The sequence below is a fragment of the Halobacillus aidingensis genome (assembly GCF_900104185.1).
Taxonomy (GTDB): Bacteria; Bacillota; Bacilli; order Bacillales; family Halobacillaceae; genus Halobacillus; species Halobacillus aidingensis.
This window is the reverse complement of record NZ_FNIZ01000001.1, coordinates 244,716-302,386: the sequence shown is the minus strand read 5'-3', so window position 1 is coordinate 302,386 and position 57,671 is coordinate 244,716. Positions and strand designations below refer to the sequence as shown.

Annotated in this window: 55 protein-coding genes and 2 tRNA genes (2 of these 57 cut by a window edge); 44 read left to right on the top strand and 13 right to left on the bottom strand. The window is 45.0% G+C overall.

All coding sequences use genetic code 11. The features are described from left to right. From noc to BLS23_RS01360, 4 genes are all read left to right on the top strand, one after another. Positions 1-622, top strand: the 3' portion of a protein-coding gene (gene noc, locus BLS23_RS01375; RefSeq protein WP_089650717.1) for a nucleoid occlusion protein. The gene continues 245 nt to the left of window position 1, outside the view; 622 of the gene's 867 nt are visible here — the last part of the coding sequence; the start codon falls outside the window, past its left edge; the stop codon is at positions 620-622. Positions 623-738: 116 nt separating this feature from the next. After that, on the top strand, positions 739-1,512 hold the full coding sequence (locus BLS23_RS01370) for a ParA family protein (protein ID WP_089650716.1): 774 nt from the start codon (positions 739-741) through the stop codon (positions 1,510-1,512). After that, positions 1,493-2,341, top strand: a complete 849-nt coding sequence (locus tag BLS23_RS01365; RefSeq protein ID WP_089650715.1) for a ParB/RepB/Spo0J family partition protein — start codon at positions 1,493-1,495, stop codon at positions 2,339-2,341. Before BLS23_RS01370 ends, BLS23_RS01365 begins: the two co-directional genes overlap by 20 nt. Before the next feature lie 106 nt (positions 2,342-2,447). Beyond that, positions 2,448-3,152 (top strand): DUF554 domain-containing protein, encoded by a 705-nt coding sequence (locus BLS23_RS01360; protein ID WP_089650714.1) that lies wholly within the window; start codon positions 2,448-2,450, stop codon positions 3,150-3,152. Positions 3,153-3,155: 3 nt separating this feature from the next. Here the strand turns inward: BLS23_RS01360 and yyaC are convergent, their stop codons facing one another. Beyond that, on the bottom strand, positions 3,156-3,782 hold the full coding sequence (yyaC, locus tag BLS23_RS01355) for a spore protease YyaC (RefSeq protein ID WP_089650713.1): 627 nt from the start codon (positions 3,780-3,782) through the stop codon (positions 3,156-3,158). 89 nt (positions 3,783-3,871) lie between these two features. Here yyaC and BLS23_RS01350 point away from each other — a divergent pair, with 89 nt between their 5' ends. The 7 genes from BLS23_RS01350 (at position 3,872) to rpsR (ending at position 8,854) form a co-directional block, all read left to right on the top strand. Continuing rightward, positions 3,872-4,891: a YkvI family membrane protein gene (locus BLS23_RS01350; RefSeq protein WP_089650712.1), complete on the top strand. Its 1,020-nt coding sequence runs from the start codon at positions 3,872-3,874 to the stop codon at positions 4,889-4,891. Between the two features lie 52 nt (positions 4,892-4,943). Continuing rightward, on the top strand, positions 4,944-5,870 hold the full coding sequence (locus BLS23_RS01345; protein WP_089650711.1) for a mechanosensitive ion channel family protein: 927 nt from the start codon (positions 4,944-4,946) through the stop codon (positions 5,868-5,870). Beyond that, positions 5,870-6,064 (top strand): DUF951 domain-containing protein, encoded by a 195-nt coding sequence (locus BLS23_RS01340; RefSeq protein ID WP_089650710.1) that lies wholly within the window; start codon positions 5,870-5,872, stop codon positions 6,062-6,064. Before BLS23_RS01345 ends, BLS23_RS01340 begins: the two co-directional genes overlap by 1 nt. 504 nt (positions 6,065-6,568) lie before the next feature. Next, complete coding sequence (ychF, locus tag BLS23_RS01335; protein ID WP_089650709.1) at positions 6,569-7,666, top strand: redox-regulated ATPase YchF; 1,098 nt, start codon at positions 6,569-6,571, stop codon at positions 7,664-7,666. A gap of 138 nt (positions 7,667-7,804) precedes the next feature. Continuing rightward, the gene (gene rpsF, locus BLS23_RS01330) at positions 7,805-8,098 is read left to right on the top strand and encodes a 30S ribosomal protein S6 (protein WP_089650708.1); all 294 of its coding nucleotides are present in this window, start codon (positions 7,805-7,807) and stop codon (positions 8,096-8,098) included. A 12-nt stretch (positions 8,099-8,110) separates the two neighbouring features. Then, positions 8,111-8,605, top strand: coding sequence for a single-stranded DNA-binding protein (gene ssb / locus BLS23_RS01325; protein ID WP_089650707.1), 495 nt, complete (start codon positions 8,111-8,113; stop codon positions 8,603-8,605). A gap of 21 nt (positions 8,606-8,626) precedes the next feature. Beyond that, positions 8,627-8,854: a 30S ribosomal protein S18 gene (rpsR, locus tag BLS23_RS01320; RefSeq protein WP_089650706.1), complete on the top strand. Its 228-nt coding sequence runs from the start codon at positions 8,627-8,629 to the stop codon at positions 8,852-8,854. An 872-nt stretch (positions 8,855-9,726) separates the two neighbouring features. Here the strand turns inward: rpsR and BLS23_RS01315 are convergent. After that, the gene (locus BLS23_RS01315; protein ID WP_089650705.1) at positions 9,727-10,164 is read right to left on the bottom strand and encodes an Rrf2 family transcriptional regulator; all 438 of its coding nucleotides are present in this window, start codon (positions 10,162-10,164) and stop codon (positions 9,727-9,729) included. Between the two features lie 183 nt (positions 10,165-10,347). Between BLS23_RS01315 and hmpA the strand changes: the two genes are divergently transcribed. After that, positions 10,348-11,568, top strand: coding sequence for an NO-inducible flavohemoprotein (hmpA, locus tag BLS23_RS01310; protein ID WP_244157020.1), 1,221 nt, complete (start codon positions 10,348-10,350; stop codon positions 11,566-11,568). A 178-nt stretch (positions 11,569-11,746) separates the two neighbouring features. Here the strand turns inward: hmpA and BLS23_RS01305 are convergent, their stop codons facing one another. Next, a complete protein-coding gene (locus tag BLS23_RS01305; protein WP_089650704.1) occupies positions 11,747-12,376 on the bottom strand; it encodes a YczE/YyaS/YitT family protein in 630 nt (209 codons plus the stop codon). Between the two features lie 120 nt (positions 12,377-12,496). Further along, a complete protein-coding gene (locus BLS23_RS01300; RefSeq protein WP_374189693.1) occupies positions 12,497-14,170 on the bottom strand; it encodes a peptide ABC transporter substrate-binding protein in 1,674 nt (557 codons plus the stop codon). Between the two features lie 271 nt (positions 14,171-14,441). On the opposite strand from BLS23_RS01300, the gene BLS23_RS01295 reads away from it, so the two are divergent. From BLS23_RS01295 to BLS23_RS01285, 3 genes are all read left to right on the top strand, one after another. Further along, positions 14,442-15,602, top strand: a complete 1,161-nt coding sequence (locus tag BLS23_RS01295; RefSeq protein WP_089650702.1) for a pyridoxal-phosphate-dependent aminotransferase family protein — start codon at positions 14,442-14,444, stop codon at positions 15,600-15,602. Positions 15,603-15,604: 2 nt separating this feature from the next. Further along, a complete protein-coding gene (serA, locus tag BLS23_RS01290) occupies positions 15,605-17,188 on the top strand; it encodes a phosphoglycerate dehydrogenase (RefSeq protein WP_089650701.1) in 1,584 nt (527 codons plus the stop codon). 209 nt (positions 17,189-17,397) lie between these two features. Beyond that, a complete protein-coding gene (locus tag BLS23_RS01285; protein ID WP_089650700.1) occupies positions 17,398-18,915 on the top strand; it encodes an AbgT family transporter in 1,518 nt (505 codons plus the stop codon). A 56-nt stretch (positions 18,916-18,971) separates the two neighbouring features. Here the strand turns inward: BLS23_RS01285 and BLS23_RS01280 are convergent, their stop codons facing one another. Both BLS23_RS01280 and BLS23_RS01275 read right to left on the bottom strand, forming a co-directional pair. Further along, positions 18,972-19,490 (bottom strand): NUDIX domain-containing protein, encoded by a 519-nt coding sequence (locus tag BLS23_RS01280; protein WP_208599150.1) that lies wholly within the window; start codon positions 19,488-19,490, stop codon positions 18,972-18,974. Continuing rightward, positions 19,483-20,298 (bottom strand): histidinol-phosphatase HisJ family protein, encoded by an 816-nt coding sequence (locus tag BLS23_RS01275; RefSeq protein ID WP_089650698.1) that lies wholly within the window; start codon positions 20,296-20,298, stop codon positions 19,483-19,485. Before BLS23_RS01275 ends, BLS23_RS01280 begins: the two co-directional genes overlap by 8 nt. Positions 20,299-20,461: 163 nt before the next feature. Between BLS23_RS01275 and BLS23_RS01270 the strand changes: the two genes are divergently transcribed. From BLS23_RS01270 to dnaB, 4 genes are all read left to right on the top strand, one after another. Further along, the gene (locus tag BLS23_RS01270; protein WP_089650697.1) at positions 20,462-21,406 is read left to right on the top strand and encodes a YybS family protein; all 945 of its coding nucleotides are present in this window, start codon (positions 20,462-20,464) and stop codon (positions 21,404-21,406) included. 33 nt (positions 21,407-21,439) lie between these two features. Continuing rightward, complete coding sequence (locus BLS23_RS01265; protein ID WP_089650696.1) at positions 21,440-23,413, top strand: DHH family phosphoesterase; 1,974 nt, start codon at positions 21,440-21,442, stop codon at positions 23,411-23,413. Further along, positions 23,410-23,856, top strand: a complete 447-nt coding sequence (rplI, locus tag BLS23_RS01260) for a 50S ribosomal protein L9 (RefSeq protein ID WP_089650695.1) — start codon at positions 23,410-23,412, stop codon at positions 23,854-23,856. The genes BLS23_RS01265 and rplI overlap by 4 nt, the downstream gene beginning before the upstream one ends. 182 nt (positions 23,857-24,038) lie before the next feature. After that, positions 24,039-25,400 (top strand): replicative DNA helicase, encoded by a 1,362-nt coding sequence (gene dnaB, locus BLS23_RS01255; RefSeq protein ID WP_089650694.1) that lies wholly within the window; start codon positions 24,039-24,041, stop codon positions 25,398-25,400. A 121-nt stretch (positions 25,401-25,521) separates the two neighbouring features. Here dnaB and BLS23_RS01250 read toward each other — a convergent pair whose 3' ends face one another. Both BLS23_RS01250 and BLS23_RS01245 read right to left on the bottom strand, forming a co-directional pair. Further along, a complete protein-coding gene (locus BLS23_RS01250; protein WP_089650693.1) occupies positions 25,522-26,379 on the bottom strand; it encodes a Cof-type HAD-IIB family hydrolase in 858 nt (285 codons plus the stop codon). Beyond that, positions 26,370-27,152, bottom strand: a complete 783-nt coding sequence (locus tag BLS23_RS01245; protein ID WP_089650692.1) for a DeoR/GlpR family DNA-binding transcription regulator — start codon at positions 27,150-27,152, stop codon at positions 26,370-26,372. Before BLS23_RS01245 ends, BLS23_RS01250 begins: the two co-directional genes overlap by 10 nt. 401 nt (positions 27,153-27,553) lie before the next feature. Here BLS23_RS01245 and BLS23_RS01240 point away from each other — a divergent pair, with 401 nt between their 5' ends. Together BLS23_RS01240 and BLS23_RS01235 are read left to right on the top strand one after the other, a co-directional pair. Beyond that, complete coding sequence (locus BLS23_RS01240) at positions 27,554-28,843, top strand: adenylosuccinate synthase (protein WP_089650691.1); 1,290 nt, start codon at positions 27,554-27,556, stop codon at positions 28,841-28,843. Positions 28,844-28,961: 118 nt separating this feature from the next. Next, positions 28,962-29,504, top strand: a complete 543-nt coding sequence (locus tag BLS23_RS01235; protein ID WP_089650690.1) for an LOG family protein — start codon at positions 28,962-28,964, stop codon at positions 29,502-29,504. 26 nt (positions 29,505-29,530) lie between these two features. Here the strand turns inward: BLS23_RS01235 and BLS23_RS01230 are convergent, their stop codons facing one another. Then, on the bottom strand, positions 29,531-30,013 hold the full coding sequence (locus tag BLS23_RS01230; RefSeq protein WP_089650689.1) for a hypothetical protein: 483 nt from the start codon (positions 30,011-30,013) through the stop codon (positions 29,531-29,533). Positions 30,014-30,138: 125 nt separating this feature from the next. Between BLS23_RS01230 and BLS23_RS01225 the strand changes: the two genes are divergently transcribed. From BLS23_RS01225 to BLS23_RS01180, 9 genes are all read left to right on the top strand, one after another. After that, positions 30,139-30,215, top strand: a tRNA-Asp gene (locus tag BLS23_RS01225). Between the two features lie 273 nt (positions 30,216-30,488). Continuing rightward, positions 30,489-30,561: transfer RNA gene (locus BLS23_RS01220), tRNA-Phe, on the top strand. A gap of 796 nt (positions 30,562-31,357) precedes the next feature. Then, a complete protein-coding gene (locus BLS23_RS01210; protein WP_089650687.1) occupies positions 31,358-32,641 on the top strand; it encodes a peptidoglycan DD-metalloendopeptidase family protein in 1,284 nt (427 codons plus the stop codon). Between the two features lie 273 nt (positions 32,642-32,914). Beyond that, the gene (gene yycF / locus BLS23_RS01205) at positions 32,915-33,619 is read left to right on the top strand and encodes a response regulator YycF (RefSeq protein ID WP_089650686.1); all 705 of its coding nucleotides are present in this window, start codon (positions 32,915-32,917) and stop codon (positions 33,617-33,619) included. A 6-nt stretch (positions 33,620-33,625) separates the two neighbouring features. Further along, complete coding sequence (gene walK, locus BLS23_RS01200) at positions 33,626-35,464, top strand: cell wall metabolism sensor histidine kinase WalK (protein WP_089650685.1); 1,839 nt, start codon at positions 33,626-33,628, stop codon at positions 35,462-35,464. Beyond that, complete coding sequence (locus BLS23_RS01195) at positions 35,461-36,834, top strand: YycH family regulatory protein (protein WP_089650684.1); 1,374 nt, start codon at positions 35,461-35,463, stop codon at positions 36,832-36,834. Before walK ends, BLS23_RS01195 begins: the two co-directional genes overlap by 4 nt. A 14-nt stretch (positions 36,835-36,848) precedes the next feature. Next, positions 36,849-37,763, top strand: coding sequence for a two-component system regulatory protein YycI (gene yycI, locus BLS23_RS01190; RefSeq protein ID WP_089650683.1), 915 nt, complete (start codon positions 36,849-36,851; stop codon positions 37,761-37,763). A 14-nt stretch (positions 37,764-37,777) separates the two neighbouring features. Beyond that, the gene (locus tag BLS23_RS01185; protein WP_089650682.1) at positions 37,778-38,572 is read left to right on the top strand and encodes an MBL fold metallo-hydrolase; all 795 of its coding nucleotides are present in this window, start codon (positions 37,778-37,780) and stop codon (positions 38,570-38,572) included. An 80-nt stretch (positions 38,573-38,652) separates the two neighbouring features. Beyond that, positions 38,653-39,879, top strand: coding sequence for a S1C family serine protease (locus tag BLS23_RS01180; protein ID WP_089650681.1), 1,227 nt, complete (start codon positions 38,653-38,655; stop codon positions 39,877-39,879). 408 nt (positions 39,880-40,287) lie between these two features. On the opposite strand, the gene BLS23_RS01175 is transcribed toward BLS23_RS01180, so the two are convergent. Both BLS23_RS01175 and BLS23_RS01170 read right to left on the bottom strand, forming a co-directional pair. After that, entirely contained in the window at positions 40,288-40,989 is a 702-nt protein-coding gene (locus BLS23_RS01175; RefSeq protein WP_089650795.1) for a DUF2306 domain-containing protein, read from the bottom strand. Between the two features lie 108 nt (positions 40,990-41,097). Then, a complete protein-coding gene (locus BLS23_RS01170) occupies positions 41,098-42,438 on the bottom strand; it encodes an alanine/glycine:cation symporter family protein (protein ID WP_089650680.1) in 1,341 nt (446 codons plus the stop codon). A 269-nt stretch (positions 42,439-42,707) separates the two neighbouring features. On the opposite strand from BLS23_RS01170, the gene ltaE reads away from it, so the two are divergent. Both ltaE and BLS23_RS01160 read left to right on the top strand, forming a co-directional pair. Beyond that, complete coding sequence (ltaE, locus tag BLS23_RS01165; protein WP_089650679.1) at positions 42,708-43,730, top strand: low-specificity L-threonine aldolase; 1,023 nt, start codon at positions 42,708-42,710, stop codon at positions 43,728-43,730. A gap of 41 nt (positions 43,731-43,771) precedes the next feature. Further along, entirely contained in the window at positions 43,772-43,957 is a 186-nt protein-coding gene (locus tag BLS23_RS01160) for a hypothetical protein (protein ID WP_089650678.1), read from the top strand. 36 nt (positions 43,958-43,993) lie between these two features. On the opposite strand, the gene BLS23_RS01155 is transcribed toward BLS23_RS01160, so the two are convergent. Then, positions 43,994-45,355 carry an FAD-dependent oxidoreductase gene (locus tag BLS23_RS01155; protein WP_089650677.1) on the bottom strand — a complete coding sequence of 454 codons (1,362 nt, stop codon included), beginning with the start codon at positions 45,353-45,355 and terminating at the stop codon, positions 43,994-43,996. Between the two features lie 287 nt (positions 45,356-45,642). Here BLS23_RS01155 and BLS23_RS01150 point away from each other — a divergent pair, with 287 nt between their 5' ends. The 9 genes from BLS23_RS01150 to BLS23_RS01110 all read left to right on the top strand — a co-directional run bounded on the left by BLS23_RS01150 (position 45,643) and on the right by BLS23_RS01110 (position 55,148). Then, complete coding sequence (locus BLS23_RS01150; RefSeq protein ID WP_244157023.1) at positions 45,643-46,752, top strand: endonuclease; 1,110 nt, start codon at positions 45,643-45,645, stop codon at positions 46,750-46,752. A 173-nt stretch (positions 46,753-46,925) separates the two neighbouring features. Beyond that, positions 46,926-47,393 (top strand): NUDIX hydrolase, encoded by a 468-nt coding sequence (locus BLS23_RS01145; protein ID WP_089650675.1) that lies wholly within the window; start codon positions 46,926-46,928, stop codon positions 47,391-47,393. A gap of 65 nt (positions 47,394-47,458) precedes the next feature. Next, positions 47,459-48,733, top strand: coding sequence for a M48 family metallopeptidase (locus tag BLS23_RS01140; protein ID WP_244157018.1), 1,275 nt, complete (start codon positions 47,459-47,461; stop codon positions 48,731-48,733). A gap of 163 nt (positions 48,734-48,896) precedes the next feature. Further along, positions 48,897-50,261, top strand: coding sequence for a sigma-54 interaction domain-containing protein (locus BLS23_RS01135; RefSeq protein WP_208599149.1), 1,365 nt, complete (start codon positions 48,897-48,899; stop codon positions 50,259-50,261). Between the two features lie 204 nt (positions 50,262-50,465). Continuing rightward, positions 50,466-51,161, top strand: a complete 696-nt coding sequence (locus BLS23_RS01130) for a CoA transferase subunit A (protein ID WP_089650673.1) — start codon at positions 50,466-50,468, stop codon at positions 51,159-51,161. An 18-nt stretch (positions 51,162-51,179) separates the two neighbouring features. Beyond that, positions 51,180-51,860, top strand: a complete 681-nt coding sequence (locus tag BLS23_RS01125; protein WP_089650672.1) for a 3-oxoacid CoA-transferase subunit B — start codon at positions 51,180-51,182, stop codon at positions 51,858-51,860. A gap of 12 nt (positions 51,861-51,872) precedes the next feature. Beyond that, on the top strand, positions 51,873-52,649 hold the full coding sequence (locus BLS23_RS01120) for a 3-hydroxybutyrate dehydrogenase (RefSeq protein ID WP_089650671.1): 777 nt from the start codon (positions 51,873-51,875) through the stop codon (positions 52,647-52,649). Between the two features lie 18 nt (positions 52,650-52,667). Next, on the top strand, positions 52,668-53,846 hold the full coding sequence (locus tag BLS23_RS01115) for a thiolase family protein (protein ID WP_089650670.1): 1,179 nt from the start codon (positions 52,668-52,670) through the stop codon (positions 53,844-53,846). Between the two features lie 18 nt (positions 53,847-53,864). Then, positions 53,865-55,148 carry a GntP family permease gene (locus tag BLS23_RS01110; RefSeq protein WP_089650669.1) on the top strand — a complete coding sequence of 428 codons (1,284 nt, stop codon included), beginning with the start codon at positions 53,865-53,867 and terminating at the stop codon, positions 55,146-55,148. A gap of 110 nt (positions 55,149-55,258) precedes the next feature. Here the strand turns inward: BLS23_RS01110 and BLS23_RS01105 are convergent, their stop codons facing one another. Continuing rightward, a complete protein-coding gene (locus BLS23_RS01105) occupies positions 55,259-55,561 on the bottom strand; it encodes a hypothetical protein (RefSeq protein ID WP_089650668.1) in 303 nt (100 codons plus the stop codon). Between the two features lie 161 nt (positions 55,562-55,722). Here BLS23_RS01105 and rlmH point away from each other — a divergent pair, with 161 nt between their 5' ends. The 3 genes from rlmH to BLS23_RS01090 all read left to right on the top strand — a co-directional run. After that, positions 55,723-56,202 carry a 23S rRNA (pseudouridine(1915)-N(3))-methyltransferase RlmH gene (rlmH, locus tag BLS23_RS01100; protein ID WP_089650667.1) on the top strand — a complete coding sequence of 160 codons (480 nt, stop codon included), beginning with the start codon at positions 55,723-55,725 and terminating at the stop codon, positions 56,200-56,202. A gap of 83 nt (positions 56,203-56,285) precedes the next feature. Further along, entirely contained in the window at positions 56,286-57,008 is a 723-nt protein-coding gene (locus tag BLS23_RS01095) for a sulfite exporter TauE/SafE family protein (protein WP_089650666.1), read from the top strand. Positions 57,009-57,166: 158 nt separating this feature from the next. After that, on the top strand, positions 57,167-57,671 hold the start of the coding sequence (locus BLS23_RS01090; RefSeq protein ID WP_089650665.1) for a LacI family DNA-binding transcriptional regulator. It continues 509 nt past the right edge of the window; 505 of the gene's 1,014 nt are visible here — the first part of the coding sequence; it begins with the start codon at positions 57,167-57,169; its stop codon lies off the right edge, out of view.

Below are 57,671 nucleotides of genomic sequence, written 5' to 3'. Positions count from 1 at the left end.
TGAGTTGATCGCCGGTGAACGTAGGTGGCGTGCCGTCCAGTCTCTGGGCTGGGAAACGGTCCCTGCGATTATCCGCGAGATGAATGATTCACAAACGGCCTCTGTCGCTCTTATTGAAAACTTACAGCGGGAAGAATTGACCGTTATTGAAGAAGCTGTCGCGTATGCGAAGCTTTTGGAACTGCATCAGATTACGCAGGAAGCCCTGGCGCAACGGCTGGGAAAAAGTCAATCGACCATTGCGAATAAATTGCGTCTTTTGAAATTACCAGAGTCTGTCCAGCAGGCCGTGATGGATAAGAAAATTACGGAACGGCATGCACGCGCTCTGATTGCTTTGAAAGAAGAGGAACAACAGGAAAAGATATTGGCAGAAATCATTGAAAAGCAGTTGAATGTGAAGCAGACCGAAGAGCGGATTGCTAAATTGAATGACCCTGCACCAAAGAAAAAGAAGCCGAAGATGAAAGGCGTCAATAAGGATATGCGTATTGCGATGAATACGATTCGCCAATCTTTGACAATGGTGACCGATACAGGAATCGACTTAGAAACGGACGAAGAAGATCACGACGATTATTACCAGATTACAATTAAGATTCCTAAAGGGAAGAAAAAATAATAGCCTGAACGACCCATCTTGACTTATGTGGAGATGGGGCTTTTTTTAAGTCATTTTACCTAATGCTTTCAATAAAATGGTAGAATGATAAAAAAGATAGTGAGGCAGGTGACATCATGGGAAAAGTGATTTCAATCGCCAATCAGAAAGGCGGGGTCGGCAAAACAACAACGGCCGTCAATTTAAGTGCATGTCTTGCGCATTTGAATTATAAAGCCCTTTTGGTGGATATTGATCCCCAAGGGAATGCGACCAGTGGAATTGGTGTGGAAAAAGGAGATATGGATCGGTGCGTCTATGACGTTCTCGTTGATGATGTGAAAGCGGCTGATGTCAAGACGAGTACGATTGTAAGTAACCTTGACACCATTCCTGCAACGATTCAATTGGCTGGAGCGGAAATAGAATTGGTCCCGATTATTTCCCGGGAAGTAAAGTTAAAAAAAGCATTGGATGAAATCAAAAGTGATTATGATTATATTATTATCGACTGCCCCCCTTCTCTCGGACTTTTAACCTTGAATGCTTTAACCGCCTCTGATTCCGTTTTAATTCCTGTACAATGTGAATATTACGCCCTGGAAGGCTTGAGCCAACTTTTAAATACAGTACGTCTCGTCCAGAAGCATATGAACAATGATTTGATGATTGAAGGTGTACTAATGACGATGCTTGATGCGCGCACAAATCTCGGCATCCAAGTTATAGAGGAAGTGAAGAAATACTTTCGTGATCGTGTTTACCGATCGATTATCCCTCGGAATGTGCGTTTAAGCGAAGCGCCCAGTCACGGCAGACCAGCGATTCTTTATGATGCCAAATCACGAGGCGCGGAAGTATATTTAGATTTAGCAAAGGAAGTGATTGTGAATGGCGAAAGGGTTAGGTAGCAAAGGCCAACAGGCTTTAGGCGCTTTTTTCAACAACCAGACATCGACAGAAGAGATTCAACACGTAGCGATTAAAGACTGTCGTCCAAACCCTTATCAACCCCGCAAACAGTTTGAACAAGAAGCATTGGAAGAGTTGAAACAGTCCATTGCAGAACACGGTATCTTGCAACCTTTGATTGTCAGGAAGAGCATCAAAGGATATGAAATTGTTGTCGGGGAGCGTCGTTTTCGTGCAGCTCAAAAAGCCGGTCTTACTCATGTGCCTGCTATTTCCAGGGAAATGACAGATGAACAAATGATGGAGATTGCTTTGCTTGAGAATTTACAGAGAGAAGACCTCTCCCCTATCGAAGAAGCAAAGTCTTACGAACAACTGATTGAAGATCTTGGTGTCACCCAGGATGAGCTATCCAAACGCTTAGGGAAAAGCCGTTCTCATATCGCCAACCTTATCCGCCTCTTAGCTTTGCCTAAAGCGGTGACAGATAAAATCAATGAAGGCGCCCTTTCCATGGGGCATGGACGTGCTTTGTTAGGTGTGAAGGAACAAGATTTACAACTGGAATTGGTGAAGAAAATTGAAGCAGAAGCCCTCAATGTTCGTCAGGTGGAAAGGTTGATTCATGACATGACGAACCGGCCTTCGAAAAAGAAAGACAAGAAACCTCGGGATATTTTTTTGCAGGAACGTGAGGAGAATTTGAAAGAACGCCTGGGGACAGGAGTGAAAATTCATAAAGGAAAACGGAAAGGGAAAATTGAAATCGAGTTCACGAACAATGAAGATTTAGAACGGATTATCGATTTGTTTGCAGATAAAGAGTGAAAGCTGGAGATGTGAGAGATCTCTGGTTCTTTCTTTTTTATGAAACAATTCATTTTTGTTCCCCTTGGAGAATTCAAGAAAAAGAAAAGGTAATGGAGAGAGTGCGATGGTTTTATTTGGAGCATTAGTTAACGGTTTGTGTATATTCGTCGGTACATTGTTAGGTCTTTTTTTTACTAAAATTCCGGAGCGGTTCAAAGAAACGGTCATGAGCGGTGTGGGGCTTGTCGTTCTTTTAATCGGTCTCCAAATGGCGCTGGAAACGGAAAACATCGTCATTGTTCTGCTCAGTTTGCTTTCTGGTGCGGTCATCGGTGAAGCGATCCATCTGGAAGACAAGCTTGAATACATCGGTCGCTGGATTGAAAGGAAATTTACAAAGCCCAACCAAACTTCAAGCGTTGCTCAAGGTTTTATTACCGCTTCGCTCATTTTCGTCATCGGTGCTCTCGCCGTCATCGGTGCGCTTGACAGCGGACTGCGTAATGATCATGAAGTGCTGATTACAAAAGCGATTATTGATGGTTTCGTTTCTTTGGTATTGACCTCCACGCTTGGCATCGGCGTGATTTTTTCCATTATTCCTGTCGTTCTTTATGAAGGATCCATTGCCCTTTTAGCGACACAAATCAATAACTGGATCCCCCAACATATGCTTGACCTATTTATAATTGAAATGACGGCCACAGGCGGATTGATGATCGTAGCGATCGGCCTGAATTTGTTGAAATTGACCAAAATACGTGTCGCGAATTTACTCCCAGCCTTATTAACGGTCGGCATCATTTTAACGATATCCGAGTGGTTTTAAGCGTCACTGAATGCTCTTTTTAAAGTTTGTAGAAGAGGTTGTAAAGGTGTGGAAAGGCTTCGTTTCCATATGAACCTGCTTTCTTTTCGCTTCTGTCAATTGGATGGCTGCCGCTACTTTTGCTGCCATCTGCATCACGACATGCAGTCTTGTATTCTGTAAGACCACATGCTCCATAAACCCACTGACATTGACCATTCCGCTAATGTGTAGTTGACCTACAGGCGGAAGGTCTTTTTTTAATGCCGAGCCCGGGTTTAACGAACCTTTTCCAAGCACGACAGATCCGACTGATGATGATTTTCCAAGGCATGCATCAATCGCAAGAATATAAGGACTCGGATGGTTTCTCCTGATTTCAGCTAATCGCTCCTTCAGATTCAACGCATGCAAAGGGTCCTCAAGTGTTCCATATATATGGAACGTTTTTAATGCATGGTCATGGAGCATCGAACCGACCAAAGGCCCGAAGGAATCTCCTGTGGATCTGTCGGTGCCAATACAGGCGATTACGATATCTTTGGAAGGTGGAAGCCATTCTTGCAAGTAAGTGCTCAACAAATCGCTCATGGCTGGATCGTCGGTGTTTACGCGTTTCTCTTCTTTTGAAAACTTGTCCTTGAAATTCATAGCTTCTCCTCCAGACACATAGTAGTAACAGTATATAAGGTTGTCCGCGGTTCTATACGTGACAAATACATAGATGTGGAGGAACGGTCATGTTAAAAGCAGGGTTCAAGTGGATGTTCTTAATCATAGGGACAATGATTGGTGCCGGATATGCTTCTGGAAGAGAACTTTGGCAGTTTTTTGGACATGATAGCAGCTTGGCGATTCTCTTGTTCTCTCTCATGTTTATCTTTTCTTGTAAAGCCATACTGGATATCAGTTTCAAAAAACAGACCGGGCACTATTTACCTGTTCTACGGGCAGTTGTCGGTAAACACCTGACCGGCGTCTATGACTGGATGATTATCATTTATCTTTTTACAACGACCGTCATCATGCTGGCAGGAAGCGGCGCAACGTGGCAGGCATTCAATTTTTCCTATCGAATTGGTGTCCTGGCGATTGTCATTCCTCTGATTCTTTTGTTCGTTTGGGATGTGAAAGGGATCGTCATCGTGAACAGCTTTGTTCTTCCGCTGCTCATATCGGGGCTTCTGTTCGTTTTGATTTTGTTTATCAGGGATCAGCAGCTGTCTCTTTTTGGACATGTTCATGAGATGAGCAACTGGATGTCCGCTTTTCCATTTACGGCGTTGAATATCCTTCCACTGATCGCTGTCCTCGGGGCCATCGGTAACCAGGTTCGAAACAAAGGGGAAATCTGGATTGCAAGTATTGGTAGCGGGGTTATTCTTGGGGCGGTTTCTTACCTTTATAACAACAGCCTGATCCAAATCTCGGAAGATATCATTTTATATGAAATCCCCCTTTTCGCGATTTTAAAACATTATCCGTATGAAATGATGATCTTCATGTCGGTCATGCTGTGGATCGCGATCTTTACAACAGCAGCCTCGGGGACGCTTGGACTTGTGACGAGATTCAGGGAATATGTGAGACAACCCCTCTGGATTCTTGCAATGGCTGTCATCGCTGTGATGCTTCCTTTTACATCATTCGGATTCTCAACACTCATTGAATACTTGTATCCGTTATACGGCATCCTGAACCTGTATGTTTTAGTTTCTCTTCTTTTATACCCGATTCTTTCCCGATTCAAAATTCGCTAGAAACCTGTTAAAATAGATGTCATATTCATAGACGGAAACAGGAGGGAAAGCGGTGACCGATGCTAAACAGGCGGTAGATGATGCAAAAACAAGATGGGACGAGATCGTCGACTATGTGACAGGTCCGGATCTATGGATTACCGTTGGATTTGGTGCGCTGAGGATTGTTCTCATTTTGTTGGTCTCCTTTTTGATCATTCGAATTGGAAGGAGAATCATCACCCAGTTTTTTGCTAACAAAAGGCGCGGACCTTTTCGGATTACCGAAAGAAGAGAAGCCACGCTGAATAAATTGGTTTTGAACACAATGTCTTATGTTGTGTACTTTATGGCCTTCATCATGATTCTTGAAACGTTCAATTTTGAAGTCGGCGCTTTACTTGCCGGGGCTGGTGTGGCAGGTCTTGCCATCGGTTTCGGGGCGCAGAACCTTGTCCGTGATATCATTTCTGGTTTCTTCATCATCTTTGAAGATCAATTCTCTGTCGGGGATTATATTCAGACTTCTGGCGTTGAGGGTTTTGTTGAGGAAGTCGGTCTCCGAACGACGAAAGTGAAGGCATGGACAGGCGAGGTTCATATCCTTCCTAACGGGAATGTCACTCAGGTGACGAACTTTTCCATCCATAACAGTATTGCAGTTGTTGATGTAAGTATTGCTTATGAGGAAGACATCGAAGCCGCTGAAAAAGTGATTCAGGAATTATTGAAAGAAATGCCGGAACGCTATGAATCGATGCTGAATGTCCCTGAACTGCTTGGCGTGCAGACACTCGGAGCGTCGGATGTCGTCATGCGTATCATTTGTGAAGTGAATCCGATGGAGCACTGGGCAATGGCCCGGGTGATCCGCAAAGAAGTGAAGAACAGACTGGATGCGGAAGGAATCGAGATTCCATTCCCTCGTATGGTGATGTATTCACGTGACGAAGAGCCGAACGAACCCGTCGATTACGGAGAAAAAGGAGGAGTTTCCTGATGGCTGATAAATCCTATGAGTTGAATGATATTGTTCAGATGAAAAAACCTCACCCCTGCGGAGAAAATCGTTGGAAGATCATCCGTATGGGTGCGGACATCCGAATTAAATGTGAGGGTTGCGGCCACAGCGTGCTCGTTCCTCGCAAAAAATTCGAAACAAAGATGAAAAAGGTTCTTGAAACAAGCGAATGATCCTCTCCCCTTCTGTATTCAGAGGGGGGCTTTTTATGCGAATTCATGTGAAATTATGAACATAAAGTCTGGTACATGTTTCTGATTTGTCGGTGCCAGGCACCTGATTTTCGTCTTTAGTGCCTGGCACCAAAATGATAGTAGGCATGGACATGTGGCACAACTAACGTGTAATTGTGAAATTTTGAACAGGAAACCTGGTACTCACGGAATACTTGTTGGTACCAGGTACAGAACTAGAGAATTGCGTACCCGGTACCCTTTCATTAGTTTTTCATACGTGGTACTCGTTTGTACAAAAATATTTGCAAACCCAAATAAAAAGATCCTTCTCCCTCTCTTTTTCAATAATTATTGAATTTGTTACTGTAGAAAAAGGAGTTTTTTAGGAGAAACAACCGAAGCTTTCCCGTTTTTGCATAGGTTGTTATTTTCAAGTACAGAATCTATAATTAAGTGGACTAACATGCATGTATGTAAATCCTTAAGGAGTGAAAGTCTCATATGGCACTAACAGCAGGAATCGTAGGTTTACCGAACGTGGGGAAATCTACGTTATTTAACGCAATTACACAAGCAGGCGCTTTGTCTGCCAACTATCCGTTCGCCACAATTGATCCGAACGTCGGGATCGTGGAAGTTCCGGATAGTCGTCTAGAGAAGTTGACTGAGCTTGTGAACCCTAAGAAAACTGTACCGACAGCTTTTGAATTCACGGATATCGCAGGAATCGTCAAAGGTGCGAGTAAAGGGGAAGGACTAGGAAACCAGTTCTTGTCTCATATTCGTCAAGTGGATGCGATTTGTCACGTGGTACGAGCATTTGAAGATGAAAATATCACCCACGTATCCGGTCAGGTCGATCCGATTACGGATATTGAAACCATCAACCTTGAACTGATTTTGGCGGACCTTGAAACCGTGTCGAAGCGCATGGATCGTGTCGCAAAAATGGCACGTCAAAAGGACAAGGAAGCAGTGGCTGAGTATGCAGTACTTGAAAAACTGAAAGATGCATTGGAGGAAGAAACCCCTGCCCGTGCCGTCGAATTCAGCAGCGATCAAGAAAAGATTGTAAAAGGCCTTCATCTATTGACTTCAAAGCCTATCCTCTATGTGGCGAATGTAAGTGAAGATGAAATCGGTGAAGCAGATAACGATCGAGTGAAACAAATTCGCGAATTTGCAGCAAAAGAAAACGCGGAAGTTATCGTGGTTTGTGCAAAAATCGAATCTGAAATCGCTGAGCTTGATAACGAAGAAAAAGAAGAGTTTCTTGAAGATCTCGGGATTGAAGAATCCGGTCTTGACCAACTAATCAAAGCAACTTACAACTTGCTTGGGCTGGCGACTTACTTTACGGCTGGCGAGCAGGAAGTCCGTGCGTGGACATTCAAAGAAGGCATGACCGCTCCACAGGCAGCCGGTATCATTCACACAGACTTCGAACGTGGTTTCATTCGTGCGGAGACGGTCTCATATGATGATCTCGTTGATGCAGGATCCATGGCTGTAGCCCGCGATCGTGGTCGTGTCCGTTTAGAAGGTAAAGAATATTTAGTGAAAGATGGCGACGTTATCCATTTCCGTTTCAACGTATAAGCGAGGATCCTTCCGTTAAAAGGTTGTAAATCTTGGACAACTATGATACAATACTAAATTGTGAGTAATTCAATGAAGATTACTCCTTGCTCCTTTGATAGAAAAGGAGCCGTCAAGTCCATAAGGAGGTGAAAACGGATGAGTAGAAAATACGAAATCATGTATATCATCCGCCCAGACATCGAGGAGGAAGCGAAAACATCTGTCAAAGATCGTTTCAGCAAAATCCTAACAGATAACGGTGCGGAGATTGAAGAAGTTAAAGAAGTTGGCAAGCGTCGTCTTGCTTACGAAATTAACGACTACCGTGATGGGATCTATGTAACAGTTGATTTCACAGGTACACGTGATGCAATCAACGAATTCGACCGTCAAGCGAAGTTCACGGATGATATTATCCGCCACATCGCTGTACGCGAAGATGACAAATAAGGAGTGGTTCTGATGTTAAATCGTGTCGTATTAGCCGGCAGATTGACGAAGGATCCTGATTTACGCTATACGCCAAACGGAGTAGCTGTCGCCAACTTTACAATCGCCGTAAACCGTCCTTTTTCCAACAACTCAGGAGATCGCGATGCCGATTTCATCAACTGTGTCGTTTGGAGAAGAGCGGCTGAGAACTTGGCTAACTTTATGAGTAAAGGTAGTCTTGTCGGTGTTGACGGACGCCTACAGTCCCGCAGCTTCGATAACCAAGAAGGTAAGCGTGTATTTGTAACAGAAGTTGTTGCAGATAGCGTGCAGTTCCTAGAGTCCAAAGGTGCTTCCCAAGGCGGGGGTAACCGTGGAGGTTCAGGATTCCAACCAAATCAGAATCAACAACCATCAGGAAACAACTTCGGTTCTAATAACAGCAATAACAACCAACGAAATGATGACCCATTTGCAGATAATGGGGAACCAATCGATATATCAGATGATGATTTACCATTCTAAATAGGAAGGAGTGAATGCTACATGGCACGTCGTGGACGCGGAAAACGTAAAAAGGTGTGTTTCTTCACAGCTAACGGAATCACACACATCGACTTTAAAGATGTTGATTTGTTGAAACGTTTCGTCTCTGACCGTGGAAAAATTCTTCCTCGTCGAGTAACTGGAACTTCTGCAAAATATCAGCGTAAATTGACGAAAGCGATTAAACGCGCTCGTACAATGGCCCTACTTCCTTACTCTACTGAGTAATAGTAGCGTCATAAACCCCTTGATGACTCACTAGAGCCATCAAGGGGTTTTTTATCGTTATCTTTATTCATGTAAATGGCAGGATTCTTGAAGACTCAGTTTCGAGATGTTTTTTGAGTGGATGGGGCTGCGGGGAATGACTCGCTTTCCGCGGGAGCGCGTTGAGCCTCCTCGGACTCCGTCTTGCGGGGTCTCACCTAGCACTCTTTTCCTCTTCTATATCCGGTTTCGGCGCCTAGCGGCTAGTGAGACTTCCCTCGCTTCTGTACGATAAGTCAACATCGAATCACTCCGTTCTTCGTGTTTCCTTTATCTCCGCCAGCTCAGTCCAGTCCATACGCCGCTGATCGAGGCGCCTGCACACTTAAGTTAGGAGTCTCCCCATTCCCCTCCGCCACTGTACCATGGGAGTTTCTCGAAACCACTTCTATCAGTTCTCGGAAACTCTGCTGGTATGCTCAAGCGAAGTGGATAATATAATACTCTCCCTAGTGTAAATTCGAATGTGAAAACTTGATATAGAGCGCTTTATGCCTACTTATAAGTGGGGGTGGTAGGCGCCCCATTGTGGTAAAGGGGTTCGTTTCTCACATGCATCGAATGGGGTTGTTGGGAAGCTGCGAGACTCCCGTGGGAGAAAGGAGATAGGCGAGATCCCGCAGGGCTTTAGCCCGAGGAAGCTCGCCACTCCCCCCACAGGAAAGCGAGTAGCTTCCCAACAACCTCTGACTCCTAATACGGCAAACGAACCCCGGTTATCTCGAAACTGAGTCTTCCACAATAGGGAGCTATTACGCAATAAACACTTTTTCAGCTACATAAAAAACACGGCTGTTCCTCTGAATTCAGAGAGTCAGCCGTGTTTTGTTATTCTATTTCAGCCCCATTAAGGCTCTCAGCTCTTGTTTGTTCGTCAGCAAGTCTTCCAGTGTGTATTTATCTAAGACGGTTAGAAAGGCTCGTAAGGCTTCGTGAAGGACGCCTTTCAGCTTACATGCCGGGGTGATGACGCAGTAGTTGGTGGCGCAGTCAAAGCATTCGAGCAAGTGGAAGTCGTCTTCCATGGCGCGGACAACGCTTCCTATATTGATGTCTGCTGGTTCCTTCGCCAGACGGATGCCGCCAGAACGTCCCCGGAGAGTTTCGATCAGCTCTAGTTTATTCAACTCGTGGATGATTTTTCCTAAATGGTTTTCGGAGATGTGAAAAACCTCGGAAATCTCCTTTTTATTCGCAAGTTCGCCATCTCGTTTCGATGCAGTGAAAATCAGGACTCTCAAAGCGTAATCGGTGTATTTCTTGAGACGCATCTATTTTAACCCTCATTCTTGTTTTTTTATTATCTTATCATAAACTGCCCTGGCTGTCTTAATTAAGCAATGTTTTGTTTTCTGTCACAAAAGATGTATTTTAAATATTGCTTTTGCGAGGAAGGACTCCTTATAATAAAGATGTATATAAAATACATCAATTAATAAAAGGGGTTTTTAAGTATGTCTACGAAGGCGACTGAAATTCTCGATCAACAGACAACAAAGACGATTAAATCAACCGTTCCTGTATTAGCAGAACATGGAGAAGCGATTACGCGTCACTTTTACAAACGGATGTTTGAAGATCATCCAGAGTTGAAAAATATTTTTAACCAGACACACCAGCGGGTCGGGGATCAGCCAAAGGCGCTTGCCAATACGGTTTATGCGGCTGCCCAATACATTGATCAACTCGAGGTCATTGTTCCGCGTGTTAAACAAATTGCAGAAAAGCACCGTAGTTTAAATGTGAAACCTGAACATTACCCGATCGTAGGAGAATACTTGTTAAAAGCCATTAAAGAGGTCCTTGGGGATGCAGCCACCGATGACATTATTGAGGCATGGGGGAAAGCTTACGGAGTCATTGCTGATGCTTTTATTGGAGTGGAAAAAGAGTTGTACCAGGAAGCAGAACAGCAAAAAGGCGGCTGGATCGGGTACCGCTTATTTGATGTGGTGGATAAGGTTAAAGAGAGTGAGGAAATCACTTCTTTCTATTTGGAACCAAAAGACGGAAAAGCATTACCTACTTACAAACCCGGCCAATATTTAACCATCAAGGCAGAAATCCCAGGAGAAACCTATACGCACCTTAGACAGTACAGTCTTTCTGATGCCCCGGGAAAATCATACTACAGAACTAGTGTTAAAAAAGAACGAGGACTCTTGAATCACCCTGACGGTATGGTTTCTTCCTGGTTGCATGATCAGGTTGAAGCTGGGGATTCCATTCCTGTCAGTGCCCCAGCGGGAGACTTTTATCTAGATACCCATACCGAACGTCCACTTGTTTTGATTAGTGGAGGTGTAGGGCTCACACCTTTGATGAGCATGTGGAAGTACGCACAGAAAGCTCAGCCGAATCGTCAGGTTCATTTCATCCATGCTGCAAGAAACGGACGTGTGCACGCTTTTAAAGAGGAAATTGAAGAGTCAAAACCAGGTACGGCCCACCTCATATATGAAAAGCCTGAGGAGAATGACTTGTTGAAAGGACTGCACAAATCAGAAGGTTATATTACACTTGATTGGTTGAAGACAATTGCTCCTGAAGAAGCAGAATTTTATTTTTGCGGACCGGAAGGGTTCATGAAGGCTGTTTATGGCATGCTGAATCGTTGGGGAATTCCTGAAGACCGTATTCATTATGAATTTTTTGGACCTCAAGGAGAGTTATAAAAAAGAGACGGAATCACAATTTGATTCCGTCTCTTTTTGTTTGGATACATGATTCTGAAGGGCTACACTCACATTGTTCCTACTTTCGTGACATAAGCAACCCTCCACTGAAAGGAAAATTCACCTTCATCCAGATGAGTTAATCATGCATTCTCTTGTCTCTAGGGGCATGGGTTTTTTATGAACAGGAAGGGGCAACGGGCTGCAGGCGCTGATCAAATTTATTGATTTGCGCCATGAAACCTTGAATGACTGGTCCGCTGAACAGGGTGATCAGTACAGTGCCAATGCCAATCGCCCCGCTGAAGAGAAAGGCGAGAATAACCAGGAGAATACTGATGAGCGCCCTTGAGATGGACACGTTCCAGCCCGTGAGTTTACTGACAACGAGCATCATCCGGTCGAATGGGTTCGGGGCGAAGTCTGCTTGAAGGTTAAGCGCAATACCGAAACCTGCAATGACCATTCCAACAACCAAGCAGATCATCTGCGTCCAAAACACATCTGGATGGATCGTATCGCGGATGGTAAAGACCCAAAAATCGATGCCGATTCCAGTTAAAAGAGATGTCGCCAAAGCAAGGAGCTCTGGTCGTCTTTTTTCAGCAATAGCATTGAATACGATCATACTGAAACCGACAACGATCTCCCAACTTCCGATTGTCAGACCGAACGTCCGGTGCAGACCGACGAGAAGGGCATCAAATGGAGACGTACCTTGTGCAGACTGGATGGTCAAGGCGATGCCAAGTGTCATGATGATAATGCCTACCGTATAATACATCGTCCTCATATAGATGCGCTTCATGTCCATCCGCCCCTTTCGTTTTTTCATACCTTAAGAGACTATATCGCGAATAGACGGGAAATTTCAAGACTATGAATGTAAAAAAACGACAGGGAAAAGTCCCTGTCGTTTTTAGATTCTTTACTCTTCTACATAAGCCCATTTAAATTCAAATTCCGGGCCTGTTGCTGTGGTGAAGACACCTTTGATCGAAGGACGGAAAAGTTGAGCTTTTGCATCCTGATAGATTGGTGCTACCGCTTGATCTTCTTCTAGAAGCAGTCTTTCAGCTTCCAAGAATGTTTCATAACGTTTTTCAGGTTCTTGGGCATACTCGCCGTTCGCTTTTTCAATCAACGCGTCATACTCTTCGCTGGAGTAGCCCATGTTGTTGTTCTGACCATCTGTAAGGTACATGTTCAAGTATGTGTTCGGGTCAACATAGTCTGGACCCCATGTAGCAGCTTCCATTTCGAATTCGCCTTCGTTGTCACGGCGGACACGTTCTTTAAATGGTACTTCCATCAAGTTGATGGTTACGCCTTCAAGGTTTTCTTCCAGTTGGTTCTTATAGTAGGCAAGAACGTCTTTGGAAGTCCCTGTATCATCACCAAGCAGTTCGATTTCAACAGAATCGGTACCTAGTGCTTCCAGGCCTTTCTGCCAATGTTCTTTTGCTTTTTCAACGTTATATTCTACCAACGGACCTTGAGCTTCACGGAAGTCCTGATCACTGTCCGGCATAGAAACAAAGTTGGATGGAACATAGCCTTCTGCTGGTACAGATCCATCGTTCAAAATGACGTCAACGAGTGACTGACGGTCAATCGCGTAGGAAATCGCTTTACGAATGTCTGCATTCGCAAGAGCTTCGTTATTCTCCTGGTTGAACTTGAAGAAGTATAAGTATGGTTTTTCAGCAACATTGAAAGCGTCGCTCGTGCGGTACTGGTCCACGAATTCAGCGTTCAATTCCGTCTGATCGATTTCACCAGTATCATAAAGGTTGACACCAGTGGAAACTTCTTTAATTACTTTTGCATTAATCGTTTCTAATTGAACGGTGTCAGCATCCCAGTACGTATCACTTTTCTCAACGGTCCAGCCTTCGCCGTGATTCCATTCCGTCATTTGGAATGGCCCGTTAGAAATTGTATATTCAGCTTCTGTAGCAAATTTGTCGCCCTGTTCTTCTACATACTTCTGGTTCAACGGCATGAATGTAATGAATACCGTCATAGACTTGAAGTATGGGACAGGCTTTTCAAGTTCTACGACAAGGGTTTTATCATCTTTTGCTGTAGCGCCCAGATCTTCAAGTTCTGCTTCACCATCACTGATGGCTTGGGCATTTTTAATGATGCCTCCAAGGAAGTAAGGGCCGTACTCAGAGCCAACCTCTGGGTCGACAGCTCTTCTCCATGCATATACGAAGTCGTGTGCTGTGACAGGGTCACCGTTGGACCATTCCGCATCACGCAATTTAAATGTCCATGTCAGGCCGTCTTCACTCACTTCGGAGCTTTCTGCCATTCCATCTACAAGCTGGCTGTTCTCATCCAGGCGGTATAGCCCTTCATAAGTTTCCCCAGCCCACTGGAAACCGACCGAATCGGTGATTAGAGATGGATCCATGCTAGGGATCTCACTTTTCGCTGTTACGGTAATTTCTTGATTTCCGGAAGCTTCTCCCTCGTCTGACTGTTCAGTTGTTTCTTCAGATGTTTCATCCGTGTTTTCTTCACCTGTGTCTGTTGATGTTTCGCTGTCTCCCCCGCTACAAGCTGCAAGGAACAGTGCGAACATCAGTGCCATTAACACCAATAGATGCTTTCTCAAAGTGAATTCCCCCTATTTTTAATTTTCTAAAAATAATTACTTTTTGAATTATACAGATAAAAAAGAAAAAAATCAAAGTCCTTTATTCGATAAAAATAAGAAAAAAATGTCGTTGAACAGAATATTCTAATTTAATTGACAATGGTTCTTTCTTTGATAGGATTAGAGAATATCATTGCTTTTCTAAAGCATAAAAGGATCTATGGAGAAAAGTGAATCACTGAATATAGAGGAGGTTGAAGGAAGTATGAAACGTGAATGGGATTTGTTGCACACCCCTGGTCCAACGCCAATTCCACCGAGTGTAGAACGGAGCATGAATCAACCGATGATCGGCCACCGTGGTGGAAAGGCCAAAGATTTGATCAATGCTATTGCTCCTAAACTGAAGCCGGTGTTCGGTACATCTGGAGAGGTGCTGGTCGTTACAGGGAGCGGGACGTCTTCTTTGGAAGCATCTGTTGTAAACACGACCAAGCCCGGGGACAAAGCAATTGTCGTAGTCGCTGGAGCATTCGGAGATCGTTTTGCTCAGATTTGTGAGACGTATGAATTGGATGTGGTACGCGTTGAGGTTTCATGGGGAAAAGCAGTCGAGATCTCCCAAGTGGAAGAAGCACTTCAAGAACATCCCGATACGAAGGCCGTTTTTCTTACACACTGTGAAACATCTACAGGGGTCATGCATCCGGTGGAAAAAATTGCTGAGCGTGTAAAATCTATAAGTTCAGCTCTGGTCATCGTCGATGGGGTTTCTTCTATTGGAGGCGCCGAAGTGAAGATGGATCAGTCTGGAATCGATATCTTAGTTTCAGGTTCACAAAAAGCGATGATGCTTCCTGCGGGGCTCGCGTTTTTGGCTGTCGGAGCTCAGGCCTGGTCAGTCATTGATGAAAATCCGCGTCCTCGTTTTTACTTAGATTTACGGAAATACCGTCAACAGCTTGAAGGTGGGCAGACTCCTTTCACACCTGCTCTTTCCCTTCTTTTCGGTCTCCAGCAGGTCCTTGGATTGTTGGAAGAGGAAGGCTTAGATCGGGTTTTTGAACGTCACCAAACGATGAAAGAAATGACACGGGACGCTTGCCGTGCCTTGAACCTGCCTCTGTTGGTCTCTGACGAAGATGCTTCATCGACCGTCACATCGATCCGACCAGAATCTTTTGAGGCAGAACAACTCCGAAAAGTGGCGAATGAAGAGTTCGGCCTTATTTTAGCTGGCGGACAGAAGCATATGAAGGGTGAAATTTTCAGGATTGGACACATGGGATACTGTCGTCCTGCTAATGTTCTTCAATATATAGGAATTCTTGAAATTGTCTTGAAACGTTTAGGTCATGAATTCGAACCTGGAGCGGGTGTCGCAGCTGCGCAAGCCGTTTATTTGGAACGTACAAGGGAGGAATAGAGATGCACCGCGTATTGATTAGTGATCCACTGAGTGAAGATGGAATCAGACCTCTATTAGAGGCGGAAGATATCGAAACCGTCATGAATCCGAACTTATCTCATGAGCAGTTGTTGGAGGAAATCGGTTCGGCAGAAGCACTTATCGTAAGAAGCCAGACGCAAGTGACAAGAGAAGTCATTGAACATGCCCCTCATTTGAAGATTATCGGCCGTGCGGGAGTGGGAGTCGATAACATCGATCTCGATGCGGCCACGGAAAACGGCGTCATTGTCGTGAATGCCCCTGATGGGAATACGATCTCGACAGCCGAACACACGATGGCGATGCTCATGTCGTTAGCTCGGAACATTCCGCAAGCTTATCATCAGCTCCAACAAAAACGGTGGGAACGTAAAAAATTCGTCGGCGTTGAGTTGAAAGATAAAGTGCTCGGCATTGTCGGTTTCGGACGTATCGGTCGCGAAGTCGCCCAGCGCGCCAAAGGTCACCGCATGAAAGTTGTCGCCTTCGATCCGTTTCTGAATGAAGAAAAAGCAGAAAAAGCAGGTGTCACACATGGGACATTAGAGGAAGTTCTCAAACAGGCAGACTTCCTGACTGTTCATACCCCTCTGATTGACAAAACGAAGCATCTGATTAATGAAGAAGCCATTGCCATGATGAAGACGGGAGCCCGTATATTGAATTGTGCCCGTGGAGGGATTGTAGAAGAAAATGCACTTTATGAAGCGATCCAATCAGGGAAAATCGCCGGGGCAGCGCTTGATGTCTTTGAAGAAGAACCTGCGACGGAGCATCCGTTGTTATCCTTGCCGGAAGTGATTGCCACCCCTCACCTCGGTGCAAGTACGATCGAAGCTCAGGAAAACGTCGCGACAGACGTCAGCTACGATGTGCTGGAACTATTGCGCGGAGGAACGGTGAGAAACCCGGTAAATCTACCTTCTGTGTCATCAGAAATGATGGAGAAGCTCTCCCCTTACTTCAAGCTCTCTGAACGTTTAGGCGCCTTTTTATCAAAAGTGGTGGAAGGTACGCTTGAGCGTGTGAACGTTTATTATAGTGGCGATTTGCTTGAGGTTGATACAATGCCTCTTACAAGGATTGCCGTCAAAGGGATATTGAAACGTCATATCGGAGAACGTGTGAATGATGTGAATGCGTTCAAGACAGCTTCTGATAAAGGGATTACGGTAAATGAGCAGAAGTCGACCCAAACGAAAGGATTCACGAACTTGATCACCGTCGAAATCGAGACCGATCAGGAAAAGCGCAGCCTTGCCGGTACGCTGCTGAACGGTTTAGGCGCACGTATCGTGCAGTTTGATCAGTATTCCATCGACGTTGTTCCAGAGGGACACCTTGTCGTGATCCGCCACACCGACCAGCCAGGCGCGATCGGCCGCGTGGGGAGCTTACTTGCCGAACATGAAATCAACATTGCAACTATGCAGGTTGGACGTACGAATGAAGGTGGAGAAGCCGTCATGGTGCTCACGGTAGACAAACCGGTGGATGGGGAGTGTAACGAAAAGCTTGCTCAAATTGAAGATATCAAGCAAGTGCAGTGTTTGACGATTTAATTGTATCCATTTATGGGAGCTGATCCAAGATAATTGCTATTATTTAATAAATGAAAAGACAAACCTCGACAGGTTTGTCTTTTTATTATGGAAAAAGTGATTCCATTTTATAGTTTTGTAAAATCTAGTACAAAAGCTTTGACTTTGAGACTTTCTCTTGTTAAATTTAATTCCGACTTAATTCATCGACTTTGTAGGGAGGGTATATAATGGAGGAAAACAGAGCAGAGATTTCATCTGGTCGTAGGTTTTTATTTCGTATTTTAGATGGCATCGAATGGCTGGGGAATAAGCTTCCATCACCATTGTTGCTGTTTGCTATATTAGCATTTATCGTAGTGATTATTTCTGGAATTTTTGCCGGTGTATCTGTCACAAATCCAACGACAGGGGAAGCCGTAGAGGTGAAAAACCTTTTTAGTCTGAGTGGATTGGATTATATATTTAACAGCGCGGTCGATAACTTTATTGGGTTTCCGCCGCTTGGAGCCGTTCTTGTGACCATGCTCGGCATTGGTCTTGCTGAACAAACGGGTTTAATCAATGCTTCTTTGAAAGGAATTGTGTTTTCCTTTCCTCAAAAATTGTTGACGGCCGCTTTAGTTTTCGCCGGAGTCATGTCCAGTGTAGCGGTCAACGCCGGTTACGTTGTACTTCCACCACTTGGAGCCGTCCTTTTCTTAGGACTTGGGCGACACCCGCTTGCTGGACTTGCTGCCGCCTTTGCAGGTGTGTCTGGTGGGTTTGGTGCCAATTTAGCTCTCACGTCTACCGATGCCATCCTTCAGGAGTTGACTGCTGAAGCGACACGTACGATTGACCCTGCTTATGCAGAAACGATTACGGTCACAATGAATTACTTCTTCGCAGCCGTGTCTGTCGTTCTGATCACTCTTATTGGTACGCTCGTAACTGAAAAAATCGTAGAACCCAGACTTGGTAAGTATGAAGGTGAGCAGGAAGGGGAAATCGATGAGTTGACCGCTCTTGAGAAAAAAGGGATGCGTCTTGCTGGGATCGGTTTTCTGATTACGTTTGCTCTCATGGCTTACTTGTCTTTTGGTCCTTTGCGTGGAGACGGGGCCTATATTGAATCTCCGTTTTTCAGTGCATTGGTATTCGTCATTTTCCTATTATTCTTGGTCCCGGGTTTGATTTATGGAATCGTTACAAAAGAGATTTCTAATGATAAGGACCTTACCAAACTGCTTGGAAAAACAATGGCAAGCATGAGCGGTTATATTGCCCTTGCGTTTACGGCAGGACAGTTTATCGCGTATTTCCGTGAAACGAATTTAGGGACTGTCATCGCTTTTCGCGGGGCAGACTTTTTGAATTCTACAGGGTTTGATGGGATTGGACTCATCTTAACGTTTATTGGATTGACGATGGTCGTCAACTTCTTCATTGGAAGTTCTTCAGCTAAATGGACAATTTTGGCCCCTGTGTTCGTTCCGATCATGATGAACCTTGGCTATTCTCCGGAGTTTACGACATTGCTCTATCGTATCGCAGACTCTGTGACGAACATGATTACCCCGTTGCTTCTATACTTCCCGGTCATCATCGCGTTCGCTCAGCGCTATGATAAGAAGCTAGGGATTGGAACACTCATTTCCATGATGATTCCTTATTCCGTTGCGTTCTTACTTGGCTGGTTGCTACTGTTGCTCGTTTGGGTGCTATTAGGAATCCCTGTAGGACCTGGTGCACCAATTCAATATTAATGAAAAAAGCTCAGCGTCGGTGTGACGTTGAGCTTTTTTCGTTTATCTTTCGGATATCAGGAAGTTTGCACGTTATTCAGTAATTGAACTAAAACGTAATTCTCTCGCTCGATCCATGGATTTTTTTTCGTTTGATCCAGTATTTTTCTGTTTTGGGCAAGGGCTTCCTCGACGCTTATCCATACGGGTGTGAAGTCCTGGTCTTCCTCATAGGGATCCAGCTGTTGTCCGCCCTTCTCTCCCCACCACTCACAAAAATAATAACGGGAGGTCATTTCAAATATGGCTTCCGGGTCATACACGTCAAGGTGGCTTTCCACAACCTCACCGGCAAATTGCCTCACCTGGCAGTTCCTAAAGCCTGTTTCTTCCTGGATTTCTCTGATGAGAGCTTCCTCATCTTTTTCTCCATCATTAACGCCACCACCAGGCAATTTGAAATCCCCGAGGTTCGACTTCACCATCAGAATTTTTCCTTCTTGAAAAAGAATGCCTCTGACTGCGGTTCGCTTGTTTGTTTTGTACCCCTCATTTTTTTCGAGCCCAAACCGCTTTTTAAAAATGAAGTCAGCCAATGGGATGCACCTGGCGTTTGCGGTTGGAGAATGTATGGACTTCTGTATAACCAACGGATTTTGCAAGATCGATCGCTTCTTCATAGCGGTACCCGATATGGTCCGGCTTGTGGGCATCCGAGCAGAGAACGATTCCAACACCTTCATCTTTACACATTTGTAAAAGCGTCGGATCTGGATAGAGTTCTCCAACTGGTTTGCGCAAGCCTGCCGAACTGATTTCAATGCATGTATCTGTTTTCGCTAGAGCTTTTGCTGCGCGTTTATATTGTTCTTTCAAAAATTCTTTGTCATCCGGCCGGTAACCGAACACTTTGATGACATCAATATGTCCGACAAAATCAAAAAGTCCTGACTCTGCAAGGGTGACGACACGGTCAAAGTATTGCTGGTAGACGTCTTTTAAATCTCGTTTTTCATATTCATCCCGGTAAATCGCAAGATCGATGCCCCATTCATCGATCCAGTGGACTGAACCGATCACGTAATCGAAAGGATGGGAAGAAATGAAGGCTTCCATCTCTTTTTCTTTCCCCGGCATGTAATCCATTTCAATGCCCATCTTGATCGGGAGTTCTGCTTTGGCTGCTTCATCAAACATCTTTTGGTAGGTTTCAAAGTCAAGTGTACGACGGTTTTCCACCCATGGGTTGGAGAGAATGTCGCGTGTTTCCTGAAAAAAATATGCATGTTCAGATACGCCTAATTCTTCGATTCCTTCTTCTTTCGCTTTTGTTATGTAGGTTCGTAGATAGTCGACATCAAGGTTTCCGGTTTCCGCCATATGGACGTGGTAATCGGTGCGCATGTGCGGCCCTCCTCTATCGAATTTTATTCATCATAACAAACATTAGAAAAAATCACCAAGAAGAAGCGGATGGAAGCATTTGATACGAGAAGTATGAGGGGGTGATATGTTAAAATAGGGAGGTTAAGACAAGCGCGATAGAAATAGAGGTGCTTTATCAATCATGAATGACACAAAGAGGTTGACGGAAGGGGCTTTAATGACCGGCCTATATCTGCTATTGTTATTGGTAATCATTTTTGTGCCGGTTATGGGACCACTACTATTAATGATCCTGCCTGTTCCATTTGTTTATTATAGTTATCGTTATGGTGGAAAAGCAGGGGGCCTCATGTTTGTGGCCGCCACCATTTTCACACTATTATTTGCGACCGTATTTACCGTTTTCACCTTGCTGGCCGGAATTGGCGGGCTTTTCTTAGGTATCGCTTTGCATCACAAACGTTCATCCTATGAAGCTCTTGCTATTGGCTCTGTTGGGTTTGTCATCGGTCTTCTCGGAATTCTCTTAATCACGCAGCTCTTTCTTGGAGTCAATTTAATGGAAGAACTGAAAAATGGGATGAACCAGGGCTACGGCACTTTCGAGAGAATTTTCTCAGGGCTTCTTGATGGAGAAGAGGTAGAGACGGATTTGGCTGAGATCGGGCAATTGATTGATTTTATCCCGGATATTGTCCCAAGTATATTGGCGATGAGTGGTGTCATGATGGCTTTCGTCAGCCAATGGACGACCTATAAACTGATCAATCGCATCGAAAATCAGTCCATGGGATTCACGGATTTTAAGAACTTCAAGCTGCCTACATCAATATTATGGTATTACTTTGTTGCAATGATCTTGAATTATGTCACGATGGATGGCAATAATCTGATTTATTTAGCTGCCGTGAATGTATTTATTCTGACGGGAGCACTGATCGTCCTGCAGGGATTCTCTTTCGTCTTTTTCTATGCATGGAAGAAAAAGTGGTCAAAAGCTATACCGATTCTTGTGGTTGTATTTTCCATACTTCTTCCACAAATCATCATGTACCTTGTGAGAATAATCGGTATAATTGATATAGGATTTCCGATGAGGGAACGTGTGGAAGAAAAGAAAGAATGATCGCTCTCAAGAAGATGGTAGGAGCTGAATGCAATGCCGAATTTTTTTAAAAAACCAACAATGAGCGGACACTTGTGGATCATTTATTTGATCTCCCTCCTTCTGCTTGGCTTCATCTGGTACTATCAATGGATGCTGGGACTAATGATGACGCTCTTTTTAGCTGCGTCCATTTTTTACAGTGTCCGTACTGAACAGAACATGATCAATGAGACAGAAGAATATATATCGACCTTATCCTACAGGGTGAAAAAAGTGGGCGAAGAAGCCTTACTGGAAATGCCCATCGGAATCGTTCTCTATAGTGAAAACTATATGATCGAGTGGGCGAATCCTTATATGAACAAGTTCACAGAAGAGGATACGATTGTTGGCGAATCGTTAAAACGACTTTCCGATCACCTGATTCCATGTGTGAAAGATGAGGAAGATGAAGTTTGGATCACGATTGCCGGTTATAAATTCCAGACGATCATCAAAAGGGATGAACGTCTGCTTTACTTGTTCGACCGGACACAGCAGACGGAAATCCACAACCGTTATGAAAATGAACAGACGGTTCTTTCCATCATTTTCCTTGATAACTATGAAGAAATTACTCAGGGGATGGATGACACCGCCAAAAGCCATATCAACTCGCAAGTGACTTCGATTTTAAACAAGTGGGCGGGAGACTATGGCATTTACTTGAAGCGGACTTCTCAAGAGCGCTTCATGGCGGTCATGAACCAGAAAATTCTTTATACTTTGGAAAAAGCGAAGTTTGAAATCCTTGATGATGTACGTGAATTGATTACAGATCAGAACGTTCCATTGACGTTAAGTTTCGGAATCGGTGTCGGTCCGGTCAGTCTTCCGGAGCTTGGCGAACTAGCTCAATCGAGTCTTGATCTTGCCCTTGGCCGAGGCGGAGACCAGGTCGCCATCAAAGATGATTCAGGAAAAGTCCGTTTCTATGGCGGAAAGACAAATCCGATGGAAAAACGGACACGGGTACGCGCCCGCGTCATCTCCCATGCCATGAAAGAACTTGTTCAGGCAAGTGAGAAGGTCTTGATCATGGGACACAAATCCCCGGATATGGACTCTGTCGGCGCGTCGATCGGTATCTTGAAAATTGCCCAGGCAAACGACAAGAAAGCTGCCATCGTCCTTGATCCGGATGATATCGACACCGGCGTTCAACGGATGGTCGAGGAAATCGAGAAAGACGAAGACCTCTGGCATTACTTCATCCCACCTGAGGATGCTTTAGAAATGGTGACAAATGAGACGTTACTTGTTGTTGTGGATACGCACAAGCCTTCCATGGTCATTGAGGAGAAGCTGCTTTCCAAAACGGAGCATGTCGTCGTGATTGATCACCATAGACGTGCAGAAGAATTCATCGCCGACCCGACACTTGTTTATATGGAACCATACGCATCATCGACGGCAGAACTAGTCACTGAGCTGCTTGAATACCAGCCGAAAAAACTGAAACTGTCGATGCTCGAATCGACTGCCCTGCTCGCAGGGATTATTGTCGACACAAAAAGCTTCACGCTCCGTACAGGGTCACGGACATTCGATGCTGCCTCATACTTGAGGTCCAAGGGAGCGGATACCGTACAAGTCCAGAAGTTCATGAAAGAAGATCTCGATGTCTATATCCGCAGAAGTAAGCTGATTGAACGGGCCTCTGTTTACAGAGATGGAATTGCGATTTCCACCGGGGACCGTGGAGAAACTTACGGACCTGTTATCATTGCACAGGCCGCGGATACGCTACTGACCATGAGCGGCATTGTTTCCTCGTTCGTTATTTCTGAGCGGAGTGATGGACGGATCGGCATCAGTGCCCGTTCTCTCGGGGATATCAATGTTCAGGTCATCATGGAGAGGATGAACGGTGGCGGGCATTTGACGAACGCAGCCACACAACTTGAAGATACAACGATTGAAGATGCAAAAGCATTGTTGCAAGATATTATTGATGAATATTTTGAAGGGGGAGACACAGAATGAAAGTAATTTTCAAAGCGGATGTCAAAGGAAAAGGCAAAAAAGGCGAAATCAAAGAAGTAAACGATGGATACGCGCGCAACTACCTTCTAAAAAACAATTTGGCGGTAGAAGCGACGAAGGGGAACGTTCAGGCGCAAAAAGCTAAAGATGCCAAAGCCGAACAGCAAGCACAGGAAGAAGTCGAGGAAGCGAAACGTTTGAAAGAAACGCTTGCGGATCTCGAAGTGAAGCTTGTGGCGAAATCCGGAGATAACGGCCGCTTATTTGGTTCCATTACAAGTAAGCAGATCGCCGAGCAACTGAAGAAATCCCATAATATTAAAATCGATAAACGTAAAATCGAGCTTGATGATCCGATCCGGACATTGGGCTACACGAACGTCCCTGTGAAACTTCACCCAGAAGTAACAGGTACGATCAAAGTCCATGTCGAGGAAAAGTAAGTCTTGAACGATCAAGCGCCCAATCCATTCTACTGGAGCTATTGGGCGCTTCTGTTTTGTATTTCTGGCTCACATCCCTCTTTTTCATAATGAAAAGGAAGGATGTATAAAATAACCGTACAACGTGCGGTTGTTTGTGACGGACGGGCCATCCGTGCTTTAGATTCAGAGGAGGAACAACAGTGAGTGAAATGTGGAACGATCGTACCCCGCCCCATAATATAGAAGCTGAACAGGCGGTACTCGGTGCGGTCTTTTTAGAACCTGAAGCAATGTCGACAGCTGCTGAGTATCTTCTTCCTGAAGATTTCTATCGGGCGAGCCACCAGCGAATTTTCGAAGTGATGCTTTCGCTCTCAGATAAAGGAGAGCCGATCGATCTCGTCACCGTAACGGCAGCTCTTTCCAACAACCAGGTGCTCGAGGAAGTTGGAGGGGTTTCTTATTTGACGGATATCGCAAACTCCGTACCGACTGCTGCGAATATCCAGTATTACACAAGCATTGTGAGTGAAAAATCGACCCTTAGAAGTTTGATCCGTACGGCTACGAATATCGTAACGACCGGCTATTCAGAAGAAGAGGACTTAGAGGATGTATTGAACGCCGCAGAAAAAGACATTCTCGAGGTTTCCCAAAGGAAAAATTCCAGTGCTTTCAAAAGTATCAAAGACGTACTGATTGACGTTTATGACAACATTGAACAGCTGCACCACAATGACGGAAGTACGACTGGAATTCCGACAGGGTATCGCGATCTTGATCATATCACCTCTGGCTTCCAACGGAATGATTTGATTATCATCGCCGCCCGTCCGTCTATGGGTAAGACCGCGTTTGCTTTGAACATTGCGCAGAACGTAGCGGTCCATACCGATGAGAATGTCGCGATTTTCAGTTTGGAGATGGGGGCCGACCAGCTCGTCTCCCGTATGATTTGTGCGGAAGGAAACATCGATGCTCAGCGTCTCCGTACAGGGCAGATGGAAACAGAGGATTGGAACAAGCTGACGATGGCGATGGGAAGTCTATCCAACGCCGGTATTTATATTGATGATACACCAGGTATCCGCGTCAGCGAAATCCGTTCCAAGTGCCGTCGCCTCAAACAGGAACACGGACTTGGCATGATTCTGATCGACTATTTGCAGTTGATCCAGGGAAGCGCCAACTCAAAAGAAAACCGTCAGCAGGAAGTATCAGAAATTTCCCGTTCTTTAAAAGGATTGGCTCGTGAGCTTAATGTTCCATTGATCGCTCTGTCTCAGCTCTCCCGTGGAGTCGAATCAAGGCAGGACAAGCGACCGATGATGTCTGACTTGCGTGAATCCGGTTCGATTGAGCAGGATGCCGATATCGTAGGATTCCTTTATCGTGATGATTACTACGACCAGGAATCCGAAAACCAGAACATCATTGAAATCATCCTGGCCAAGCAACGTAATGGTCCGGTGGGAACAGTATCCCTTGCCTTTGTGAAAGAATACAACAAGTTCGTCGATTTGGATCATCGGTATTCCGATGCTGATGTACCACCGGCATAAGAAGGAAGACGCCCGAGACTTAAAGCCTCGGGCGTCTTTTTTATGATTAGCTTCAAAGAAGCCATCTATATCATCATCCCCATCACGCCTCCCGAAAAGTCACGCTGGGGAATGGATGATCCTAAAGGGTCAGGAAGTGGTCGATCGCATGAGCGACACCGTCTTCGTCATTCGTTTTCGTAAGGTAGCAGCAGGCCTCTTTCACTTCATCTTTGGCATTCCCCATGGCGGCGCTGTACCCTGCTATATTCATCATAGATAAATCATTGAAGCTGTCTCCAATGACCGCCGTTCTTTCTATAGATCGGTTCAGTTGTTTAGTCAACTGCCGGACGGCATTTCCTTTAGAAGCAAGCCTGTGTTCCAGTTCGAAGTTATGATTGGAAGAACTTACAAGAGTCAAGTCAGGGTGGTCATCGAATCTCTCCCATCCTTTTTGGAGTTTTTCTTCTTCAAAGGAGAAGGCGAGAATGTTGTACACGTTCCTATGCTTATCGACGATTTCTTTATAGGAGTCTACATGCAAAAATCCGGACTGACTAAACTGTTTTTCAGCTGCCTTTTCCAGCCTGGTCAGATCGGTTTTCGGGTTTGCACTCTGAATCCGGTCGAGCTCAATGTTCATAAGCTCCCTGCCATTTTGCGGGGTTAAAATTGCTTCATCATCAATCGCTTCATAGTAGAATCCTTCTTTTTCAAGCCACCCCAAAATTTCAGAGACATCATCTTTTTCCATCGGTGTGGATGAAAAAAGCTTACCGTCCGGACGATGGATCGTCGCCCCATTGGCGGCGATCACCCATGTGTGAAGGTCCAGGCCGGAGAACAGGTTACGGACATCGAATGCTGCCCTTCCTGTTGCTATGACCACCTCAACGCCCTTCGACTGGGCACGCTGAATAGCCTGAATATTATTCTTGCTGATTTCATTCGTGGAATTTAACAGTGTTCCGTCTAAATCAATGGCAATCATGTCCATAAATCAGATCCCTCCTCTTCCGTAACAATCAAGTCTACATGATGATCTTGTAATTTTTGTTGAAATTCTTCATCAGGAAGTTGGTCTGTAATGATGACATCCACGTCTTCAAGTTCTGCGAAAGTAAAGAACTCGGTCACACCAAATTTCGTATGGTCCGCAAGAACAACGACTTGTTCTGCCTGTTTGATCATGTTTCGTTTGACCATCCCGTCTTCTTCGTGGGCAATCGAGAGCCCCGAAGCAGATATTCCCACCACTCCGATAAACGCTTGATCCACATGATAGCTTTTTAATCGTTCGATAACGGAAGCTCCGTAAAGAAATTGGTGCTCCTTTTGGAGAAAACCACCAAGCAATTGGATGGACACGCTTTCAACATTCGATAAAATTTCCGCTTGGTGAATCGAATTGGTAATCACTGTGATGTCCATAGGCCTGATTTGATTCGCACATGCCTGAACCGTCGTAGATGTATCTAAAATAATCTTTTCTCCTGGACGGATAAAAGAAGCCGCTTTACTACCGATCTGTTGTTTTTCGAAGGAAACGGTTTTTAAACGGTGAGAATAATTTTGAATGGTCGTATGTGCCCTCGGCAGGATTGCTCCCCCGCGTGTACGTACGATCGCTTTCCGTTCTTCCAACTTTACTAAATCCCGTCTTGCTGTGTCTCTTGATATATCAAACATCTCACACATTTGATCAATGGAAATCCGGCGATTTTCTTTTAAAAATTGCAAGATTCCAATTAGACGTTCTTCCTGATACATCGAATCCTCCTTCCGCTTTTGCTCTTATAAGTGATTATAAGTAATTACTTAATGGAAATCAATCAAAAATAAGTTATTTTAAGTTTATTTGTAAATGTTAGTTAATCTGCTGCTTTTATGATAAAAATAAATTATTCAATATAATGGAAGGTTGTTGTAGGCTTATTTTCGAGACATTTCCTGAGGGGGATCGAGGGCGGAGAGTTGCACGGTCTCTGTTCCAATTCCTCAAAAACTCTCAAAAAATCATCAGAATGGAGTCCTTGAGGTCCAGAAGTTATAATCGAACAATAATATTGTAATTATAATTTAATGTTCGGTTTTAGCGTTGACTTACAAGGTCTGAATTGGTAAACTGACGATGGATAACATATTTAACAAATTTTTGGCGGAGGTGCCTTATGTCTTCTGTAGTTGTAGTCGGAACCCAGTGGGGGGACGAAGGAAAAGGCAAGATAACTGATTTTCTATCACAAAATGCCGAAGTTGTCGCTCGTTATCAGGGCGGAAATAATGCTGGTCATACAATAAAATTTGATGGAGTAACATATAAGCTTCACTTGATTCCTTCAGGGATCTTTTTTGAAGATAAAACGTGCGTGCTTGGAAATGGAATGGTGATTGATCCGAAAGCGCTGCTTGAAGAATTGAAATACTTACATGACAAAGGGGTCTCTACAGACAACCTGCGGATCAGCAACCGTGCTCATGTGATTCTTCCATATCACTTGAAATTAGATGCACTTCAAGAAGAAGAGAAGGGTGCGAATAAGATCGGAACGACCAAAAAGGGAATCGGCCCTGCCTACATGGACAAAGCGGCTCGTACAGGTATCCGTATCGCTGATTTACTTGATAAAGAAAGCTTCCGTGAAAAGCTCGAGCAGAACCTTGCTGAGAAGAACCGTCTTTTTGAAAAAGTATATGAAACAAAAACGTTTGCGGTGGAAGATATTCTGGATGAATACTATAAATATGGTCAACAGATCGCATCCTATGTATGCGATACATCTGTCGTATTGAATGATGGATTGGATGAAGGTCGTCGCGTTCTTTTTGAAGGTGCTCAGGGAGTTATGCTCGACATCGACCAGGGGACGTATCCTTTCGTTACCTCTTCTAACCCAATCGCGGGGGGAGTAACCATAGGTTCTGGTGTGGGACCATCAAAAATCAAACACGTTGTCGGTGTTTCGAAAGCTTATACGACGCGTGTCGGAGATGGACCTTTCCCGACAGAGCTTGAAAATGAAGTCGGAGATCAAATCCGTGAAGTGGGTCGAGAATACGGTACTACCACGGGACGCCCAAGACGTGTAGGTTGGTTTGATAGTGTCGTTGTCCGTCATGCCCGTCGTGTAAGTGGAATCACCGACCTTTCCTTGAATTCCATTGATGTACTGACAGGGATTGAAACATTGAAAATATGTACGGCTTACAAGTACAAAGGTGAAATCATGGAAGAGTTCCCGGCAAGTTTGAAAGTTCTTGCCGAATGTGAGCCGGTTTACGAAGAAATGCCAGGCTGGACGGAAGATATCACAGGCGCTGAAACGCTGAGTGACCTTCCGGAGAACGCACGCCATTACATTGAGCGTGTGTCTCAGTTGACAGGAATCCCGTTGTCTATTTTCTCTGTTGGTCCTGACCGTGCACAAACGAACGTTGTCCGCAGCGTATATAGTGAATAATATGGAAGCCTGGCTTACTCAGCCAGGCTTTTTTTACAAAAGCATGGAAGGATAAGAATCGAAAAAGTATAAGTCAGGGTACACTTTACATAGATGAACAAGAGGAGGGGTGTTTTACGTGAAACGCATTTGTGTTTTCGCTGGGTCCAGTGCAGGGAATGATCCAGTTTTCATAGAGAAAACGAAAGCTTTAGGAAAAAGACTGGCCGCAAATAACATTGAGCTGGTTTATGGTGGTGCTAAAAGTGGATTGATGGGTGTGTTAGCCGACCAGGTGCTGGACGGCGGAGGAAAAGTGACAGGCATTATGCCGAGCCATCTTTTTGAAAAAGAAATCGTTCACCCCTACGTAACAGAAATGATCGAGGTAGGGACAATGCATGAAAGAAAAGCGAAGATGAGTGAGCTGGCTGACGGATTCATTGCCCTTCCGGGAGGGTTCGGTACGTTTGAAGAGCTTTTTGAAACGGTCAGTTGGGCTCAAATCGGCCTTCATACAAAACCTCTCGCCCTATACAACATCGCGGAATACTACACACCGCTTGTTCAGCTCATCGAACACGCAATAAAAGCAGGATTTGTACCTGAAGATAACCGTGAACTTTTTATAGATGCCGACGATCCTTCTTCTTTATTGAATCAAATGGAGCAGAAAAAATAAAAGACGTGCCTATTCAAGCACGTCTTTTATACTTGGATCGTTTTAAAGAAAATGAGTCCAAAAAAACGATACGTCAATTTAATACTTTCAATCGAGGATTCTTCGGTGATGCTTAATCCGTAGATCGTCGTTGGTGAGGTATCAGGTGACGCAGCCATTGCTTTGGAGGCTAGTGGCGATGTGTCCGGGGCGAGTGGAATGGTTTCATATTCATTGATGGCATACGCATCTTCCACAAGCGCGTAAGTATCGGTAATTATGAATCCTTTTTCAGAATCACTGATCTGCATCTTGATGTTTGTAGGCTGTTGGTTGTTATTGATGGACACATCAGTGATTTGGATGCTACCCAGCAAACTTTTGTTTCCGAGTGCAACAATGACGGTTTGCTTATCTTCTGTTGTACCGATCGAACCATGGGTGAGCGGCGGATTCAATTTTAAGAAACCAATAATTGAGACAAATAAAAGGATAAGAACGAAAACAACGTAGCGGAAAATCTTTTTCAAACAAACCCTCCTTTCTTTTTGATAACAGAATTCAGGGAGAAAATCTATATTTCTAGTAAAATTACTATTGCTTACGTTTATTCTGTATGGTACGATAGTTATCGTTGCGGTGAACAAGCCGTATTGGTCCGGTAGTTCAGTTGGTTAGAATGCCTGCCTGTCACGCAGGAGGTCGCGGGTTCGAGTCCCGTCCGGACCGCCACTTTCATTATATCATTTGAAGTAGTCGAATACACACGTAATGTGATGTGCTCACTAGGTTATATCGTCGAAAGATAATGAAAAAAATACCCATGGCTCGGTAGCTCAGTCGGTAGAGAAGCCGTAAACTTCAGCGAATCATCTCCCATGTAGGCTTTGCGAGGAGCGTACACTTCACCGAAATCCCTTGCAACGTGACGAGCACAAACATCTTCGAATAATCTTCGAAACAAGATGTGGAGCGAAAGCATGATTAGAATTTATTATTTATTATGGCTCGGTAGCTCAGTCGGTAGAGCAACGGACTGAAAATCCGTGTGTCGGCGGTTCGATTCCGTCCCGAGCCACTCCATAAAAAGCTTACGGAAATATTTCCGTAAGCTTTTTTGTATGGAAAATCATTCTTATATCTTAATAATCTTAACCAACTATATGGCAGTATTCTTGAAGACTTGATTTCGAGATGTTTCGGGGTTCGTTGCCTGGTTGAGCGTCAGGGGTGGCTGGGAAGCTACTCGCTTTCCTGTGGGGGAGTGGCAAGCTTCCTCGGACTTCGTCCTGCGGGATCTCGCCTATCTCCTTTCTCCCACGGGAGTCTCGCAGCTTCCCAACCACCCCATTCAATGGATGTGAGAAACGAACCCTTTTACTGTGGGAGGGTACCTTCTACTATTAAGCATAAAGCGGTCCATACCACATGCAGAATAGCGTTCTTGGGAGTTTATTCCCCTCCAATTACCATGTGCATAAAAGGAGTTTATTCCGGATGTGGTTTCGAGATACATATGGCAAAGGGGCGGAGGCGAATGGGGAGACTCCTGCGGGAAAAAAGTGCTTGGTGAGACCCCACAGGACGCAGTCCGAGGAGGCTCACCGCGCTCCCGCGGAAAGCGAGCCATTCCCCGTAGCCCCCATCCACTCAACAAAAGTCTCGAAACTGAGTCTTCCACATAGGAAGCTTATATGGAATAGAGGGAATTTACTAAAATGAATAGTTTAATATGAAAAAATGACTATCCTTTCGTAATTTTGGTAAGAATATTATATCTTTTTTACATATTTAAATATCTATTTCTTATAAATATTCCGTGTGATAGATTAATTTAGGAATAGTTTAGACGGTGCATCAGGAGGATCATTATCATGTGGAAGAAATTAGCTGTCACAGCGATTTCCGTCGTAAGTGTCGGTGTAGGAACGGCCTACGCCGAGAGTTCACTGCCGACGGTCTATCACGTTTATATAGATGAACAACATGTGGGGACGGTAGAAAATCAAGCAGAGGTCAAATCGGAATTACGCGAGCGTATGGAAGAGGCGGAAGAAAATCATGAAGGATTGAACCTTTCCTATATGGAAGAAGTCTCATTCAAGGAGCAGAAAGTTTTGTCTGTGAAAGACGAATCCTCGAATGTTTTGGATTCGCTTCAAAATGAATTGACCCTTGCCGCAGACGTTGTACGCCTTCACATCAATGGGGAGCCTGTCGCTCACCTTCCAAGTGAAGAGAAGGCAGAAAAAGTCCTTGAAACCGTAAAAGAGGAATACGTTGAAGAAGAAGAACTTGAGAATTTAGAAAAAGGTACTCCAGAGCTGCCGGACCTCGGTGAAACGAAGGTGATGGATGTCGGCTTATCGGCTCCTGTCACAATGAAAGAAGATCAGGTCATGCTCTCGCAGGTTCATACAGTCGAAGAAGCCGTGTCCAGGGTGGAAGAAGGACGTCCTTACCCAAGCAGTCATTCGGAAACGACATCATTTATGGGGATGATGGCTAAATCACAGAAGCCGCTTGTGGATGTAGTAATCACCGAGAAAGAACGAAAGGAAGAACAGGTTCCTCATAAAGTACAAATGAAAAAGACGGATGAACTTTTTAAAGGTGAATCCGAAGTGAAGCAAGAAGGGGAAGATGGAAAGAGAGAGCTTTTGATTGAACGAACGTACCGAAATGGTGAAAAAATAAAAGAAAAGACGGTTGAAAGAGAGGTCGTCAAAGAACCTGTGACGAAGATCGCCCTTCAAGGAACAAAGAAAGTCCCTTCTAAAGGTACGGGTGATTTCACTTGGCCGGCTGTGGGCGGAGAAATCACCAGTGAGCAGGGAGAACGCTGGGGGCGATACCATAAAGGGATTGACATTGCCGGTGTTTCTGATAAAACGATTAAAGCTGCTGATAACGGCAAAGTGGTCGAAGCTGGCTATCGAAATAGTTTCGGAAATAAAGTCGTGATCGATCATGGGAATGGATACGAGACGACCTATGCTCACCTCTCCTCAATTGATGTCAAAAAAGGGGAGACCGTTAAAAAAGGTGAAAAGCTCGGTGTTATGGGAACGACAGGACGTTCCACAGGGGTACATCTACATTTTGAAATCCATAAAGAAGGTTCACTCGAAAACCCTCTTTCTCACGTGTCCCCCTGACCCTAACCGCTATGATTCAATCATAGCGGTTTTTTCTTTATCAAATCGCCCTAGGAAAGCGAACCATTTATCTCATTCCCCCTAAGCCACGTATCAAAACTGGTGATGGTTGATTGGAGCAAAATTTAGTAAGAGGATTAAGAAATAGGCATGATAAAAGTATAGGTGAAACGGCTGATTTCGAGAGAGGTTTATGGTGAAATAAGACATTTACCATTAAATAAGTTAAAATAAGAGAAAGAAAAGATGACGAGGAAAAGGATGTGACGGAATATGGCACAGAAAATTTTAGTGGTCGATGACGAGAAACCCATTGCGGATATATTGAAATTTAACTTAGAAAAAGAAGGTTATGAAGTCGTATGTGCATATGACGGAGATGAGGCGGTTGCGAAAGCAGATGCAGAAGAGCCGGAATTGATTCTCCTTGATATTATGCTACCGAACAAAGACGGTAATGAAGTCTGCCGTGAAGTGAGGAAGCGTCATAATATGCCGATCATTATGTTGACGGCAAAAGATGCAGAGATTGATAAAGTACTTGGACTGGAAATGGGTGCAGATGACTATGTGACCAAGCCTTTCAGCAACCGCGAATTGATTGCCCGCGTGAAGGCGAACTTGCGTCGTCAACAGCAGGAGCCTGAAGACAGTGCACAGCAGACGAAGGATATTGAAATCGGCCGTCTGGCGATTCACCCGGATGCTTATACGGTGACTCGTGACGGGAATCATATTGAATTGACTCATCGTGAGTTTGAACTTCTTCACTATCTTGCTCGTCATATCGGACAAGTCATGACTCGTGAACATTTGCTTGAAACCGTTTGGGGCTATGACTATTATGGGGACGTCCGTACCGTCGATGTAACGGTAAGACGTTTGCGGGAAAAAATTGAAGAGAATCCTAGTAACCCAATGTGGATTGTTACCCGTCGTGGGGTTGGGTATTATTTGAGAAACCCAGAACAGGATTAAGCCTTTATGAAAGAAGTAGGTTTCTTTCAGTCTGTTAGGCTGAAGCTGATTCTTGTATACATTTTGTTATTGTTATTGGGCATCCAAGTCATTGGTGTCTATTTTGTCGATCGATTGGAAGAGCAGTTGGAAACCAACTTTACGAATTCCATTGAAGGACAGCTGAATTCTTTAACCTACAGTTTGCAAAATGCGTTCAATACAGAGCGGGGAGAAGATTCGCTGCCTTTGAATAATGATCTACAAAGCCTTATTAATGATTTTAGTGATGATAACACCGATATTGGAAAACTCTGGGTTGTAGACAACAACCAAAAGGTGCTTGCGGCTACGACGACGAGCGACCAGTCTCCCATCGGTAAAAAAGTGACGGACACCGCCATTACGAAGGTGTTCTTGTTTGGGGAGGCCACAGAACCTAAACCTTGGCGGGAAGAAGGGACCAACAACCGGCTGTTCCGTGGTACAAACCCGATTACGGATGAGTCCGGAGAAGAGATTGTTGGGGCTCTTTATTATGAAGTTTATATGAATGATATTTATGAACAACTTGGGGAAATCATCAGTATTTTCGCCAAAGGGACGGTCTTAGCTATTACGGTTACGGCTTTGCTCGGGATTTTGGTGGCGAGGACCATCACGAAACCTCTGACAGAAATGAAACGACAGGCACAAGTTATGGCGACAGGGGACTTCTCCCAGAAGGTCGATGTAAAAGGAAATGACGAAATCGGACAGTTAGGCCATACCTTTAATGATTTGAATGATAAATTGAAGCTGGCTACTGCGACGACAGAAGGCGAGCGCCGGAAGTTGAGCTCTGTGCTTTCGAATATGTCGGATGGTGTCATTGCGACAGACCGGCTCGGTGCCATCACACTAATGAATGCACCAGCCTCGAGACTAATTGGACAGACATTTGAGGAGGTCCAGGGACAATCCCTTGTGGATGTTCTTGACTTGAACGATCAAGTTGAAAATATCTCAGAGGTGGAAGAAGCAGGGTCTATGATCATTGATTTAAGCAGTGAAGATAACCACCTTCTGCTTAAAGCCAACTTTTCTGTGGTTGAAGATGAAAACCATGACATGAATGGTTTCATCACGGTCATTAGTGATGTGACCGAGCAGCAGCGTGTGGAAAAAGAAAGAAGAGAGTTTGTTTCAAATGTCTCACACGAACTACGTACCCCGTTGACGACGATGCGGAGTTATATAGAAGCATTGAACGATGGGGCATGGCAGGATCCGGATATCGCACCAAGATTCCTCGATGTGACCCAAAACGAGACGGACCGTATGATTCGTTTAGTGAACGATCTTTTACAGTTAACGAAAATGGATCATAAAGAAACAAGCCTGATGAAAGATCGTGTTGAGTTCGTCAGCTTTTTTGACCATGTGATCGATCGTTTTGAAATGAATAAGAATGAAAAAGTAGAGTTTGTCCGCAACTTGTCCAACAAAAACATGTATGTGTGGATGGACAAGGATAAAATCACACAAGTGCTGGATAACATCATCTCCAATGCCATTAAATATTCTCCGGAGGGTGGGAGCATACGGTTTAGCGCCCATTCCACGAAGAAACAGCTGCGGGTAAGCATTACCGATGAAGGGATTGGAATGCCTCCAGACACCGTTGATAAAATCTTTGATCGTTTTTATCGTGTCGATAAATCCCGTGCGAGAGAAATGGGAGGAACCGGACTGGGCCTTGCTATTGCCCGGGAAATGATTGAAGCTCATCATGGAAAAATATGGGCGGAAAGTCGTGAAGGTAAGGGCACGACTGTCCACTTTACTTTACCGCTCATGAGTCAGAAGCGGAGGGGACAGTCATGAAAAAAGAAACCATGAAGTCTGTCACTTTGGTGATTCTCATCGCCTTCAGCTTAGTGTTGACGGTAGCTCTTTGGACGTATCAGCCCGTAAATGAAACGTTGGAAGAGGATGTGTTCATTGAAGATACGAAATTAGAAGAAATAGGATCAGAACGGGCTATTCCGAACCTGGTTCCTCCTGATAAGGTCGTTTTTCATGAGCAAAATTCATTTTTTACATTCAAAGATAATATTGATCGAACAGCTTTTTACCAAAAACAGATGCAGCAGTGGAACTTATCCAACCTTGATACGAGTCCAAGAACGATCAATGTCGATAACCATAGCGAAATTGTGGAAATCATTTTTCCTGCGCATCTGCCTATACAGGTGATCAGTGATATCTTTCAAGTGAACGAGAGTATTCCAATGGAGGGGCTGCAAGCCAACTTCAATCGGATATTCCTATTGCGTCATTCCCAAGAGGGAAGTGCTGCTTCAAGTGCTTCATATGACTTGTGGTTCGTAAATAGTGATGCTGAAGGAAGCGAAATTACACTTCAGGCAGATATCAGTGCAGCTTCTGGAGAACGTGCCATACAGGAAGTCGACAATAAAGATGAATTGGTGGAAATGTCGCGTGTGGCTGATGTCCTGCGGATCGACCCCGAAGATGGAACGAATGCTTCTCACATTTACGTACCTAAAAATCCTGTCAGTATATCAGAATATGTGCTGCAAACAGGAGCTGTAAATGTAAAACCGATTCAGAATGATATTTTTCCTTCGAATACGCGAGTGTTCAAGTCACGGACGAATAGCGGGGAAAATATCACCAAAACATTCCAGCGAAGATTGACGCAGTATGATAAGAGAATGGAATATGATTTGACGATTCCCAACTCAGCAAACCAGAAGAACTTGACGGAATATGAATTGTTTGTCCAAAGTATGGAGGATATCAATAGTCATTTGGGGTGGACGGATGACTATCGTCTGAACTCGATTTTGAGTGGTCGGGATGAAGTTCGTTACCGCCTTTACTTTAATGACCGGCCAGTGCTGGAGAACGTCGATACTTATAAGTTGGCGAGCATCCAGTTAAGTTATCAGCAAGGACAGATTCAGGAATATGACCGCCCGCTCGTCCAATACAGCAGCATCAACGAAAGCCAAACGAACCTCTTGTCCGGTGAGGAAGTCCTTTTGGATCTCCAACAAGAAGGTGAGTTGGAAACGTCCAGAATCAGGGATTTAGAGATTATGTACACGCTTGAAGAACAAAGGAGCGAGTTGGTGTACAGCTTGATTCCTGAGTGGTATATGTTGACAAACAGCGGTTGGACGAAAGTATATCCAGAAGAAAGGTCCCAAAATGCAGAGGTTTCGTGACGAGGAGGTAAAACATGCAGTGGGGTCAAATTAAAACATTATTTATCATCAGTTTCTTAATCCTCGACCTTTTCCTGCTGCAGCAATTGTTAAGCAAGCAAGCGGAGGATGAAGTGGGGCAGATTTCCACCGTTGCTGAAAGTATTGAAACCGAACTGGAAGCGAACGACATTTCCATTTCGGAGGATGCGATCCCGGAGGAATTGCCAGAAGCTACACCGATTGAATCGGAAAGTGTGCATACGTTTCCTGATGATGTGATGAGTCAGATTGAAGATATGGATGAGAGTGATAAAGAGGTTGAGCTCAAAGAAGACGGTCAGGTATTGCAAGTCACTTTTGATGAGCCGATAGAAGTGACGGAAGATACGATCCAGAGCGTTGTCGCTGATGTCGTCCCTTTTGCTTCCCGTTATTCCTACTGGGGTTGGAATGAAGAGGCGGGTGCGGCTCTCTTTTTCCAGGCAAAAAACAATAAGACGGTTTATTTTAACAATAACGGATATTTGCTGGTGAATATCGTTGATGGTGAAATGACTGGATATGTCGCAACCTTACTATCCTTTGAAGATGGGGAATACTCAGGGCCCTCCGATGACACGGAAATCACCATCGAACCTTTAAGTGCCATTCGTATTTTGTTGAATAACGGTCTTATTGAGTCGGGAGATGAAATTACATCGATGGATATTGGCTATCATACGAGTTACAGTCTGCCTGCGGGGGAAGAAAATGAGACGCAAGTGTTCGCATCAACATGGAAAGTGACGGTCAACGGAGACCGCAATCATTTTCTCTACACCTTGGACGGGACAATCATTGAATATATCAACGAAGAATCATTTATCTCAGATGTTAAAAGTGAGTATGGCTTAAAAAGTGCGGAAGAAGAGCAAACGGCAGCAAATGAAAATAGAGAAACCAATTAGATGGAGTGTATGGAATGAGCATGAGATTTAGTGTACTTGCTTCAGGCAGTACGGGGAACGCATTCTATATTGAATCGGGAGATGAGAGAATATTAGTGGATGCTGGCTTGAGTGGTAAGAAAATGGAAGGTTTGCTTGATCAAGTGAACATCGACCCACAATCCTTATCACGAATCCTTGTCACTCATGAGCATAGTGATCACATCAAAGGTCTTGGCATCATGGCAAGACGCTACAACCTTCCTATCTACGCAAATGAAAAAACTTGGAATGCGATGGAAGGGCAAATCGGCAAACTTCCCATCGATCAGAAATTCCACTTTTCTATGGAGGAGACGAAGACATTCGGGGGTCTGGATGTAGAATCCTTTGCCGTTTCTCATGACGCGGCAGATCCTATGTTTTATACGTTCCATAAGGACGGGAAGAAGATCGCCCTCGTTACCGATCTTGGCTATGTATCTGAACGGATAAAAAAGACAGTCGAAGGTGCTGACGCCTACATTTTCGAATCGAATCATGATGTGAGCATGCTTCGAATGGGACGCTACCCATGGAATGTGAAACGACGCATATTAGGGGATTCCGGACACGTTTCCAATGAGGATTGTGCCCTGGCCCTCACCGATATCATTACGGACCAGACGAAAAGAATCTACCTTGCGCATTTGAGTCTGGATAACAATATGAAAGACCTTGCCCATATGTCTGTTAAAAATGTTTTAGAAGAGCGCGGATTTGAAGTGGGCCGCCACATTGAATTGCATGATACGGACCCACAGGAAGCCACACCAATCTTTGAGGTTTAAAAGGTTTTAAATGGTAAAGAATAAGGAAACAGTACCTTAGAAATTTACGGAGAGCGTAAGAAAGGTAAGGTGAAAGAGGCGTGGGTTATTATGATGATCATTCCCCTACCCGTCAGCAGAAACAGCAGCGCAGACGGTGGGTGATGCCGACGATTGTCGGAGGTATTTTAGGAGCTGTTCTTGTCTTATTGGCTTTGCCTGCTTTGGTACAAACCGAGCTGCTTCCCTATGATATGACCATCCCTGAGGATGAAAGTGGACTAGTTGAAGATGATCAGGAGCTGACAGGTGGAACGACTAAAAATGTCGAGCTTGATGTAAATACGCAAATCACCGATGTGGTTGAAAAAGTAACTCCTTCCGTTGTCGGAGTGGTCAACTTGCAGACACGCCAGGATTTTTGGCAGCAGGAAGGTGACTCCGCCCAACAGGCAGGAGTAGGATCCGGTGTTATTTATAAAAAGGAAGACGGAACCGCTTATGTCGTGACGAACAACCACGTCATTGAAGGGGCAAGTGAAATTGAAGTCGTCCTTGCTGATGAAACAAGGGTCAAAGCCCAACTGATCGGAGGAGATTTATTTACCGATCTGGCCGTTTTGAAAATGCCGGCCGATCAAGTCGAACAAGTCGCTGAGCTCGGCACTTCAGAGAACTTGAAGGTGGGTGAACCGGCCATCGCTATCGGCAATCCGCTTGGTCTCAGTTTCGCAGGCTCAGTCACTCAAGGAATCATCAGTGGTAAGGAGCGGGCGATTCCTCAGGACTTCAATGGAGATGGGATGGAAGACTGGCAGGCAGAAGTCATTCAGACGGATGCAGCCATAAACCCTGGAAACAGTGGTGGTGCACTTATTAACATTGATGGTCAATTGATTGGAATTAACTCGATGAAAATTGCTCAGTCTGCCGTCGAAGGCATCGGTTTTGCTATACCGATTGATTCAGCCAAGCCAATCATTGATGAATTGGAACAATACGGCCAGGTGAATCGTCCGTACATTGGTATTGAAGCCTATGGGCTGAATGAGGTACCGACGTCTGAATGGAGCAATACGTTGAACCTCCCACAAGATGTAGACGGTGGATTGTATATCCGCAGCATTCGTCAAATGTCTCCAGCTGCTAAAGCAGGTCTTGAGCCATTGGATGTCATCACCGCCCTTGATGGAGAATCCGTACGGGACATCATCGACTTACGTAAGTACTTGTACAATGAAAAAGACCCGGGGGATGAGATGGAAATCACGTATTATCGAGATGGTGAGCAAGCGACAACCACTCTGACGCTGGGATCTCAAGAGTAACCCACACAAAAAGAGTATCCAATCATGGATACTCTTTTTCACTGTCAAATTTCGCTATAATTCTACGAAATTCACTCCAATGTTATCCACAGGGTGTGAATAGTATTCTGGATAAGTGTCATATATGGTAGTAGAAAATATGTTCGCCACCATATAGATTTGTCGATTGTGTATATGTGGATAAATTCCGTGGATAACCTGTTTATATTCAGGGGGAACCTGTGAATATCAGAAAATTTACAAGGTTTGTGCATAAGTCTGTGGACAATTGTGGGTAACTATTTTCGTTAGTCTATATTTTCCACATGTGTATAAATGTAAACAGGGTTCTCCCCAACATTTCTTATTGTTTTTCATTGTTTGATCCCATCAAAAATTGTCTAATGGTAACGATAATCGAGAATTCTTTTAAGCGCTCTGTTTCTTCACTTTCTGAATCTTGAATTTCTTGCGGTAGTACCAATTGAACACGTAAATCAATGGGGTCAAAACGACGGTGGGCAGCAACCACAACCAGATGCTGGTGCTGGATATATTCAACAGACGTGGAGCACCAAAGACGGTAAAGGCGGTAAGAGTCGCAATCGAACAGCCAATTAAATTTCCGTAGTGCTCAAAATACCAGTGCATTTTATTTTGGGGTGGGGTCAGCCAGTAATACAATTGTCCCCCGCCAAGAATGATCCCTAAGATGGGGAAGTATTGAAGCAATGGAAAGTCGTACATCCATCCGACCACCATAGTGATGGCTGACATTAGGATAAGCAAACATGAAATTCCCAGGTCGTAAACGTTGCGGTGTTTTTCTGTCCGTCGTTTAAAACGCAGTACGCGGATGCCCATCCATGCCGTTGCCCCACTTAGTGTAGCGATGAAAAGCAGAAAAAAGGAAAAAGCTCGAGCTTCTGGTACCGTATAATCGAAAAATATGCGATAAATTCCCATATAGAGAGCTGTTGCTGCTACGGTGTACATGGCCGTGACGTAAACCCAGCCGACTTTTCTGTGGATGTTTCCGCCTTTTTTCGTTACAAGGGGAATCCAAAAGACGGCGAGAGCGCTGAATCCGGCGATAATATGGATGGTAAGCATGATTGAAAATAATAACATAGCGATCGCTCCTTTCAAGACCTCCTCCTATATATACGCTTTCCTGAAGCTCCTCCCCTCCTTTTTTACTAGATGTTTACAAAAAAAGACCGGCTGTCGCCGGTCTTTTTAGTCAAGTTGATCTTGTTGCCATGTTTTCTTAATGATTTTAGTTAAAGCAAGAATGGCAATCAAGTTCGGCAGTACCATAAGCGCATTGAACGTGTCGGCCATCTGCCACACAAAATCCACTTGGACAAGCGAACCTGCCACAATGAAAATCAACACTATGCCACGGTATAAAGGAACTCCTTTTTCACCGAACAAAAACTTCACGTTCACTTCCCCGAAATAAGCCCATCCGAGGATCGTTGTGAAGGCAAAGAATAAGAGGCAGATGGCGATGAATGGAATGCCGAATTCTCCGAGTCCGCGTGCAAACCCTTCTTGTGTAATCGCACTACCCTGAAGGTCTGTTTGATGGGCATCTGTAGTCAAAATAACCATGGCGGTCAGAGTACAGATGATGACGGTATCGATGAAAACACCGACCATCGCGACGAGTCCCTGATGGGAAGGGCGCTTGACGTTTGCGATCGCATGGGCATGTGGAGTCGATCCCATGCCGGCTTCATTTGAAAAGAGCCCGCGTGCAATTCCGTAGCGAATCGCTTCTTTGATTGTGGCACCGAGGACACCACCGCCAGCTGCCTCAGGACTGATAGCGGCTTGGACGATGAGCTGCAGTGTCGGAAGAACCTGGTCCCAGAAGTTCACCATAATGATGAGGCTTCCAATGATATAGAGCAAGGCCATGACAGGGACGACATTTCCTGCAAAGGACGAAATCCGAGTAATGCCTCCGAATAGAATGAGACCGATGAAAAAGGCGACGGCAACTCCTAAGCCGAGGTTAATCGTTGTGGAACTTGATCCCATCGCTTCGTTCATCGCGGTCGTAATCGCATTGGACTGGACCATATTTCCGACAAATCCAAGAGCGATGATGATGGCAATGGCGAAGAATCCGGCGAGCCACTTGCTGCCAAGCCCGTCCCGGATGTAATACGCAGGACCGCCGTGGACCTGGTCTCCTTTTTTCACTTTATAAAGCTGAGCGAGAACGGCTTCTGCGAAAATCGTTGCCATCCCGAAGAAGGAGCTGATCCACATCCAGAAAATCGCCCCGGGACCGCCAGCTGCGATGGCGGTGGCGACACCAGCGAGGTTTCCTGTCCCGACTTGGGCGGATATTGAGGTCGCAAGCGCCTTGAAGGAGTGGATGCCTTCTGTTTTTTCTTTTTTGAAAAGGGGTGCGAACGTCTGCTTGAATCCTTGTCCAAGGGAGCGGACCTGAATGAAGCGCAGTTGAAATGTCAGCCATACGCCGGTCCCAAGCAGGAAAATCAGCATGACTGGTCCCCATAAAAAGCTATTAATCTCTATGAATACGTTGGTTAGTTGTTCCATGGGTAAGATCCTTTCTTTCTTTAACATATGACCATGAAAAAGAGTATCTCACTTGCAAGCGTTTTAGTACAAGAGGAAAAAGTTATTAAGGAATTCGACAGCATAAATTTAGTATTCGACAAAACTATTTAAGAATTCGACAGCGTAAATTTAGTATTCGACAAAACTACTTGAGAATTCGACAACGATATTTTAGTATCCGCCACCACCGCTATTGCTTTCCAAACGCTGAAGAATTTACGTACAATAGAAAAAAAGGAGGGGTACTTATGATTGATTTAAGAAGTGATACCGTAACCAAACCGACGATGGCGATGCGTCAGGCAGCGTTTGAAGCAGATGTCGGGGATGATGTGTATGAAGAAGATCCTACTGTGAAAAAGCTTGAAGACAAGGCGGCGGAAATGCTCGGGAAAGAGGCGGCATTGTTTGTGACCAGTGGAACACAGGGAAACCAGATTGCCGTTTTGACCCACTGCAGCCCTGGGGATGAAGTGCTTCTGGAAGCGAACGCCCACCTTTTTCTATATGAAGGTGCGTCGATGTCGGCACTTGCTGGGGTGCAGCCACGGACGATTCAAGGGACACGTGGGGTGATGGATCCTGAAGATGTGAAGGCCGCGATTCGGCCGGACGACATTCATTTTCCGGAAACGAGCTTGATCTGCCTCGAGAACACGCATAACAAAGCGGGGGGCGTTGTCGTGCCGCTTGAAAATATGCAGGCGATTTATGAAGTGGCGAGAGAAGAAGGGATACCCGTCCATCTCGATGGTGCACGCTTGTTCAATGCATCTGTCGCCTCAGGAATTTCATTGCACCGGTACGCTGATCAAACCGATACGGTGCAGGTGTGTTTGTCGAAAGGGTTGGGAGCACCGGTAGGATCAATCATTGCCGGTTCCTATGATTTTATCAAAAAAGCGCGAAAATGGAGAAAGCGTCTCGGCGGCGGGTTGCGCCAAGTCGGGATGGTTGCTGCACCTGCGTATGTGGCCTTGACCGAGATGGTGGACCGGCTAGCGGAGGACCACGCGCATGCAAGGCAGCTGGCGAACGGCCTTCAGCATGTAGTAGGGCTGAAGATTGAAAAAGTGGAAACGAATATCGTGCTCGTTCATGTGGATGGACTGGGAGAGACGGCCGAATCCTTTTTACATAAACTCGAAGGAGACGGCATTCTTGCGGTGCCCTTCGGCCCGACTACAGTCAGGTTTGTCACAAATTATGATGTGAGTGAAAGAGACATAGACCAGGTCATTGATGTGATCATTTCCCGTTATCAGTATTAGGATTATCTTTTCATGAATAGGGTATAGATAGGAAATAACCCATGGAGGTGGCGTTCATAGCGGACATCCGAGCAAATCAAGTCAGACGAGGTCCGTCGATCAATGACGAAAAATTTGCTGACATGTTGTTCAAGGATTCTTTTGTTGATGGTATTCCGCTGGATGAGCTTGGCAAGGATTTGAGAAGGATGAAACGATATAGAAAAGAATTGGATAAGCGAAAATAGTCAAACCCCCATGGATTCATCCATGGGGGTCATTTATTATACAAGTTCAGGTAGTCGTTGTGACTCCTGGGACTGTGCTTCAAGACCAGCTTTGTTCAGGAAGTTCCACGGTTGGTTGAAGTGGGGCTGGAAAAAGAAATCCGTGTACGCTAGTTCGTCGATCGTCATGCCTGTTTGAATGCACACGCTCATCGTGTTGATGGATTGTGTCACGTCCGCTTTGGAAATGACTTGTGCACCAAGGATGCGGCGGGAATCAGGGTTGATCGTTACTTTCAGCATCACTTTTTCTGCTGTCGGCATAAACGCTGGGCGATGAGTGTCTTCGATTGTGATGTTTTTCACATGAATGCCTAAAAGTTGAGCAGATGTTTCCGTAAGTCCAGTGGAAGCCATGTTTAGATCGAAAATGTGAAGTCCGGATGTGCCTTGTGTTCCGACGTGTTTCATCGTCGGTTCGATTAAATTGCGGGCGGCTAATGTCCCCATACGGACGGCATTCGTTGCAAGTGGAATATACATGTGTCCGCCTGTCGGATTGTAAGGAACGGCACAACAGTCACCCGCAGCGAAAATTTCAGGGTCACTCGTTTGCATATATTCATTGACTTTAATCGCGCCGTTATCAAGCATATCGACTTTTCCTTTTAATAAATCCGTGTTTGGACGGAAGCCGACGCAAAGGATGACAAGGTCCGTTTCGTACGTTCCACTGTTTGTTGTGACGGTAGAAACAGATCCGTTGGTTCCTTCAAAATGCTGGACTGTTTCGTTCATAGCTAGCTCAATGCCGCGTGCTTTGAAATCATTTTCAACCATAGTGGTGAACTCTTCATCTAAATATTTATTCAAGATTCGACCTGCACCATCGATGAGTGTCACGTCTTTGCCTGCTTTTTCAAAAGCTTCAACAATCTCGACCCCGATATATCCGGCGCCGACGACCGTCACCTTTTGCGCGTCTTTCGCACGCTCGATGATGGTGTTTGCCTGGTGGTAGTTTTTCGCAAGCAAGATGTTATCAAGCCCGATACCTTCGATGGGAGGGGTGACCGGCCAGGAACCTGTCGTCATGATGAGCTTATCGTACGTGTCGTGAATTTTTTTACCTGTGACAAGGTTTGTAGCTTCAATCGTTCTTCTGACTGTATCAATGTGTTCCACGTCATGCTGCATCTTCATCGTCACACCAAGGTTTTGCAGCTCTTGAGGGGAAGAATAAAACAGCCCCTGCGGATCATTGACGACTCCACCGACGTATAACGCTAAACCACAAGATAAAAAGGATACATTGTCATTTCGTTCATAAACCGTAATGTCTGCTTCAGGGTAAAGTTTCGCCATATTTGTAACCGCAGCGGTACCTGCGTGAGTGCTTCCAATAACAGCAATTTTCATGGTAGATCCTCCTTGAAAGTACATGTGAAACATTTCACATGTTCAATATGTTTTTATTATAAAACGGTTCATTTAGAAAAACAACCCCTTTGTTCAGTATTTCACAAAATAATTTTCCTTTTTTTGTTGTACCAGGTCATACATATTTTGGAATTATTATATACGCAGCGTAAAAGGCCTGTGAGGTTTGTATTAATTTTGTGGTTAGCTGAAGGAAATTACGACCCGGCATGGAAGAGGTAGGCGAAGGTCTCATTTCTATCAAGGGAGTGTTTGATTTGAAAAGGATGGTTGTTTTCGTTTTTAGTCTTGTCTTTATTTTATCTGCCCATGGTGTTCAGGCTGCTGGAACGATAACCGTAGGCGATGCTTTGTACACACCGAATGGAACAGATGTAGCGGTAGAAGGGTATATTGTAGGGGTTCCTGTAGGCATTGATACGGTTGAGCAGAGCAATTTCACGAGTGATTATGCTCTAGCAGTAGCGGATGATGCTTCCGAAACTCAGGTGGACGACATGATTTTTGTGAAGTTGGATTCAGAATATCGTCGTGAATACGGCCTGCAAAACAACCCGGGGCTGATGGGGAGGAAAATTAGAATAGATGGTACGAGGGATGATTATTTCGCTCACCAGGGAATTGAATATGTGACATCGTTATCCAAAGTTTCTACGGATGATGGCGGAAGCGGTGATGACGATGGAAGTACATACACAGGCAGCTACTATCAAGATGCGGAAGGTTTGTCCGGTTATGCATTGAAACAATCGCTGCATGAGATCATTGATGACCATACCGAGCTTTCTTATTCCAACGTCTGGGATGCGCTGCGTCATACAGATGAAGATCCATCAAACTCGAACAATGTATTGCTTTTATACTCCGGAAAGTCCTACAGCAAGTATGACAACGGTGGTTATGTCGATGACTGGAACCGTGAGCACGTATGGGCGAAGTCACATGGGGATTTCGGAACGTCGATGGGTGCAGGTACAGATATCCACCATCTTCGTCCTACAGATGTAACAGTCAATTCGGCTCGCGGGAATCTGGATTTTGATGAAGGGGGATCTGCTTTTTACGAAGCGCCGGGCACTTATTATGACGGAGATTCCTGGGAACCTCGCGACGCGGTAAAAGGGGACGTCGCCCGAATGATTTTCTATATGGCCGTCCGTTATGAAGGGGATCAGGGAGAATTGGATTTAGAAATTGCCGATTATGTAGGGACGAGCGGTCCATACTTAGGAAGGCTTTCCGTGCTGAAGGAATGGCATGCGCAGGACCCCGTTGACGACTTTGAACGAAACCGAAATGAAGTCATTTTTAATGATTACCAGGGAAATCGAAATCCATTCATCGACCACCCAGAATATGTTGAACAGATATGGTAAAAGGATCAAGGCAAAAACCGGACCACCATCATGGTCCGGTTTTTTGTTGTTCTTTTTACCAATATATGTATGACCTGGTACAACAATATTTGGATATGTTAATCAATCGATGCAGGAGTTTGGTTTTTGGGTGTGGTAGTTTATAGGGTATGAGAATTTTAGGAGGTGATTGGATGGCGAGGGATGTTCGGTTTAAGGTGGATGGGCAGCGGTTCAACTATAGAGCGGCAGGGATACTGATAGAAAACGATCATGTGCTTTTACATAAACAGGTGAATGATTCGTATTGGGCGCTGCCAGGTGGAGGCATTGAACTGGGAGAAGCTTCTGAAGATACGATTATGCGGGAGATGAAAGAGGAGCTTGGCTATGCCGTAGAGGTGGAACGAACCGTTTGGATGGCGGAGACGTTTTTTGAACACCGAGGGGATGATATGCATGAGGTGGCTTTCTACTATTTATTAAACACAAAGGAACCGACATTTAGAGAAGGACCTTTCCAAGGACTTGAAGGGGAGCGGCTGATCTATCAATGGATCCCCTTAGAAGATATGGAGAAAATCGAAGTACGACCACCTTTTCTCAGAAAAGCATTAACGAATGTTCCATGTGAAACATCGCATCTCGTTGTGAAAGGGTAAGAGGGTTCTAGTCATTCACATAGGCTCGTACAATGGTACGAGTCCTATTTTTCGGAGGTGGGGAAGTGAAGAAAAAGTTCATCACTTGGACGCTCGTGTTGTATGCCATTTATGGTCTTTTGTTAGGCCTTTATTTCTTTCAGTGGACAGATGTAGGAGTTCCGCCAGCGTATGAAGGAACGGCCGCGGATCCCGCGACGTTCATGACGGAAAAGGAACTGGAGCTGAGCCAGGAGTATTCGCGGTATCAGAACTTCTTATCTTTTCTCGGGGAGCCGCTCGAATGGATCATCTATCTTGGTGTGATGATTTTTGGTGCCTCGGTCGTTTTTAAAAATTTCGGCAAGCAGATTTCCCGTTTCCGCATCATTCAAATTCCAATCTTCGTTTTACTGCTGCAAACGTTGACGACGATTCTTTTATTTCCGTTGGATTATGCGAGACGGTGGCTGTCTGTAGAATATGGCATTTCCACACAAAGCTTTTCCAGCTGGATGCGTGATGAGCTGGTCGGATTTTGGATCGGGTTCATCATCATGGCGCTTCTCATCACCGTCCTATATTTCCTTATGAAAAAGTTCGAAAAACGCTGGTGGCTGATTGCCTGGGTGCTCATGATCCCATTTTTATTTTTCATGATGTACTTACAGCCGGTCGTCATCGATCCGCTTTACAACGACTTCACTGAGCTTCAAGACAAGCAGCTGGAAGAAAAAATTCTCGCGCTTGCGGATGAAGCAGACGTTCCTGCTGAGCGGGTGTATGAAGTGAATATGTCCGAAAAGACGAACAGCATGAATGCCTATGTGAACGGCATAGGTTCGAATTTGCGCATCGTGTTGTGGGATACGACACTGAACCGCCTTCAGGAAAATGAGGTGCTGTTTATAATGGCGCATGAAATCGGTCATTACGTCATGAATCACTTGTATTGGAATTTAGCTGGTGTTATTGTCGCAACGTTCTTTGGACTTTTCTTCACCTATCATTTATTGCGGTATGCAACGCGTAGATGGGGAGAAAGGCTCGGCTTCACAAAAGTATCGGATATCGCCAGTCTGCCGATGTTTTTCCTCATCCTGACGATGCTTTCGTTTTTATCAAGTCCAGTGGAGCTTGCCATTTCAAGGAATGCCGAAACAGATGCCGACCAGTACGCGATTGAAATGACCCAGGATCCGGATGGGGCGATTGGATCGTTCCAGGAGCTTACGGTGAACGGGTTGAGCGACGTCCACCCGCCTGCGCTCGTCAAATATTTACGCTACGGACATCCGACAATGATGGAACGCATCCATATGCTTGAGTCTTATCAGGGCATTGATATGAAAGAAGAATAACAGACTTACAATATTTACCGTACCAGGTCATCCAGAATATGGATGACCTGGTACGGTATTTTTTAGGTTGTATCTAGTATGTGTGGGGGTCTTCTGATAGACTTTTAATAAATGAGTTTGTAAACGCTATCATATTAAATAGGAAGAAAGAGGAGGGTATGGGATGCTTTCCATGCTTGAGGATTACCGGAATCAAGTACTTGAGACGTTGTTTGGAAATGTGGAACATTGTATTGTCGTTGTCGATCGGGAGGGCTGTATTTCTTACATGAATGAAAGTTACTGTCGCTTCATTGATGTGGATCAAACAACGGTGAAAGGAAAACATGTGACGGACGTTATTGAAAATACACGCATGCATATCGTTGCGGACACGGGAGAAGAGGAAATGGCCGACCTCCAGCAAATCCGAGGCGATTATATGATTGCCCATCGTATCCCACTCTGGGAAAACGGTGAGGTGATTGGTGCGCTGGGTATGGTTCTTTTCCGTGACACGGATGAATGGAAAATTATGAACACCCATATCAAGGACCTGCTTCTTGAGCTTGAAACCTACCGTAATCAAATGCAGCAGCAAAACGGGGCAAAGTACTCCCTGCATGACATCATTACGAGCTCCCCGGACGTTCTTCAGTTAAAGGAAAAAATACGCAAAACGGCGCATAGCGATGTTTCTGTTCTTTTGCGCGGCGAGAGCGGCACAGGGAAAGAGTTGTTCGCTCACAGCATCCATCACCTCAGTGAGCGGAGCACAAAGCCTTTTGTGAAGGTGAACTGTGCAGCCATCCCTGAGGATCTCATCGAAGCCGAGCTGTTTGGCTATCAGGATGGGGCGTTTACGGGTGCGAAAAAAGGCGGGAAGCCTGGGAAATTCCAGCTCGCCCATGGCGGTACGCTTTTTCTTGATGAAATCGGAGACATGCCTCTAAGAGCGCAGGTGAAAATCTTGCGCGCTCTCCAGGAAGGGGAAATCGAAGCGGTCGGCGCGGTTCACCCGCAAGAAGTGGATGTACGAATTATCGCCGCGACCAACCAGTCGCTGGAGGAAATGATTCAGGACCAGCGTTTCCGTGAGGACCTCTTTTACCGAATCAATGTCGTCCAGATTGATATTCCTCCTCTCCGGACAAGACGCGGGGATATCAAAATCCTTTCCAAATATTTATTGCAAAAGGTGTCCGACCGTACGGGGAAACGTGTGGAGGAGTTTTCGAAAGCGGTCGAGGACGTCTTTTACAAATACCACTGGCCGGGCAATGTCCGTGAGCTTGAAAACGTTATTGAGTCAGCGGTGCATATGACCGACGGGGAAACGGTTCAATATGAGGACCTTCCTGCACATCTTCAAAAGGAATCCGCCCCTGTTCCGGAGGCGGAAACGCTGAAACAAATCGTCGAGCAGACCGAAAAACAAGCCATTCAAAAAGTGTTGAAAGAGGCGGATGGTGATAAAAGTTTGGCTGCGAAGCGGCTCGGCATCGGAAAATCCTCTCTTTATGACAAAGTAAAAAAATACAACCTCTAACCATTCCAAAATTCAGGAATCTATTCCGGAATTCTGGAATGGTTCTTTTTATACGGTTATGTAAGGGTTTTCATTAACTGCTTGCGCCAAATTCCAGAAATCCGTAAAAAACATTTCACAAAAGATTCAAAATCCTTGATGCAGCAATACCGTTAAGTTGGCATGAAACTTGCATGTAAAAGGGTGAAGGGAGTGTGAAGACTCATGAAACAAATTTATTCATCATTTCATGAAGCTGTGAAAGATATAAAGGATCATTCAACAATTATGGTAGGAGGATTCGGGCTTGTCGGAATTCCGGAGAACTTGATTCTCGCCCTCGTCGAATCGAACGTGAAGCATTTGACCGTCATCTCTAATAACTGCGGGGTCGACGATTGGGGTCTTGGACTACTTTTGAAAAATAAACAGATCGATAAAATGATTGGCTCGTACGTCGGGGAAAACAAGGAATTTGAACGCCAGGTACTCGCGGGTGAGCTTGAAGTCGAACTTACGCCTCAAGGAACGTTAGCGGAGAAAATCCGTGCAGGTGGAGCTGGTATCCCGGCCTTTTACACACCAGCAGGAGTCGGTACGCCGATCGCGGAAGGCAAAGAGGTACGCACTTTCAATGGTAAGGAATACCTTTTACAAGAAGGGTTGACGGCAGACTTCAGTCTTGTCCGAGCATTTAGAGGGGACCGTCACGGAAATCTCGTCTACAACAAAACGGCCCGCAATTTCAACCCGATGATGGCAGCTGCTGGTGCAGTAACGATTGCAGAAGTCGAGGAACTCGTTGAACCGGGTGAACTCGAAGCAGACGCCATTCATACACCGGGTATTTACGTGCAAGGGCTCATCGAAGGGCAGCAGGAGAAGCGCATTGAACGTTATACGGTAAGAAAAGAAGCATAAATAGGAGGTAGATGAACAATGGCAGTACAAAAAGACAAAGCGGCAATCCGTGAAATGATTGCCCGACGAGCTGAACAGGAAATTGAAAGCGGTTACTATGTGAACCTCGGAATCGGTATGCCGACAATGGTGGCGAACTACATCCATCCGGAAAAAGAAGTCGTGCTTCAGTCTGAAAACGGTCTTCTTGGCATCGGCCGCTCGCCTTATGAGCATGAAGTCGATCCTGACTTGATTAATGCCGGTAAAGAAACGGTAACGGCGTCTGTTGGTGCCGCTTACTGTGACAGTTCGGAATCGTTTGCCATGATCCGTGGCGAGCACCTCGACTTAGCGATTTTAGGCGGTATGGAAGTGGCAGAAAACGGCGATCTTGCCAACTGGATGATTCCAGGAAAAATGATTAAAGGCATGGGTGGTGCGATGGACATCGTACACGGATCGAAAAAGGTCGTCATTATCATGGATCACGTCAACAAACATGGCGATCCGAAGATTTTGAAGGAATGTAAACTGCCGCTGACAGGAAAAGGCGTTGTCGACCGCATCATCACGGACCGTGCGGTTATGGACGTGACGGACGAAGGTCTGAAGCTCGTCGAAATCGCAGAAGGATGGACTGTGGACGAAATCAAAACACAGACAGAAGCAGAACTGATCATCAGTGACGAACTTTTAAAAATGCCATCCAGCAAATAAGGAGGAACATCCATGGTTGAAAATAATGTGGTATTCATTACAGGTGCAGCGAGTGGGATCGGCTACGAAATTGGAACCGAATTCGCCCGCAACGGCGCGAAAGTAGCGCTCAGTGATATTAACGAGGAAAAAGTGAAAGAAGCAGCAGATCGCTTGAATCAAGAAGGTCTGCAGGCAATCGGACTCGTCTGTGACGTGACGAAAGAAGAACAGATTCAGAGTGCGATCGACAAAACTGTAGAAAAATTCGGCCGTCTCGATGTACTCGTTAACAATGCCGGTTTGCAGCACGTCGCATCCATTGAAGATTTTCCAACAGAGAAATTCGAACTAATTACGAAAATCATGCTGGTTGCCCCCTTCATGGCAACGAAACACGCTTTCCCAATCATGAAAAAACAAGGCTTCGGACGCATCATCAACATGGCGTCCATCAACGGCTTGATCGGCTTCGCTGGCAAGGCCGCCTACAATAGTGCGAAACATGGAGTTATCGGGCTTACGAAAGTGACGGCTCTTGAAGGTGCGGAAGACGGAATCACCGTCAATGCGGTCTGCCCAGGTTACGTTGACACGCCACTCGTAAGGAATCAGCTTGAGGATCTGGCTAAAAACCGTGGCGTTTCTTTAGAAAAAGCGCTGGAAGAAGTCATCTACCCACTTGTTCCACAAAAACGTCTTTTGTCCGTTCAGGAAGTTGCTGATTACACGTTGTTCCTTGCAAGCAACAAAGCCAAAGGGGTAACCGGTCAGGCAGTCGTCATTGATGGCGGTTATACGACTCAATAAACGAAAGGGGATTTTTACATGAAACCAGTGTATATCATAGAAGGGGCACGCACTCCGTTCGGTACGTTTGGCGGGGCCTTGAAAGACGTCGATCCGACCGATTTAGGAGTAACGGCAAGCAAAGAAGCACTGAAACGAAGCGGCATTTCTGCAGAACATATTGACCTCACCATCATGGGGAATGTCATCCATTCTTCACAAAACGCACCTTACTTAGCCCGCCACATTTCCTTGAAAACAGGCGTGCCACATACAAGTCCGGCTCTTGCGGTCAACCGTTTGTGTGGCTCTGGTATGCAATCTGTCATATCGGCTGCCCAGTCCATTCAACTTGGCGAGGGAGAAACAGCATTAGCCGGTGGTGTGGAAAGCATGAGTCTTGCACCGCATGCCATGCGAGGCAGCCGTTTTGGCACCAAGCTTGGTACACCGAAAATCGATGACATGCTCTGGGCTGCTCTGACGGATGAATATATCGGAGCTGGCATGGGTGTCACTGGTGAAAATCTTGCGGAGAAATATGAAATTACAAGAGAACAGCAGGATGAATATGCAACTCGCAGCCATAAGCTCGCAGCAGAGGCCCGTACATCTGGAAAATTCGCAGAAGAGATTGTACCAGTCGAAATCAAGACACGTAAAGGAACGCAAGTGGTCGATCAAGATGAGCACATTCGTGAAGATACCAACCCTGAATCCTTATCCAAGCTGAAGCCAGCCTTCAAAAAGGACGGCACGGTGACAGGCGGGAATGCAAGTGGAATCAATGACGGTGCAGGTGCGGTCGTTTTAGCAAGCGAAAATTATGTGAGTGACCACAATGTTCAACCGATCGCTAAGATCCTTTCTTGGTCTGTTGCCGGCGTGGAGCCTGAATACATGGGCATCGGTCCTGCCCCAGCGATTCGTCAGGCATTGGAAAAAGCAGAGCTCTCGCTTGATGATATGGACCTCATCGAAGTGAACGAAGCGTTCGCATCTCAATATCTTGCCGTTGAAAAAGAACTCGGCCTCGACCGTGACAAAGTGAATGTCAACGGTGGAGCCATCGCCCTCGGTCATCCGATCGGTGTAAGCGGCACACGTGTCCTGTACACGATGATTAAGGAGCTCAAGCGCAGAGGTGGACGTTACGGCGTCGCATCGTTATGCATCGGCGGCGGTCAAGGCATCGCCATGGTCGTCGAGACTCAATAAACATAAGGAGGAAAAACCATGTTCGGAATTTTTCTCGGGCTTGTCGTATTGATGGCCCTTGCCTACTTAGGCTGGTCCATCATCTGGGTGGCGCCCATCGCAGCTGGTGTCGTCGCCCTCACCGGCGGTCTCGATCTACTCGAAGCTTATAAAGATACATACATGGGCGGATTTGTCGCCTTCGCGAAAGACTGGTTCCCTGTCTTCATGCTCGGAGCCATTTTCGGAAAACTGATGGAAAACACAGGGATGGCCCGTTCTGTCGCGGTCGCTTTCACAAAATTGATTGGTACTCAGCGCGCGATTTTAGGGGTGCTCGTATCCGCCGCTGTTCTGACGTACGGCGGAGTCAGCCTGTTCGTCGTCGTTTTTGCTGTTTATCCATTGGCCCTATCCCTGTTCCGTGAAGCGAACATCAGCCGAAAGCTGATTCCTGCAACAGTCGCATTAGGTGCCTTTACGTTTACGATGACGGCCCTTCCAGGTTCACCGCAAATCCAGAACCTGATCCCGATGGAATACTTCCAAACGGACGCCATGGCAGCACCTGTCATGGGAATCATTGCAGCCATTATCATGGGTGGCGGAGGCTATTTTTACCTGAGATGGCGTGAGAAGAAACTCGTCGCTCAAGGAGAGGTCTTCACCGAACCGAAAGAAAAGAAAGAAATCGAACAACCGGATACAACGCCGAACTTTTTCTTGTCCCTTCTGCCATTATTAACGGTTCTTCTTACATTGAATCTATTAAACTGGGACGTTGTTACCGCTCTGATTTCAGGAATAGTGCTCATTATGCTTCTGAACGTCACGATGTTCAAAAAGTTCATCCCATCCATGAACAGTGGAGCTGCCGGTTCAGTTATCGCGATCATCAACACGAGTGCCGCGGTCGGATTTGGTACAGTCGTACGTGAAGTGCCCGGCTTCGCCAACCTGACACAATTGCTGATGGGCATCAAAGGAAATCCATTGATCTCAGAAGCGATCGCCGTTAACGTACTCGCTGGTGCAACCGGTTCCGCATCCGGTGGTATGGGAATCGCGCTTGAAGCGCTAGGATCCAAGTACTACGAAATCGCCATGAACACAGGCATCAGTCCGGAAGCTTTCCACCGTGTCGCTTCCCTATCCTCAGGCGGTCTCGATGCACTTCCGCACAACGGAGCGGTCCTGACATTGTTTGCGATTACAGGTATGACGCACAAAGACAGCTATAAAGATATCTTTGTCGTAGCCGTCCTAATTCCAGTAATCTCTGTAGCATTCGTAATTTTGTTGAATACGATCGGCATCCTATAAGAGTTGAATAGCCTTTATTTAACAGACCAGGTCATCCATATATTGGATGACCTGGTCTGTTTGTTATAAAAAAGGAATCCCGTAAAAACCGGATTCCTTTGTGGTACGATCTATTTCTTTCTGTTAAACGTCTTATCTTTAATCGATTTAAACGCTTTTGAAGAATTGTCCACGGTCTTTCCAATGACATCTGAGCCTTTCTCGGAGGCTTTCTTAACGATATTGCCGGAAGAATCCACTGTTTTCCCAATCAGCCCGCCTTCACCCGTAATCGACTTAATGATCTTTCCAGAAGTATCGACCGTATTATGAATGAAGTCATTGGCCTCTTTGGACACACCTTTTACAAACCCATCCTCGTTCTTGTTTGCCTCATTTTCCTTAGAGCAGTTGTTCTTATCAAAATCGCTCATGCTGTCATCTCCTCTTTAGGAATTCAATCACCTTTCATATCTATGTGTAAGAAGGGGGCTTATGATTAATTTCCATATTATGTATGACCTGGTACGCCTAATTATGGAAATCCACTTCGTGGTACACTAGAGACAAATGATTTGTTACGGAGGAGTACAGCATGAAGATTACAATTGTAACTGTTGGAAAGTTGAAGGAAAAGTATTTGAAGCAGGGGATTGCGGAATACGTGAAAAGGCTTGGTCCTTATGCGAAAGTAGATGTCGTCGAGGTCCCAGACGAAAAAGCACCGGAAAATTTGAGTGAAGCGCAAATGGTGGAGGTGAAGCAGAAGGAAGGAGAGCGAATCCTTTCGAAGGTCTCTCAGGATACATACGTTATCACACTCGAAATTGAAGGAAAGCAGCTGACGTCTGAGAAGCTTGCGAAAAAAATCGATGAGCTTGCGACTTACGGCAAGAGTAAAGTGGCGTTTGTCATCGGAGGTTCGCTAGGTTTGAGTGATGAAGTGCTGGAGCGGAGTGATTTTGGCTTGTCTTTTTCGAATATGACTTTTCCTCACCAGTTGATGCGGTTGATGTTGGTGGAGCAGGTCTACCGGGCGTTCAAAATCATAAGAAATGAGCCCTATCATAAATAATGCACATTCGGATAGTGCCATTCGTAGTCTTAGAAAATCCAACCACGAATGAAATGCTTTTGTTGTAAGGAAGGAAGAGTTTTATGGAGGTTGTAGCATTTATTATCATTATCCTAATCGCTTCTGTACTTCAAACGAGTACAGGGTTTGGATTTTCCATCATGGCTACTCCATTTCTCCTTTTGCTATTTGAACCGGCTGAGGCAATACAAATAAATTTAATTTTATCTTTAGTGATCTCAAGTGCTTTAATCATGAAAATTAAAAAGGATATTGATTTAGGAATCCTTAAAAGGTTCGTGACTGGTAGTGTAATAGGACTGGCCATAGGGATTGCAGTTTTTTTACACATGGATATGAATCGGTTGAAAATGGGAGTAGCCCTTATGATTATTGCACTAACAATTATGCTGATTCTTAAGTTTCGGATGAACCAAAGTAAGGAGAGAGACTTGCTTATAGGCGGGATTTCCGGTTCGCTTACCACGAGTATAGGTGTGCCTGGACCTCCGATATTGTTATATTTTTCAGGGACAGATACTCCTAAAGAGATAGTAAGAGGGACTACATTGGCCTTTTATCTATTTATATATTTTGTCAGCTTAATTATCCAAGTGGTTTTTGCTGGGACCAGTAAGACGACCTGGGTATCGAGTTTATGGGCGTTACCCTTGGTATTTTTGGGGTTGTATTTAGGCGGGAAATTATTTAAATGGATCGATCCAAAGGTCTTTCGCCTATTTACATATATTATTCTATTATTTACAGGGATATATTTGCTGATTGAGAGTGTAGGGAGTTTGTAAATAAAAGATGATCTATTAATTGTCCCTACAAAATTGAAAAAACATTCTAAAAGATATGTCCTTTTTGTATAACAGGGGTTGTAAAACGCTTTCATTATGTGTAAACTAAACTCAAGTCAAAATCCGAAACGTTTCGGAAAGAATTTTAGGAGACAAATATGGCTACGATAAAAGACATTGCAAAACTAGCAGGAGTATCCGTTACTACCGTTTCAAGAGCATTAAATGGGTATTCGGATGTTAATGCAGATACTAGGAAACGGATTGAACAAATCGCTAAAGAAATTGAATACAGCCCGAATGCCTTGGCAAGAAGTCTCGTGATGAAACATACGAAAACGATTGGACTCTTAGTTTCGGGATTATCAAGAGATGGTGCAAAAGATAATATCGTTTTTGATGTGTTAACTGGAATCAATGAATATTGTGGATCGATGGGGTATGACTTGGTTTTATTCAATACCACGACATCGAAGCAGAAGGAAAAAACATATGCCCAATTGTGTCGTGAACGGCGAGTGGATGGGGTTATTGTACAAGGAATTAAGAAAGATGACCCTTACTTAATTGAAATCTTTGATAGTAACATTCCTTGTGTTTTGATTGATGTACCCGTGGAAAATGAACATACAGGTTATGTCTCTACGGACAACGTGGACGGTT

Excerpts from the sequence above, each read along its gene's own strand:
- yycI (WP_089650683.1), top strand. The coding sequence starts at position 36,849 with ATGCAGTGGGGTCAAATTAAAACATTATTTATCATCAGTTTCTTAATC.
- rlmH (WP_089650667.1), top strand. The coding sequence starts at position 55,723 with ATGAAGATTACAATTGTAACTGTTGGAAAGTTGAAGGAAAAGTATTTG.
- BLS23_RS01135 (WP_208599149.1), top strand. The coding sequence starts at position 48,897 with ATGCTTTCCATGCTTGAGGATTACCGGAATCAAGTACTTGAGACGTTG.
- BLS23_RS01170 (WP_089650680.1), bottom strand. The coding sequence starts at position 42,438 with ATGGAACAACTAACCAACGTATTCATAGAGATTAATAGCTTTTTATGG.
- BLS23_RS01265 (WP_089650696.1), top strand. The coding sequence starts at position 21,440 with ATGCCGAATTTTTTTAAAAAACCAACAATGAGCGGACACTTGTGGATC.
- BLS23_RS01285 (WP_089650700.1), top strand. The coding sequence starts at position 17,398 with ATGGAGGAAAACAGAGCAGAGATTTCATCTGGTCGTAGGTTTTTATTT.
- BLS23_RS01245 (WP_089650692.1), bottom strand. The coding sequence starts at position 27,152 with ATGTATCAGGAAGAACGTCTAATTGGAATCTTGCAATTTTTAAAAGAA.
- BLS23_RS01115 (WP_089650670.1), top strand. The coding sequence starts at position 52,668 with ATGAAACCAGTGTATATCATAGAAGGGGCACGCACTCCGTTCGGTACG.
- BLS23_RS01370 (WP_089650716.1), top strand. The coding sequence starts at position 739 with ATGGGAAAAGTGATTTCAATCGCCAATCAGAAAGGCGGGGTCGGCAAA.
- BLS23_RS01240 (WP_089650691.1), top strand. The coding sequence starts at position 27,554 with ATGTCTTCTGTAGTTGTAGTCGGAACCCAGTGGGGGGACGAAGGAAAA.
- BLS23_RS01210 (WP_089650687.1), top strand. The coding sequence starts at position 31,358 with ATGTGGAAGAAATTAGCTGTCACAGCGATTTCCGTCGTAAGTGTCGGT.
- yycF (WP_089650686.1), top strand. The coding sequence starts at position 32,915 with ATGGCACAGAAAATTTTAGTGGTCGATGACGAGAAACCCATTGCGGAT.
- BLS23_RS01120 (WP_089650671.1), top strand. The coding sequence starts at position 51,873 with ATGGTTGAAAATAATGTGGTATTCATTACAGGTGCAGCGAGTGGGATC.
- BLS23_RS01365 (WP_089650715.1), top strand. The coding sequence starts at position 1,493 with ATGGCGAAAGGGTTAGGTAGCAAAGGCCAACAGGCTTTAGGCGCTTTT.
- BLS23_RS01185 (WP_089650682.1), top strand. The coding sequence starts at position 37,778 with ATGAGCATGAGATTTAGTGTACTTGCTTCAGGCAGTACGGGGAACGCA.
- serA (WP_089650701.1), top strand. The coding sequence starts at position 15,605 with ATGCACCGCGTATTGATTAGTGATCCACTGAGTGAAGATGGAATCAGA.
- BLS23_RS01360 (WP_089650714.1), top strand. The coding sequence starts at position 2,448 with ATGGTTTTATTTGGAGCATTAGTTAACGGTTTGTGTATATTCGTCGGT.
- BLS23_RS01315 (WP_089650705.1), bottom strand. The coding sequence starts at position 10,164 with ATGCGTCTCAAGAAATACACCGATTACGCTTTGAGAGTCCTGATTTTC.
- hmpA (WP_244157020.1), top strand. The coding sequence starts at position 10,348 with ATGTCTACGAAGGCGACTGAAATTCTCGATCAACAGACAACAAAGACG.
- walK (WP_089650685.1), top strand. The coding sequence starts at position 33,626 with ATGAAAGAAGTAGGTTTCTTTCAGTCTGTTAGGCTGAAGCTGATTCTT.
- BLS23_RS01125 (WP_089650672.1), top strand. The coding sequence starts at position 51,180 with ATGGCAGTACAAAAAGACAAAGCGGCAATCCGTGAAATGATTGCCCGA.
- ssb (WP_089650707.1), top strand. The coding sequence starts at position 8,111 with ATGTTAAATCGTGTCGTATTAGCCGGCAGATTGACGAAGGATCCTGAT.
- BLS23_RS01305 (WP_089650704.1), bottom strand. The coding sequence starts at position 12,376 with ATGAAGCGCATCTATATGAGGACGATGTATTATACGGTAGGCATTATC.
- rpsF (WP_089650708.1), top strand. The coding sequence starts at position 7,805 with ATGAGTAGAAAATACGAAATCATGTATATCATCCGCCCAGACATCGAG.
- BLS23_RS01095 (WP_089650666.1), top strand. The coding sequence starts at position 56,286 with ATGGAGGTTGTAGCATTTATTATCATTATCCTAATCGCTTCTGTACTT.
- ltaE (WP_089650679.1), top strand. The coding sequence starts at position 42,708 with ATGATTGATTTAAGAAGTGATACCGTAACCAAACCGACGATGGCGATG.
- BLS23_RS01155 (WP_089650677.1), bottom strand. The coding sequence starts at position 45,355 with ATGAAAATTGCTGTTATTGGAAGCACTCACGCAGGTACCGCTGCGGTT.
- BLS23_RS01250 (WP_089650693.1), bottom strand. The coding sequence starts at position 26,379 with ATGGACATGATTGCCATTGATTTAGACGGAACACTGTTAAATTCCACG.
- BLS23_RS01270 (WP_089650697.1), top strand. The coding sequence starts at position 20,462 with ATGAATGACACAAAGAGGTTGACGGAAGGGGCTTTAATGACCGGCCTA.
- BLS23_RS01350 (WP_089650712.1), top strand. The coding sequence starts at position 3,872 with ATGTTAAAAGCAGGGTTCAAGTGGATGTTCTTAATCATAGGGACAATG.
- BLS23_RS01340 (WP_089650710.1), top strand. The coding sequence starts at position 5,870 with ATGGCTGATAAATCCTATGAGTTGAATGATATTGTTCAGATGAAAAAA.
- ychF (WP_089650709.1), top strand. The coding sequence starts at position 6,569 with ATGGCACTAACAGCAGGAATCGTAGGTTTACCGAACGTGGGGAAATCT.
- BLS23_RS01275 (WP_089650698.1), bottom strand. The coding sequence starts at position 20,298 with ATGCGCACCGATTACCACGTCCATATGGCGGAAACCGGAAACCTTGAT.
- BLS23_RS01150 (WP_244157023.1), top strand. The coding sequence starts at position 45,643 with ATGGTTGTTTTCGTTTTTAGTCTTGTCTTTATTTTATCTGCCCATGGT.
- rplI (WP_089650695.1), top strand. The coding sequence starts at position 23,410 with ATGAAAGTAATTTTCAAAGCGGATGTCAAAGGAAAAGGCAAAAAAGGC.
- BLS23_RS01175 (WP_089650795.1), bottom strand. The coding sequence starts at position 40,989 with ATGTTATTATTTTCAATCATGCTTACCATCCATATTATCGCCGGATTC.
- BLS23_RS01130 (WP_089650673.1), top strand. The coding sequence starts at position 50,466 with ATGAAACAAATTTATTCATCATTTCATGAAGCTGTGAAAGATATAAAG.
- BLS23_RS01110 (WP_089650669.1), top strand. The coding sequence starts at position 53,865 with ATGTTCGGAATTTTTCTCGGGCTTGTCGTATTGATGGCCCTTGCCTAC.
- BLS23_RS01160 (WP_089650678.1), top strand. The coding sequence starts at position 43,772 with ATGGAGGTGGCGTTCATAGCGGACATCCGAGCAAATCAAGTCAGACGA.
- yyaC (WP_089650713.1), bottom strand. The coding sequence starts at position 3,782 with ATGAATTTCAAGGACAAGTTTTCAAAAGAAGAGAAACGCGTAAACACC.
- rpsR (WP_089650706.1), top strand. The coding sequence starts at position 8,627 with ATGGCACGTCGTGGACGCGGAAAACGTAAAAAGGTGTGTTTCTTCACA.
- BLS23_RS01195 (WP_089650684.1), top strand. The coding sequence starts at position 35,461 with ATGAAAAAAGAAACCATGAAGTCTGTCACTTTGGTGATTCTCATCGCC.
- BLS23_RS01145 (WP_089650675.1), top strand. The coding sequence starts at position 46,926 with ATGGCGAGGGATGTTCGGTTTAAGGTGGATGGGCAGCGGTTCAACTAT.
- BLS23_RS01300 (WP_374189693.1), bottom strand. The coding sequence starts at position 14,170 with ATGGCACTGATGTTCGCACTGTTCCTTGCAGCTTGTAGCGGGGGAGAC.
- BLS23_RS01295 (WP_089650702.1), top strand. The coding sequence starts at position 14,442 with ATGAAACGTGAATGGGATTTGTTGCACACCCCTGGTCCAACGCCAATT.
- BLS23_RS01105 (WP_089650668.1), bottom strand. The coding sequence starts at position 55,561 with ATGAGCGATTTTGATAAGAACAACTGCTCTAAGGAAAATGAGGCAAAC.